At 56.9% G+C, this 57,671-nt stretch carries 51 protein-coding genes and 1 pseudogene (1 of these 52 running past the window's edge); 18 read left to right on the top strand and 34 right to left on the bottom strand.

From position 1 onward, the window contains the following. The 9 genes from ABY734_RS14165 to ABY734_RS14125 all read right to left on the bottom strand — a co-directional run. A protein-coding gene (locus ABY734_RS14165; protein ID WP_372779957.1) for a type II secretion system F family protein crosses the window boundary here: on the bottom strand, positions 1 to 1,112 show its 5' portion. 1 nt of this gene lie to the left of the window's left edge; the window shows 1,112 of its 1,113 coding nt (coding positions 1-1,112); the start codon lies at positions 1,110 to 1,112; its stop codon straddles the left edge of the window (only 2 of its three bases are visible, at positions 1 to 2). A gap of 11 nt (positions 1,113 to 1,123) precedes the next feature. Next, the gene (locus tag ABY734_RS14160) at positions 1,124 to 3,148 is read right to left on the bottom strand and encodes an ATPase, T2SS/T4P/T4SS family (protein WP_372779956.1); all 2,025 of its coding nucleotides are present in this window, start codon (positions 3,146 to 3,148) and stop codon (positions 1,124 to 1,126) included. A 3-nt stretch (positions 3,149 to 3,151) separates the two neighbouring features. Next, complete coding sequence (locus tag ABY734_RS14155) at positions 3,152 to 5,263, bottom strand: EAL domain-containing protein (protein ID WP_372779955.1); 2,112 nt, start codon at positions 5,261 to 5,263, stop codon at positions 3,152 to 3,154. Positions 5,264 to 5,273: 10 nt separating this feature from the next. Beyond that, positions 5,274 to 5,645 (bottom strand): response regulator, encoded by a 372-nt coding sequence (locus ABY734_RS14150; RefSeq protein WP_372779954.1) that lies wholly within the window; start codon positions 5,643 to 5,645, stop codon positions 5,274 to 5,276. Next, positions 5,645 to 7,585 carry an ATP-binding protein gene (locus ABY734_RS14145; RefSeq protein WP_372779952.1) on the bottom strand — a complete coding sequence of 647 codons (1,941 nt, stop codon included), beginning with the start codon at positions 7,583 to 7,585 and terminating at the stop codon, positions 5,645 to 5,647. Before ABY734_RS14145 ends, ABY734_RS14150 begins: the two co-directional genes overlap by 1 nt. Positions 7,586 to 7,828: 243 nt before the next feature. Beyond that, positions 7,829 to 9,562 (bottom strand): sodium:solute symporter family protein, encoded by a 1,734-nt coding sequence (locus ABY734_RS14140; protein ID WP_372779951.1) that lies wholly within the window; start codon positions 9,560 to 9,562, stop codon positions 7,829 to 7,831. Positions 9,563 to 9,565: 3 nt separating this feature from the next. After that, a complete protein-coding gene (locus ABY734_RS14135) occupies positions 9,566 to 9,832 on the bottom strand; it encodes a DUF4212 domain-containing protein (protein WP_372779950.1) in 267 nt (88 codons plus the stop codon). Between the two features lie 100 nt (positions 9,833 to 9,932). Further along, a complete protein-coding gene (ilvN, locus tag ABY734_RS14130; protein ID WP_372779949.1) occupies positions 9,933 to 10,424 on the bottom strand; it encodes an acetolactate synthase small subunit in 492 nt (163 codons plus the stop codon). Beyond that, complete coding sequence (locus tag ABY734_RS14125; RefSeq protein ID WP_372779948.1) at positions 10,424 to 12,172, bottom strand: acetolactate synthase 3 large subunit; 1,749 nt, start codon at positions 12,170 to 12,172, stop codon at positions 10,424 to 10,426. The genes ilvN and ABY734_RS14125 overlap by 1 nt, the downstream gene beginning before the upstream one ends. A gap of 449 nt (positions 12,173 to 12,621) precedes the next feature. Here ABY734_RS14125 and ABY734_RS14120 point away from each other — a divergent pair, with 449 nt between their 5' ends. Beyond that, positions 12,622 to 13,059, top strand: coding sequence for a DUF4124 domain-containing protein (locus ABY734_RS14120; RefSeq protein WP_372779947.1), 438 nt, complete (start codon positions 12,622 to 12,624; stop codon positions 13,057 to 13,059). A 38-nt stretch (positions 13,060 to 13,097) separates the two neighbouring features. On the opposite strand, the gene clpB is transcribed toward ABY734_RS14120, so the two are convergent. From clpB to rluD, 3 genes are all read right to left on the bottom strand, one after another. Next, the gene (clpB, locus tag ABY734_RS14115) at positions 13,098 to 15,698 is read right to left on the bottom strand and encodes an ATP-dependent chaperone ClpB (protein WP_372779946.1); all 2,601 of its coding nucleotides are present in this window, start codon (positions 15,696 to 15,698) and stop codon (positions 13,098 to 13,100) included. 106 nt (positions 15,699 to 15,804) lie between these two features. After that, positions 15,805 to 16,551 (bottom strand): peptidoglycan editing factor PgeF, encoded by a 747-nt coding sequence (gene pgeF / locus ABY734_RS14110; RefSeq protein ID WP_372779945.1) that lies wholly within the window; start codon positions 16,549 to 16,551, stop codon positions 15,805 to 15,807. Beyond that, positions 16,544 to 17,503, bottom strand: a complete 960-nt coding sequence (gene rluD / locus ABY734_RS14105) for a 23S rRNA pseudouridine(1911/1915/1917) synthase RluD (protein ID WP_372779944.1) — start codon at positions 17,501 to 17,503, stop codon at positions 16,544 to 16,546. Before rluD ends, pgeF begins: the two co-directional genes overlap by 8 nt. A gap of 106 nt (positions 17,504 to 17,609) precedes the next feature. On the opposite strand from rluD, the gene ABY734_RS14100 reads away from it, so the two are divergent. Further along, positions 17,610 to 18,542, top strand: coding sequence for an outer membrane protein assembly factor BamD (locus ABY734_RS14100; protein WP_372779943.1), 933 nt, complete (start codon positions 17,610 to 17,612; stop codon positions 18,540 to 18,542). 41 nt (positions 18,543 to 18,583) lie between these two features. On the opposite strand, the gene ABY734_RS14095 is transcribed toward ABY734_RS14100, so the two are convergent. Then, on the bottom strand, positions 18,584 to 20,200 hold the full coding sequence (locus ABY734_RS14095) for an NAD+ synthase (protein WP_372779942.1): 1,617 nt from the start codon (positions 20,198 to 20,200) through the stop codon (positions 18,584 to 18,586). A 112-nt stretch (positions 20,201 to 20,312) separates the two neighbouring features. Here ABY734_RS14095 and ABY734_RS14090 point away from each other — a divergent pair, with 112 nt between their 5' ends. After that, positions 20,313 to 21,902, top strand: coding sequence for a PAS domain-containing sensor histidine kinase (locus tag ABY734_RS14090; protein WP_372779941.1), 1,590 nt, complete (start codon positions 20,313 to 20,315; stop codon positions 21,900 to 21,902). Between the two features lie 14 nt (positions 21,903 to 21,916). Then, entirely contained in the window at positions 21,917 to 23,275 is a 1,359-nt protein-coding gene (locus ABY734_RS14085) for a sigma-54-dependent transcriptional regulator (RefSeq protein WP_372779940.1), read from the top strand. Positions 23,276 to 23,309: 34 nt separating this feature from the next. Here the strand turns inward: ABY734_RS14085 and ABY734_RS14080 are convergent, their stop codons facing one another. Then, positions 23,310 to 23,852: a 2,4'-dihydroxyacetophenone dioxygenase family protein gene (locus tag ABY734_RS14080; RefSeq protein ID WP_372779939.1), complete on the bottom strand. Its 543-nt coding sequence runs from the start codon at positions 23,850 to 23,852 to the stop codon at positions 23,310 to 23,312. Between the two features lie 190 nt (positions 23,853 to 24,042). Here ABY734_RS14080 and ABY734_RS14075 point away from each other — a divergent pair, with 190 nt between their 5' ends. After that, complete coding sequence (locus tag ABY734_RS14075) at positions 24,043 to 24,906, top strand: acyl-CoA thioesterase domain-containing protein (RefSeq protein WP_372779937.1); 864 nt, start codon at positions 24,043 to 24,045, stop codon at positions 24,904 to 24,906. Here ABY734_RS14075 and ABY734_RS14070 read toward each other — a convergent pair. Further along, positions 24,903 to 25,760: an NAD-dependent epimerase/dehydratase family protein gene (locus tag ABY734_RS14070; RefSeq protein ID WP_372779936.1), complete on the bottom strand. Its 858-nt coding sequence runs from the start codon at positions 25,758 to 25,760 to the stop codon at positions 24,903 to 24,905. The two genes, ABY734_RS14075 and ABY734_RS14070, sit on opposite strands and share 4 nt — an antisense overlap. Before the next feature lie 60 nt (positions 25,761 to 25,820). Here ABY734_RS14070 and recG point away from each other — a divergent pair, with 60 nt between their 5' ends. Then, on the top strand, positions 25,821 to 27,926 hold the full coding sequence (gene recG, locus ABY734_RS14065) for an ATP-dependent DNA helicase RecG (protein WP_372779935.1): 2,106 nt from the start codon (positions 25,821 to 25,823) through the stop codon (positions 27,924 to 27,926). A gap of 90 nt (positions 27,927 to 28,016) precedes the next feature. Here the strand turns inward: recG and ABY734_RS14060 are convergent, their stop codons facing one another. From ABY734_RS14060 to ABY734_RS14045, 4 genes are all read right to left on the bottom strand, one after another. Next, positions 28,017 to 29,258, bottom strand: a complete 1,242-nt coding sequence (locus ABY734_RS14060) for an ammonium transporter (RefSeq protein WP_372779934.1) — start codon at positions 29,256 to 29,258, stop codon at positions 28,017 to 28,019. Between the two features lie 111 nt (positions 29,259 to 29,369). After that, positions 29,370 to 29,708 carry a P-II family nitrogen regulator gene (gene glnK, locus ABY734_RS14055; RefSeq protein ID WP_183411596.1) on the bottom strand — a complete coding sequence of 113 codons (339 nt, stop codon included), beginning with the start codon at positions 29,706 to 29,708 and terminating at the stop codon, positions 29,370 to 29,372. Positions 29,709 to 29,807: 99 nt separating this feature from the next. Next, positions 29,808 to 30,491 (bottom strand): TorF family putative porin, encoded by a 684-nt coding sequence (locus ABY734_RS14050; RefSeq protein WP_372779933.1) that lies wholly within the window; start codon positions 30,489 to 30,491, stop codon positions 29,808 to 29,810. A gap of 471 nt (positions 30,492 to 30,962) precedes the next feature. Then, entirely contained in the window at positions 30,963 to 31,940 is a 978-nt protein-coding gene (locus ABY734_RS14045) for a hypothetical protein (protein WP_372779932.1), read from the bottom strand. 109 nt (positions 31,941 to 32,049) lie between these two features. Here ABY734_RS14045 and ABY734_RS14040 point away from each other — a divergent pair, with 109 nt between their 5' ends. The 3 genes from ABY734_RS14040 (at position 32,050) to rep (ending at position 36,108) form a co-directional block, all read left to right on the top strand. Further along, positions 32,050 to 32,304, top strand: coding sequence for an accessory factor UbiK family protein (locus ABY734_RS14040; protein ID WP_372779931.1), 255 nt, complete (start codon positions 32,050 to 32,052; stop codon positions 32,302 to 32,304). 64 nt (positions 32,305 to 32,368) lie between these two features. After that, on the top strand, positions 32,369 to 33,859 hold the full coding sequence (locus ABY734_RS14035; protein ID WP_372779929.1) for a YifB family Mg chelatase-like AAA ATPase: 1,491 nt from the start codon (positions 32,369 to 32,371) through the stop codon (positions 33,857 to 33,859). A 245-nt stretch (positions 33,860 to 34,104) separates the two neighbouring features. Next, positions 34,105 to 36,108 (top strand): DNA helicase Rep, encoded by a 2,004-nt coding sequence (rep, locus tag ABY734_RS14030; RefSeq protein ID WP_372779928.1) that lies wholly within the window; start codon positions 34,105 to 34,107, stop codon positions 36,106 to 36,108. 10 nt (positions 36,109 to 36,118) lie between these two features. Here rep and ABY734_RS14025 read toward each other — a convergent pair whose 3' ends face one another. From ABY734_RS14025 to ABY734_RS14015, 3 genes are read right to left on the bottom strand one after another with little or no spacing between them, the layout of a single operon-like run. Then, positions 36,119 to 37,024 carry a haloalkane dehalogenase gene (locus ABY734_RS14025; RefSeq protein WP_372779927.1) on the bottom strand — a complete coding sequence of 302 codons (906 nt, stop codon included), beginning with the start codon at positions 37,022 to 37,024 and terminating at the stop codon, positions 36,119 to 36,121. Positions 37,025 to 37,084: 60 nt separating this feature from the next. Further along, the gene (gene trmB / locus ABY734_RS14020; protein WP_372779926.1) at positions 37,085 to 37,798 is read right to left on the bottom strand and encodes a tRNA (guanosine(46)-N7)-methyltransferase TrmB; all 714 of its coding nucleotides are present in this window, start codon (positions 37,796 to 37,798) and stop codon (positions 37,085 to 37,087) included. Next, the gene (locus ABY734_RS14015) at positions 37,795 to 38,166 is read right to left on the bottom strand and encodes a DUF423 domain-containing protein (protein ID WP_372779925.1); all 372 of its coding nucleotides are present in this window, start codon (positions 38,164 to 38,166) and stop codon (positions 37,795 to 37,797) included. Before ABY734_RS14015 ends, trmB begins: the two co-directional genes overlap by 4 nt. Positions 38,167 to 38,261: 95 nt before the next feature. Here ABY734_RS14015 and rsmD point away from each other — a divergent pair, with 95 nt between their 5' ends. Both rsmD and ABY734_RS14005 read left to right on the top strand, forming a co-directional pair. Further along, positions 38,262 to 38,843, top strand: coding sequence for a 16S rRNA (guanine(966)-N(2))-methyltransferase RsmD (rsmD, locus tag ABY734_RS14010; protein WP_372779924.1), 582 nt, complete (start codon positions 38,262 to 38,264; stop codon positions 38,841 to 38,843). A 63-nt stretch (positions 38,844 to 38,906) separates the two neighbouring features. Next, positions 38,907 to 39,557, top strand: coding sequence for an acyloxyacyl hydrolase (locus ABY734_RS14005; protein WP_372779923.1), 651 nt, complete (start codon positions 38,907 to 38,909; stop codon positions 39,555 to 39,557). On the opposite strand, the gene ABY734_RS14000 is transcribed toward ABY734_RS14005, so the two are convergent. Next, on the bottom strand, positions 39,544 to 40,200 hold the full coding sequence (locus ABY734_RS14000) for a glutathione S-transferase family protein (protein ID WP_372779922.1): 657 nt from the start codon (positions 40,198 to 40,200) through the stop codon (positions 39,544 to 39,546). The two genes, ABY734_RS14005 and ABY734_RS14000, sit on opposite strands and share 14 nt — an antisense overlap. A gap of 230 nt (positions 40,201 to 40,430) precedes the next feature. Next, on the bottom strand, positions 40,431 to 40,814 hold the full coding sequence (locus tag ABY734_RS13995; protein ID WP_372779921.1) for a RidA family protein: 384 nt from the start codon (positions 40,812 to 40,814) through the stop codon (positions 40,431 to 40,433). Positions 40,815 to 41,010: 196 nt separating this feature from the next. On the opposite strand from ABY734_RS13995, the gene ABY734_RS13990 reads away from it, so the two are divergent. Further along, positions 41,011 to 41,373 carry a hypothetical protein gene (locus ABY734_RS13990; protein WP_372779920.1) on the top strand — a complete coding sequence of 121 codons (363 nt, stop codon included), beginning with the start codon at positions 41,011 to 41,013 and terminating at the stop codon, positions 41,371 to 41,373. 119 nt (positions 41,374 to 41,492) lie between these two features. On the opposite strand, the gene spoT is transcribed toward ABY734_RS13990, so the two are convergent. The 3 genes from spoT to gmk form a co-directional block, all read right to left on the bottom strand. Then, on the bottom strand, positions 41,493 to 43,658 hold the full coding sequence (gene spoT / locus ABY734_RS13985; RefSeq protein WP_372779919.1) for a bifunctional GTP diphosphokinase/guanosine-3',5'-bis pyrophosphate 3'-pyrophosphohydrolase: 2,166 nt from the start codon (positions 43,656 to 43,658) through the stop codon (positions 41,493 to 41,495). 21 nt (positions 43,659 to 43,679) lie between these two features. Further along, positions 43,680 to 43,943, bottom strand: coding sequence for a DNA-directed RNA polymerase subunit omega (rpoZ, locus tag ABY734_RS13980; protein ID WP_372779918.1), 264 nt, complete (start codon positions 43,941 to 43,943; stop codon positions 43,680 to 43,682). A 123-nt stretch (positions 43,944 to 44,066) separates the two neighbouring features. Beyond that, positions 44,067 to 44,699 carry a guanylate kinase gene (gene gmk, locus ABY734_RS13975; protein WP_372779917.1) on the bottom strand — a complete coding sequence of 211 codons (633 nt, stop codon included), beginning with the start codon at positions 44,697 to 44,699 and terminating at the stop codon, positions 44,067 to 44,069. A 194-nt stretch (positions 44,700 to 44,893) separates the two neighbouring features. Between gmk and ABY734_RS13970 the strand changes: the two genes are divergently transcribed. The 3 genes from ABY734_RS13970 to ABY734_RS13960 all read left to right on the top strand — a co-directional run bounded on the left by ABY734_RS13970 (position 44,894) and on the right by ABY734_RS13960 (position 47,548). Continuing rightward, the gene (locus tag ABY734_RS13970; RefSeq protein WP_372779916.1) at positions 44,894 to 45,892 is read left to right on the top strand and encodes a YecA family protein; all 999 of its coding nucleotides are present in this window, start codon (positions 44,894 to 44,896) and stop codon (positions 45,890 to 45,892) included. Between the two features lie 242 nt (positions 45,893 to 46,134). Further along, a complete protein-coding gene (gene abiEi / locus ABY734_RS13965) occupies positions 46,135 to 46,659 on the top strand; it encodes a type IV toxin-antitoxin system AbiEi family antitoxin (RefSeq protein ID WP_372779915.1) in 525 nt (174 codons plus the stop codon). Position 46,660: 1 nt separating this feature from the next. Then, the gene (locus ABY734_RS13960; RefSeq protein ID WP_372779914.1) at positions 46,661 to 47,548 is read left to right on the top strand and encodes a nucleotidyl transferase AbiEii/AbiGii toxin family protein; all 888 of its coding nucleotides are present in this window, start codon (positions 46,661 to 46,663) and stop codon (positions 47,546 to 47,548) included. A gap of 111 nt (positions 47,549 to 47,659) precedes the next feature. Here the strand turns inward: ABY734_RS13960 and ABY734_RS13955 are convergent, their stop codons facing one another. Then, the gene (locus tag ABY734_RS13955) at positions 47,660 to 48,529 is read right to left on the bottom strand and encodes a YicC/YloC family endoribonuclease (protein WP_372779913.1); all 870 of its coding nucleotides are present in this window, start codon (positions 48,527 to 48,529) and stop codon (positions 47,660 to 47,662) included. A 160-nt stretch (positions 48,530 to 48,689) separates the two neighbouring features. Here ABY734_RS13955 and rph point away from each other — a divergent pair, with 160 nt between their 5' ends. After that, entirely contained in the window at positions 48,690 to 49,415 is a 726-nt protein-coding gene (gene rph / locus ABY734_RS13950; RefSeq protein ID WP_372779912.1) for a ribonuclease PH, read from the top strand. A 108-nt stretch (positions 49,416 to 49,523) separates the two neighbouring features. On the opposite strand, the gene ABY734_RS13945 is transcribed toward rph, so the two are convergent. From ABY734_RS13945 to ftsY, 6 genes are all read right to left on the bottom strand, one after another. After that, the gene (locus ABY734_RS13945; protein ID WP_372779911.1) at positions 49,524 to 50,480 is read right to left on the bottom strand and encodes a GDP-L-fucose synthase family protein; all 957 of its coding nucleotides are present in this window, start codon (positions 50,478 to 50,480) and stop codon (positions 49,524 to 49,526) included. After that, positions 50,480 to 51,604, bottom strand: a complete 1,125-nt coding sequence (gmd, locus tag ABY734_RS13940) for a GDP-mannose 4,6-dehydratase (protein ID WP_372779910.1) — start codon at positions 51,602 to 51,604, stop codon at positions 50,480 to 50,482. Before gmd ends, ABY734_RS13945 begins: the two co-directional genes overlap by 1 nt. 131 nt (positions 51,605 to 51,735) lie before the next feature. Further along, positions 51,736 to 52,587 (bottom strand): RNA polymerase sigma factor RpoH, encoded by an 852-nt coding sequence (gene rpoH, locus ABY734_RS13935; RefSeq protein ID WP_372779909.1) that lies wholly within the window; start codon positions 52,585 to 52,587, stop codon positions 51,736 to 51,738. Positions 52,588 to 52,737: 150 nt separating this feature from the next. Beyond that, a complete protein-coding gene (gene ftsX / locus ABY734_RS13930; protein ID WP_372779908.1) occupies positions 52,738 to 53,754 on the bottom strand; it encodes a permease-like cell division protein FtsX in 1,017 nt (338 codons plus the stop codon). Beyond that, the gene (ftsE, locus tag ABY734_RS13925; RefSeq protein ID WP_372779907.1) at positions 53,751 to 54,422 is read right to left on the bottom strand and encodes a cell division ATP-binding protein FtsE; all 672 of its coding nucleotides are present in this window, start codon (positions 54,420 to 54,422) and stop codon (positions 53,751 to 53,753) included. Before ftsE ends, ftsX begins: the two co-directional genes overlap by 4 nt. Positions 54,423 to 54,578: 156 nt before the next feature. Further along, the gene (gene ftsY, locus ABY734_RS13920; protein WP_372779906.1) at positions 54,579 to 55,661 is read right to left on the bottom strand and encodes a signal recognition particle-docking protein FtsY; all 1,083 of its coding nucleotides are present in this window, start codon (positions 55,659 to 55,661) and stop codon (positions 54,579 to 54,581) included. A gap of 258 nt (positions 55,662 to 55,919) precedes the next feature. On the opposite strand from ftsY, the gene ABY734_RS13915 reads away from it, so the two are divergent. Together ABY734_RS13915 and ABY734_RS13910 are read left to right on the top strand one after the other, a co-directional pair. Next, the gene (locus ABY734_RS13915; protein ID WP_372779904.1) at positions 55,920 to 56,987 is read left to right on the top strand and encodes an MraY family glycosyltransferase; all 1,068 of its coding nucleotides are present in this window, start codon (positions 55,920 to 55,922) and stop codon (positions 56,985 to 56,987) included. 131 nt (positions 56,988 to 57,118) lie between these two features. Then, a pseudogene (locus ABY734_RS13910) lies at positions 57,119 to 57,528 on the top strand (transposase); the annotation flags it as partial. Positions 57,529 to 57,671 lie beyond the last annotated feature (143 nt).

The following is a 57,671-nucleotide window of genomic DNA, read 5'->3' as shown; positions in this document are numbered from 1 at the left end:
TACATGGCTACACTCGACAACTTAAAGATTGGCAGAATTAACGAGCTCACAATAATGCCCACCACCAAGCCCATCACCACCAGCATAATAGGTTCAGCCAGCTTCGAGACGCTGTTTAACAGCTTGGTGAGCTCCTTGGCGTAGTAGTCGGCAATGCGGTTCATTACTCGGGCCAGACTCCCCGCCTCTTCGCCGGTCGCCAGCATCTGCCGCGCCAAATCCGGTATATGCTCAGACTGGCAAAAAACATCGCTTAGACGACCACCCTCACGAACGCCAATTTCTGCCCGTCGAATCAGGTCGCGATAGGCCAGATTGGCCACCACCTCACTACTGGCCTGCAGTGCGTCTTTCACCGAGACCCCGTTTGCCAGCGACAGCCCCAGCACTCGCATCAGCTGCACCAGATATATCTGGCGATAAATACGCCTTACTCCAGGAATTTTGAGCTTCCACAAGTCGAGCATGGCCGCGCCTGCAGCAGAGCGGGCCCAGCCGATCAGGCCACCTCCCACCAACACCAGGCCAATGCAGACCAGCAGCCAGTGCTGGCGCAGCAGATCACTGGTCGCCATCAGGACGATGGTGGTGGACGGCAGCTGGTCTTGAATAGAGGCAAAAATATCGGCGAATTTCGGGAATACAAACACCATGACGAACACCACCACCGCCAGCGAAAATACCAGCAGAAAGGCCGGGTAGGTCATCGCCGAAGTGATGGTGCCTTTTAGCTGCTGCTGCTTTTCATCCATCGCCAGCAGCTCTTCCAGCACCTTGACCATAAAGCCGCCAGCTTCGCTGGCTTTCACCAGCTTGATGTAGGAGACCGGGAACATCTCCGGGTGTTGCTCCAGAGCTTGGGAAAAGGCACTACCCTTTTCCACCTGCGCCGCGAGATCCGCGAGAATCGCGCGCACTTTGCGATTAGCCATTTGCGCTTGTAGTGCGTTCAGGCTTTTGTGCAAGGATGTGCCAGTATCGAGCAGCAGCGCCAGCTGCTCGGTGAAGAACATTCGGTCTTCCGCTGTAATCGGCGGCTCAAACAGGGTGATATTGAGCGAAAGTCCCGGCGGTTTTTCCGGTGCGGCACCGGACTGTTCAGTCAGTGGCATCGCTCTTCCCCCTAGTCGCTGATCACGCGGGACACTTCTTCCAGCGTGGTTTCGCCCGACAGAACATGGTCCAGGCCATCATAGAACAATGTTTTCAGCTCGCGCTGACTCGCATACTGATTCAGGTCGTCGCGACTGGGGTTGGTCATAATCAGGCTCTGCAGCGTACCATCCACCGTCAACACCTCGTGGATGCCCAGCCGCCCCTTGTAACCCGAATCAAAGCAGACTTCACAACCCCGGCCGGTAGACAGCATAACGTTTTCCCTATCCTGCCACTGGTAGCGCTCGATGACTTCCGGCGGCGGTTTAAAGCGGGTCTTGCAGTTGGGGCAGATGGTTCGCACCAGGCGCTGCGCCACCACCCCCGACAAGGCCGATGACAGCAGGTAGGGTTCAACCCCCATATCGATCATGCGCGTGACCGCGCTGACGCTGTCATTGGTGTGCAGAGTGGACAGCACCAAATGGCCGGTAAGCGCTGCTTGCACGGCTATCTGGGCAGTTTCTTTCTCGCGAATTTCCCCCACCATTACGATGTCCGGGTCTTGCCGCAGAATGTGTTTGAGCATCCGTGCAAAGCCGAGCCCGATGGCCTCGCGCACTTCATTCTGGTTAATAACGTCCAGCTGATACTCGACCGGGTCTTCAACGGTGACGATGTTTCTCTCCAGACTGTTCAGATGGCTCAGCGCGGCGTACAGCGAGGTGGTTTTGCCGCTGCCGGTAGGGCCGGTGACCAGTATCAGACCATAACTTTTCGACAACAATTGACGGAAGCTCGCTAAATTGGCGTCGGAAAAGCCAAGCCGGTTTAAATCCAGTATGGAACGACTCTTGTCCAACACCCGCAACACCACCTTTTCGCCGTGCAGGCCCGGCAGCGAGCTGAAGCGCAGGTCCACCTTCTGGTTGTTGGTAACAACCTGTATCCGCCCGTCCTGCGGCAAACGACGCTCGGCGATATCCAGGTTCGCCATGATTTTCAGGCGCGACACGATGGCCGGGTGCAGCTCCAGGCGGGGGGTCATGATTTCGTACAAAATGCTGTCTACCCGAAAGCGAACCCGCGAGCGACTGGGACCAGGCTCGATATGGACATCGCTGGCGCCGTCTTGCACCGCGCGCTGTATGATGGCGTTGACCAGATTAATAATGGGCGAGCCTGCCGAGAGCTCATCGATGGCGGCATAATCGTCCGGCTGCTGGCTCTCTACCAGCTCCAGGTCTTCGTCGATATCGGATATCAGGTCCGATCCAATATCCATTCCGCCGGCTATTTCATTGAGCGTGCGCTTGATGTCCGAGCGGCTAGCCAGCACCGGCCGAATATGGCAGCCGGTCGCTTCTTCAATCTCGCTCAGTGCGGCAATGTCCTGGGCATCGGACAGGGCAACAGCCAGGGTGTCGCGCAATCTGAACAGAGGCAGCGCATTGATGCGCAGCGCTTTCTCCTGCGGCAGGGTGTCGACAATATCCGAGTCGAACATTCCCGCCTTCAGGCTCACATAGGGAATACCCAGCTGATCGCTGATCGCCCGCAGGATATCCTCCTCTGCGACCAGCTCGGCCTCTATCAGGATGCGCCCCATTCGCTTACCGGTGCGGTCCTGTTCTTCCATTGCGTGACGAATGGTGTCTTCGTCAGTCAGACCCCGTTCAATCAGGATATCGCCGAGTCGACGCACCGCGCCACCGACCAGAACATGGCCGGGCTTGTCTGGCTCGTCGATATAACCGATATGGCGATCGAGCCCGCTGATATGCATGATTTTCGCAACAATACCCGAGCAATTCGCCAGGCGTAACCAGCCGCCCTCGCTGGTCAGCAGCTCGCTGCAATCCAGTAGCGCATTCAGTGCGCGACTGTTTAGGAATTTGATATTGCCCATGTCAACGGCAACATTCAGGTCCCGCTGCGCTATCGCCTCTTCTACCGAGCTGCGCAGCTCCTGCAGGGTAGAATCGTTTTCCAGCGACTCGGTGAGCGCCAGATAGGTAATCACGCCGAGCTGTGTTCTGAGTACCTCTCCCATACGCTAGCGACCCCGCCCCGTTTTGGCTGCCGCTGACTGGATATCTTTCAACACGCCATCCAGCGGCACAGGCTTGGCTACGAAATATCCCTGCGCATAATCGACGCCAATATCCTTGAGCAGATCACGCACCGCGCCCGTTTCCACAAACTCTGCAATTGTGTGAAGCCCCATGACCTTACCAACGCTGGCCATTGCCTTTACCATGCTCCGGTTGACGCCGTTGCTATCGATATCCTTGACGAAACTGCCATCGATTTTCAGGTAGTCAACCGGGATCTCTTTCAGATAACTGAACGAGCTCAGGCCACAGCCAAAATCATCGAGGGAGAAGGCAGCTCCCAGTGCTTTCACCTCGGTGATAAGCTTGAGCGCCGACTCCATTTCGCCAATCTCCGCGGTTTCGGTCAGCTCAAAACAAAGCTGACGGTTGTTACAAGCGCTATTCTTATTCAGAACATCTAGCAGATAGTGGTGAAAATCCCGGCTGCCGATGGATTTGCCCGAGAGATTCACACTCCAGACAGACTCAGGGCTGACGTCGGCGATCTTGTACTGGGCCAACAAGGACAGCATTTCCTCCACCACCCACTGATCGATATTGGGTATCAGGTCATAGCGCTCGGCGGCTTCTATAAATTTGGCCGGCGACATCACGCGCCCATCGTCATCAATGACGCGCAGCAACACCTCATAATGCGGTGGGCCATCGCTCAAGGCCTCCATCGGCTGACAATAGAGGCGAAAGTCCCGATTCATCAGCGCCGTTTTTACGTTTTGCAACCAGAAGACATCACTGTCGCGTTTCTGAAGCTGTGAGTCATCCGGGGAATAGACGTGCAGGCGCTCGAAGCTATTATCCTTCGCCAGCGATGCCGCAAACTCACCTGCCGTCAACCAGTCCGAGACGCTTTCCAGCGACGAGTCGTCGCACACAGACCCGACATTGACACTAAACTCTGCACCCGCGGGCACGATATGCCGGTTTTCATTAATGTCTTCAATGCGCTGCAGCACCGACTCCGCTGCTGCCTTGGTGTCCAGCCCCCTGGCGGCAATGACAAACTCGTCGTGATTGATCCTGGCAACAACGCATTCTTCGCCGGCGTAGTCATCCAGCATTTCGGCGAAGGCCGACAGCAGACGCCCGGCCACCTCGTAGCCAAAGCTATCGGTGATAAGCTTCAGGTGGTTAAAGTGAAAAAACAGCAGGCTGCACCGTGCTTTATCTTCCTGCAGCATCGCCTCAAAGCGACTGATTAACTCCCCCTGTCCTACCAAACCCGTTGCCGTATCATAGCGTTGCTTGATTATCTTGCGCGCCATCTCCGCCTGGATTTCTACCAGCTGGCGGTCACTGTTGCTGAATTCGCGTCCTTTGCACTTCTGCTGGGCAATAACAAATAGTCCGCGCAAACGCGGGTTAGGCGATGGGATGGGCGCACAAATAAGAATGTGTTCCAGTTGCCCCTCGATACCAATGCGCTTAGCGTCCTCGGGCTTGTTGATAACGATAGCTTGCCCGCTGCTTATCACAGCGTTCTGCAGCGTTTCGATAATGCCGCTATCCGGCTCATCATCACCGACAACCCCGGAGGCTACAGCCAGTTGTTTGCCGGGCATGATCAGCGCGGCGACATCAACATTGAGGAAGGTGGCGCAGTCATCGACGAGCTGCTGCAGGGACAGCGTCATCGCGACCCGATCGTCACTTACCGCATCCACGCTCTGTTTGATTTTGTATACCAGGTTAAGCTCTTCGTAGCGCTCACCAAGCTCTTCGGCCATCTCATCCAGCTCGAGCCGAAGTGTCAGCTCGGCGGCGATCTGAGCGCCAATATTATCGAGGTAACCCGGTAAGCGCGGCGCAAGGTCACCGAGGGTACCGCGCACCCGAACACAAAAAGTCAGATCGAGCTTTTCATTTGGCGAAACAGTATGTGTCAGACTGTAGTCTGACGCTGGAAGAACCTTAGCGCCCTTGCCAGCAGAACTTGCGAGTAGCTTGCCAGTGTCATCCAGCAGGTCAACGCGAACTACGTCCGGGTAAGCAACCTGTACCAGTTTGAGGTGGGCCGGGAGGCCGCACTGTTTCAATTGCCGAACATAACTCATAGGCGACAGCTCACTCGTCCACCGGAACCTGATCGGCCAACAAGGCGATCAGCGCGCGCAAACTTGCAGGCTTTTCCAAAAAGGTAAGGCTGGGGATGACTCGGGACCATTCCCGGTGCTCAATATCGGCCTTTGATGTTGCAACAATGATCGGGAAAGTGCGCTCGGGAAGCTCTTCGGTAATGCGCATACACAATTCCTGACCATCCATTTTCGGCATGGCGATGTCGGTGATCAGTGCATCCGGCGGTGAGTTTCGGATGAATTCCAGTGCCTCCTCGCCATTGAGTGCATGCTCGACTTCATAACCCGCTCTCTCGAGTGAAATTCTTAATACTCTGAATATATGCAGTTCATCTTCGGCGATCAGAATCATCGGCATCAAACACGCCCTCGCTCAACGATATTGGATTTCTTGTTAAAAGCAATCGTAAAGCGGCTACCTTCACCAAGGGTGCTTTCCACAGTAAGGCTGCCATGATGTAACTGGACAATGTTTCGGGTCAGCGTCAGGCCCAGCCCGTGACCGCTTTTCTTGCGAATTTCTGCGTCTTCAGAGCGATAAAACTTGTCGAATATATGCCGTTGGTCCTCTTCCGATATCCCGGGGCCGCTGTCGCTAATGGAAATAAGTATTGCGTCGTCCGTTTCTTCAGCAGCAAAACGAACTTCACCGCCCTCGCGGTTGTACTTGATTGCATTGGAAAGCAGATTGTTAATACTAATGCGCAGAAGGTCTTTATCTACAACAATAGTGCTGAGGCTTTCGGGAATATCTTTCACCACTGTTAGTGTGCTGTTGTTTGCAGACCGTATCATCGAGTCATAAATATCATTGAGGAATTCACTCGTCTTAACCCGCGTCTTATCGATGGTGATATTTCCCATCTCAATTTTGGCGATATTCAGCAGATTGTTGACGAGATCAGCCATGCGATCCACTTCATCGTAGATGGTATTCAACGACTCCACCCGGACATCAGGCTCCAGGTCATCCTCCATCAACATTTCGCTGTACATTTTAACGACGTGCAGGGGTGTCTTAAGCTCATGCGCGGCCTTGATGGCAAACTCCTCAGACATCCTTTTGTTATGCAGGGTGCTGGTGACATCCTGAATAATCATCAGCTCGCCGAGCGAATTGCCCGAGTCTGCAGCTTGCACCGTCTGCATGGATACACTGGCGACTTTGGTGTGGTTACCCCGCTGTGCATATTCGTACTGAAGCTCGCCTGGCTTCACCCCACCGCTTTTGCGACCAGATTGCACGTAAGCCGCGACAGCGAGTGATGGGCTCCACTCACTGAAAGACTTACCCACAATATTGGGGGAAGCCCCGGGAAAGAAATGCAGAAACTGCTTGTTGCAGTAGGTCACACTGCCTGCCACATCCAGAACCGCCACACCCAGCGGCAAAGCGTCGAGCACTGCCTCTGTCCGCAGCTTGTCGAAATAAAGTACTTTCCTATCAATCTCAAGAGCGTCTTGCTTGACCTCGATTTCCCGAACAATATTTTTGGCATTGGCGATCAGCGCATTGAAGTCATCAATCAGAGGGGATTTGGTCTGACTGTTGTCGATGGTTTCAAACTCCTTCCCCTCGTTCATCGAGCTGAAATGCTGCCCCAGTCGATGCATTGGGAGATACGTCGAAAATATTGATGAAAACGCCGCAAAGGTTAGCAGCACAAGCGGTAACGAAATAAGAAAATAGTACTGCGCGCCGGGTTGCCAGTAGAACGTGGGCTTAAGAAAACCTATTCGCAAGACGTGTGAGCCTGAAGTTTTGATCGGCGCATAAAACTCTACGATGCCGACCGTTTTTTTCAGTGTGGTAAACGCTCGATTACCCTGGCTAACACGCTGACTGGCAGACAGGGGCAGCGACGGGATGCCGATACCGGATTGATGCCCCTCCAGAACCAGCTGCCGCTCGCCGAACTTGGACTCCACTAGAAAATAAAGAAAATGCGGGTGCTGCTTTAAATTCTGCAGCATGGGACTCTGGCCCTGCTCTGCAATCAAGTCTGTCAGCGCCTCATTGGAGACATTGGCCAGTGCTTTAGTGATCGATTCACCGTATAGCTGCGTTTCGGCATTGATGGTCTTGGCAGACTGCCAGCTGTAGACCACCAGCAACAAGGTGAGACTCAATGCTGCGATGAGCAGCAAGGGCAAAAAGGCAGGAATCTGGATGCGGCGGCGGCGATGGCGGAGGCGTCGGGTCGGCCACTGCCTGCGATCGCCTTTTCGTCGCTCATCGCTGGCACTGTTAGACACGGACAGTCCGTTGTCGTCAATAGTCGCTGACGCTTTGTTCACCTGGCACCCTCTGTTTTGCCCACTGCCGTCGAAGACGGCCTATCAGGCTGATTATTCTTGGCCATCGGCCCGGGATTCTTTTATCCCAACCCCTATACTGTAGGCAAAGTTACATAATCCTGCAGTTGTGAAATATGCGTATACAGGTGATTAGCATACTACGTTGTGGCGCCGCCCACCGCCGCCCTCGCTTCGCGCGCACCAAAATCCAAAAAAGATCAACGTTTTCAGCGGGTAACCTCTTTACCCATGGTTGCCCGGAGCAACTGCACCCCTGGGCACGCGAATATGCTCGACCAGTGCCCGCACCTCGGGTGGAGGCGGTGCGGTCAATCGCGACACCCCAAAGGCAACCACAAAGTTGACCACCGCACCCACTGCGCCAAAGGCATTGGGCTCGATGCCGAGAAACCAGTTCTCCGGCATGGCGCCCAAAAATTCAGTCCCTGGAATAAACATCACGCCCTTGTGCTGAAAGACGTATAGCAGGGTAACGCTCAAGCCCGCCAACATGCCGGCTACGGCGCCCTCTTTATTCACTCGCTTACTAAAAATACCAAGCATCAAGGCGGGGAAGATCGACGAGGCCGCCAGACCAAAGGCCAGCGCCACCGTTCCGGCAGCAAAGTCCGGCGGATTCAAGCCGAGATAACCTGCGAAAGCGATCGCAACAGCCATGGCAATTCGGCTTGCGAGCAGCTCCTGTTTTTCGGTGATCGTCGGTGCGAATACACCTTTCAGCAAGTCATGCGAAATAGCCGAGGAAATTGCCAGCAGCAGACCTGCCGCCGTGGAAAGCGCCGCTGCCAGACCACCCGCCGCCACCAGCGCAATGACCCAGTTCGGCAAACGCGCAATCTCGGGATTGGCCAGCACGATAATATCGCGGTCAATGGTGACCATTTCATTTTTGTCGACATCGGCTACATGCGTAATACGGCCATCGCCATTCTTGTCCTCAAATTCCAGCAGCCCGGTTTTCTCCCAGTTTTTAAACCATTGCGGGCGCTCGTCGTACACCAGACCCTCGCCGTCTTTCCCGGCAAAGGTATCAATCAGATTCAATCGTGCCATCCCAGAGACCGCAGGCGCTGTGGTGTAAAGAATCGCGATAAACAGCAAGGCCCAGCCCGCCGACTTTCGCGCATCACTGACTTTCGGTACGGTGAAAAAGCGAATGATCACATGCGGCAAACCTGCCGTACCGATCATCAATGAAAGCGTATAGGCAAACATATTCAGTTTGCTGAGCCGTTCCTGAGTGGTGTATTCGGCAAAGCCCAAATCCACAAGAATCAGATCTAGCTTGTCCAGCAGATAGGTATCGCTGCCCGCCAGCGTGCTGCCCAGGCCGAGCTGCGGCAAGGGGTTGCCGGTGAGATTGAGCGAGATAAAAATGGCCGGAATGGTAAAGGCAAAAATCAGCACGCAGTATTGAGCAATCTGGGTATAGGTAATGCCCTTCATGCCACCGAGCACCGCGTAAATAAAGACGATACCCATCCCCACATACAGGCCGATATCGTAGTCCACTTCCAGAAAGCGGGAGAAGGCGACACCCACGCCTTTCATCTGCCCAATGACATAAGTGACCGAACAGACAATCAGACAGATCACCGCCACAATGCGGGCTGTGCGTGAGTAGTAGCGCTCGCCAATAAACTCGGGAACCGTGAACTTGCCGAACTTGCGCAGGTAGGGCGCCAAAAACATCGCCAACAGCACAAAGCCACCGGTCCACCCCATCAGAAAGACCGAACCGCCATAGCCCATATAGGCAATCAGCCCAGCCATAGAGATAAAGGAGGCCGCGCTCATCCAGTCGGCGGCGGTGGCCATGCCATTGGCTACGGGATGAATACCGCCCCCGGCGACGTAGAACTCCTGGGTTGAACCCGCCCGCGACCAGATGGCGATACCGATATATAAAGCGAAGGTGCTGCCGACAACGAGGTAGGTCAGAGTTTGCAGGTCCATCTGTTACTCCTCGTGTACGTGGTATTTTTTATCGAGCCGCCCCATAAGGCGGGCGTAGACAAAAATCAGTATCACAAAGGTGTAAATAGAACCCTGCTGGGCAAACCAGAAACCGAGCTTGTAACCACCCAGCCGAAACTCGTTCAGCCAGTCGACAAAAAGAATACCGCAGCCAAAAGAAACAAAGAACCAGATAAGGGAAAGCGCGAACATCATGCGCAGGTGCTCGCGCCAGTAGGCTTTGGCGTGATCTTCAGATTGGAAGGCCATGATGCTGTCCCTGTTATCGTTTGGGACAGCTTAAGGGAGAGCGGGGTAAAACCCAAATGGGTTTTGTGGTCGGACGTCCGACGTCAGACGTCCGGCCCAATCACAGCGAAAGCACCTTTTCGCCGCGAGCAATACCAGACACCCCGCTGCGCACCACTTCCAGAATCGCAGCATCACCCACCGCTTCGAGGAAAGAGTCCAGCTTATCGGAGGCGCCAGTAACCTGAATGGTGTAGACCGTCGGACCTACATCCACAATCTGGCCGCGAAAGATATCGGTGCAGCGCTTTATCTCGGCGCGCTGAGCGCCGGTGGCGCGCACTTTAACCAGCATCAGCTCGCGCTCGATGTGGGCGCCTTCGCTCAAATCCACCAGCTTGACCACGTCTACCAGACGGTTCAGGTGCTTGGTGATCTGCTCGATTTTGTGATCATCACCCACCGTGGTCAGGGTCAGACGCGACATTGTCTCATCTTCGGTGGGCGCCACGTTGAGCGTCTCAATGTTATAGCCGCGCTGAGAGAACAGGCCAACCACCCGCGACAGAGCACCTGGCTCGTTTTCCAAAAGTACTGAAATTATCCGTCGCATCAGGTTCGCTCCGTCTTGCTCAACCACATATCACGCATGGAGCCGTTCGGCGCCACCAGCATCGGGTAAACGTGCTCGTGAGGGTCTACGTGAATGTCCATAAACACCAGGCGATCTTTCATCGCCATCACTTCTTTCAAGGCACCTTCCAGGTCGGCTTTTTTGTCAACGCGAAGACCCACGTGACCGTAAGCTTCCGCCAGCTTGCAGAAATCCGGCAGCGAGTCTTCGTAGGTGCTCTCGGCGTAGCGACCTTCGTACTGCATGTCTTGCCACTGCTTGACCATACCCAGATAGCCGTTGTACAGATTCAGGATTTTCACCGGAATGTTGTACTGGGTGCAGGTGGACAGCTCCTGAATGTTCATCTGGATGCTGCCTTCACCGGTTACACACACCACGTCGGAATCCGGGTAGGCCAGTTTTACGCCCATCGCTGAGGGCAAGCCAAAACCCATGGTCCCGAGACCACCGGAGTTGATCCAGCGGCGCGGGTGCTTGAAGCGGTAGTACTGAGCCGCATACATCTGGTGTTGGCCAACATCTGAGGTCACAAAGGCCTCGCCGTTGGTGACTTTGCACAGAGTATCGATAACCTCTTGCGGCTTGATCAGATCGGTAGACGTGTCATAGCGAGGCTTGGTCCAAAGCCCGTGGGCGTCGCGCCACTCGTCAATCTGCTGCCACCAGACATCCAGTGCCTTGGCATCCGGCAGACTCTTGTCGGCCTTACGCGCATCGCGCACCAGGCTCAGCATTTCCGCCAGCACCGAATCCACCGGGCCAACAATGGGCACATCGGCCGTGATGGTTTTCGAAATCGACGCCGGGTCGATATCGATATGAATCACCTTGGCACTCGGGCAGAACTTGCTTGGGGTATTGGTTACCCGGTCGTCAAAGCGCGCGCCCACCGCCAGAATCACATCGCTGTGATGCATGGCGTTGTTGGCTTCGTAAAAACCGTGCATGCCGAGCATGCCCAAAAACTGGCGATCATCACCGGGAAAACCGCCAAGCCCCATCAGGGTATTGGTCACCGGGTAGTTCAGCTCATGGGCCAGCTCGGTCAGTACGCCCGAGGCATTGCCCTGCACCACCCCACCACCGGTATAGATAACCGGGCGCTTGGCTTCCAGCAGCAACTGAACCGCTTTTTTGATCTGACCGGAGTGACCGCGCGTTGCCGGTGTGTAGGAACGCATTTTCACCGACTTCGGGTAGCGGTACTCAAACTTGTCTACCGGGTTGGTGATGTCCTTCGGCAGGTCGATCACCACCGGACCCGGGCGACCGGTTGAGGCCAGATAAAAGGCCTTTTTGATGGTTTCCGGAATGTCCTGCGCTCTTTTCACCATAAAGCTGTGCTTCACGATGGGGCGGGAAATACCGACCATGTCGGTTTCCTGAAAGGCGTCTTCGCCAATCAGGTGAGACGCAACCTGCCCCGACAGCACCACCATCGGAATGGAATCCATGTAGGCGGTGGCAATGCCGGTGATCGCATTGGTAGCACCCGGGCCGGAGGTAACCAGCACCACACCGGGCTTGCCGGTAGCGCGGGCGTAGCCATCGGCGGCATGCGTCGCAGCCTGCTCATGGCGCACCAGGATATGGGGCACCTTGCAGTTCTGGAACAGGGAATCATAAATGTGCAGTACGGCCCCACCGGGGTAGCCGAAAATAAACTCAACGCCTTCGTCTTCGAGGGCGCGGGCGATCATATCACCGCCGGATAACAATTCCACGGAACAGTCCTCTTGATTGTCTGAATCAGTTGCACGAACAACCATTCATTTTGAATAAAGCATGTGCGCCAGCCGACCAAGGGCAGCGGAAAAACACATGAACCTCCGATCACATCGACCACGATGCGTCGGGCGAAACGCCTGACAAAGCTGCAGCAGGGTGCAGAATTGCCCTCGTAAAGGTCTTCGCGGGGTGTGCGAAGATGGCATTCTCGCAACACAGGTCATGTGCTTGCGGAGAGAATGGATCTGCGAAGCAGTGATTGCGCGCTTGAGCGCAACCCCGAATCACACCCGGGGTAGCTGGGTGGATTGACGGCCATTTATGAGCAATCGCGTATTTTTCAGGTTACGCCGGGCCGTGTCAATCCCAAACTGTGACTTCGCCGACTTATACCTTCCGTCAGTTCTCTGCCATAATCAGATAATCTGCTTGACGGGGTTATAACATGCTCAAGAAATTCACCCTTTTTACACTCTGCCTGCTGCTGGTTGGCACGGCGCTGGCAAAATCCGGCTACTACCGCTGGCTGGACGACGAAGGTCAGCCCCACTTTACCCAGAAACCACCCGCCGACCGACCTTCAACCTTTATTGAAACCCGCAAAGGCCTTGGTAACAGCGAGGCAAAACCGGCCAACGAACTCAGCAATCCACCCAAGCGGGCCAACAGTGCGCCTGCGGACCAGCAAACGCCCAAGCAATACGAGGTATTACCCAACAAAGATCCCCAGCGCTGCATGCAGGCACGTGAAGCCGTGCAGAATTTTGCACGCGGCCAGCGCCTGCGGGTGAAAGATGAAAGCGGCGAGTACCGGCTGCTGAACAACGAAGAAAAAGCCGAGCAGGAAGCCAAAGCCCGGGAGTTGGTCGAGATCTACTGCTAGCCCCCTGTCGGGCGCTGGCAGCGCCCGACAGGTCACGGTTAATGAATCATCTCCGCCTTGGCGACGGTTGAAAACACCAACTTGTCGCCCTCTGCCTCACCGTAGATGGTGTCACCCACACTGAATTTGCCCTGCAGAATATCCTGCGCCAGCGGGTTTTCTATCAGCTGCTGGATTGCACGCTTCAGCGGGCGGGCGCCAAACACCGGATCAAAGCCCACCACGGTGAGCTTATCCATCGCCGCATCGCTCAACTCCAGTTTCAGCTCGCGCTCGGCCAAACGCTTGTCGAGGTAAGCGAGCTGAATATCGGCAATGGCGCGCACCTGACTCTGCTCCAGCGAACGGAACACCACCATCTCGTCGAGACGGTTGATAAATTCCGGCCGGAAATGGTTGGACACCACCTCCATCACCGCTTCCTTGATCGCCTCATAGCCGCCCTCGTTGCGCGACAGCTCCTGAATGCGATCAGAGCCCAGATTGGAGGTCATCACAATCACGGTATTGCGGAAGTCCACGGTGCGACCCTGACCATCGGTCAGCCGACCGTCATCCAGCACCTGCAACAGAATGTTGAACACATCCGGATGCGCCTTTTCCACCTCGTCGAGCAGGAGCAGTGAGTAGGGCCGACGACGCACTGCCTCGGTCAGGTAACCCCCCTCCTCGTAACCGACATAGCCTGGAGGTGCACCGATCAGCCGGGCCACGGAGTGCTTCTCCATAAACTCCGACATGTCGATCCGCACCATGGCCTCTTCGCTGTCGTAGAGAAACGTCGCCAGCGCCTTGCACAACTCGGTTTTACCCACCCCGGTGGGCCCCATAAACAGGAAGGAGCCATTGGGGCGATTGGGGTCACTCAGGCCTGCCCGGGAACGGCGCACCGCGTGAGACACGGCCACGATCGCCTCGTCCTGCCCCACTACCCGACGGTGCAGTTCGTCTTCCATGCGCAGTAGTTTTTCGCGCTCGCCTTCGAGCATTTTGTTAACCGGAATACCGGTCCAGCGCGATACCACTTCCGCAACTTCTTCGTCGGTGACTTTGTTGCGCAGCAGTTTGCGCTCTTCATTGTCGGCACTGCCGGCGCTGGCCAGGCGTTTTTCCAGCTCGGGAATCACCCCGTACTGCAACTCGGACATGCGCGTCAGATCGCTGGCGCGGCGGGCGGCATCGAGTTCCAGTTTGGCTTTTTCCAGCTCGCTCTTGATCTGGTTTGCACCTTGCAGGGAAGATTTTTCTGCCAGCCAGATTTCCTCCAGATCGGCGTACTCTTTCTCCACCTTGTCGATATCGGTGTTGAGCTTCTCAAGCTGCTTGCGGGCCGATTCATCCTCGTCTTTCTTCACCGCCTCGCGCTGAATTTTCAGCTGAATCAGACGGCGCTCCAGTCGGTCCATCTCTTCCGGCTTGGAATCAATTTCCATGCGAATGCGACTGGCCGACTCATCGATCAGGTCGATGGCCTTGTCCGGTAACTGGCGATCGGTGATATAGCGCTGGGAAAGTCGAGTCGCGGCAATGATCGCCGAGTCGGTAATATCGACACCGTGGTGCACCTCATAGCGCTCTTTCAATCCGCGCAGTATGGCAATGGTGTCTTCTTCACTGGGCTCGCCCACCAGCACTTTCTGGAAACGGCGCTCCAGCGCAGCGTCTTTTTCGATGTATTTGCGGTATTCATCGAGGGTGGTGGCACCGACGCAGTGCAACTCGCCGCGGGCCAGCGCCGGCTTGAGCATATTGCCCGCATCCATGGCGCCCTCGGCCTTGCCGGCACCAACCATGGTGTGCAGCTCATCGATAAACAGAATGACCTGCCCCTCTTCCTTGGACAGCTCGTTGAGCACGGCTTTCAGGCGCTCTTCGAACTCACCGCGAAACTTGGCCCCGGCAAGCAAAGAGCCGAGGTCGAGGGACAGCAGGCGTTTATTTTTAATACCTTCCGGCACCTCGCCATTGACGATGCGCTGGGCCAACCCTTCCACAATGGCGGTCTTACCGACACCCGGCTCACCGATCAATACCGGGTTGTTTTTGGTACGGCGTTGCAAGACCTGCACCGCGCGGCGAATTTCCTCGTCGCGGCCAATTACCGGGTCCAGTTTGCCATCGCGGGCGCGCTCGGTCAGATCAATCGTATATTTTTCAAGGGCCTGACGGGCACCTTCGGCTTCAGGGTCGTTCACATTGGCTCCTGAGCGCACGCTTTGAATCGCCGCTTCGAGTTTGTCTTTGCTGAGCCCGGCCGACTTCAGGACATCGCCCAACTTGCCACCGGCTTCCAACAGCGCCAGCACAAACAATTCACTGGAGATATAACTGTCACCGCGTTGCTGGGCGAGCTTGTCCGATACGTTAAAGGCGCGAGCCAGCTCGTTGGAGACGTGAACTTCACCGGTTGTGCCCTGCACCTGCGGCAGTGCATTCAACACTTCCCCCAGCTGCTGCTCCAGTGCGGGCAGATTGACGCCGGCCTGTTGCAGCAGGGGTTTGACCGATCCGTTTTGCTGGCGCAGCAGTGCCATCAGCACGTGCACCGGCTCAATAAACTGATGATCCTTGCCGATAGCCAGCGACTGGGCTTCGGCGACGGCGCTTTGCAGGGCGCTGGTAAAGCGATCTATACGCATGTAAATACCCTCATCCAATCTACCCTCACCCTAGCCTCCCCAGAGAAGGAGGGTTTGGGTGAGAGGACGTCTCACACTGTAATAAATGAGGGCGGGGCGCCGGAATTCAAGGTAAGCGGTAAATCAGGCTGGCAAAACGGCCACACGGGTTCTGCCGTCGGTAGGAGTAAAAACGCGGGTCATCATAGCTGCAAAGCCCGCTGTCGGAAATGGCTGAAAGCCCCAGTGCGCGCAGCTGCAGCGCCGCTAGCCCGGCCAGATCACAGAGGAATTTTCCGGGCTCAGACGCAGAGACAAAACAGGCTTTAATGGCCTGCTCCGCAGGCCCCTGAAAGCGCGCGAGAAAAGCCTCGCGAACCTCTGCGCCCACCTCAAACCGGGGTTGCCGGATACAGGGCCCCAGCCAGGCCTGAACAGTGCCGGGCGCAGCGTGAAAAGCCGTAACGGTATTGATCAATACCCCGTCCAGCAGCCCGCGCCAGCCCGCATGGGCGGCTGCCACCTGCTCGCCCGCGCTGTCGCACAACAGCACCGGCAGACAGTCTGCGGTCAATACGGCGCAGGCCAGACCCGCCTGATCCGATATCGACGCATCCGCCTCCGGCAGCGAATGGCCATCGGCGCTAACGCAGTTCGGGCTATGGATCTGGGTCAACCATTGAATACGTTCGAGCCCCTCGCAGCCGCGTTTTAGCTTGCGACGGTTCTCGGCGACTGAGCTGTTATCGTCCTTCACATGTTCCGCAAGGTTAAAACCCGCCCAAGGGCCTTTGCTGGCGCCGCCCGCCCGCGTGGTGCAGAGGGCGCGCACCGAGGCGGGCGCATCCCAGTCGGGAACCAGCCAGTCAGCCATTGCCGTCCTCACTGGCCAGCACCGCGCGCAGGCGCTGAAAATCATCGGGCAAATCCGACTCCCAGCTCACCAGCTCATCGGTAGCCGGGTGCATCAGCTCCAGTTTGCGGGCGTGCAGGGCCTGCCGGCGAAAGGTGCGCAGGGTTTCGCTCAATAATTCACTGGCGCCTTTCGGCTGACGCAGACGTCCGGCATAGAGCGCGTCGCCGATCAGCGGGTGCTTGATATGGGCCATATGCACCCGAATCTGGTGGGTGCGACCGGTCTCCAGCAGGCAACGCACGTGGGAAAAATGCCTGAAGCGCTCAATAATCCGGTAGTGGGTAACCGCTTCCTTGCCACCGGCTCGCACCACCGCCATTTTTTTGCGCTGCTGGGGGTGGCGCCCCATCGGTTCATCCACCTTGCCTCCGCCCGTCATAGCGCCATACACCAGCGCCTCATACTCCCGGTGCACATCGCGGGCCTGCAATTGCTTGACCAGGGAGGTATGCGCTTCCAGAGTCTTAGCCACCACCATCAGTCCCGAAGTGTCCTTGTCCAAGCGGTGCACAATGCCCGCCCTGGGCAGCTGGGCGAGGGCCGGGCAATGCTCGATCAGGGCATTGACCAGGGTGCCATCGGCGTGACCTGCCGCCGGATGCACCACCAAGCCCACGGGCTTGTTAAGCACCAGCAGTTGCTCATCTTCGTAATGCAGACCGAAATCAATCTGCTGGGGCTGCCAGTCGCCTTCGTCCTGCAATTCAGCACCAACGCGAATCTCCTCGCCGCCCATGATTTTGTCTCGGGGTCGGTATTGTTTGCCGTTTACGGTCAACTCGCCGGATTTGATCCAGTTTTGCAGCCGGGAACGGGAATAATCGGGGAACAGCTGGGCCACCGCCTGGTCTAAGCGCGAGCCCGCCAGCTCGTCGGGGATGACGGCACTGAGGGCAATCGTGTCGGGCATGAAATTTCCTTTGAGGCCATCGCAGGCGTCCGCTTTATGGCGCAAGGTGGCTGTGGTTAAATACGACGCCTGAATTATCCACCGCTGAAACCGGGAATGCCACATTATGAGAGTTGTTAAATACGGATTGATGATCCTGCTGGTCGGCGTCTTGGCCGCCTGTGCGTCCGATCCGAACAAAGAGGCAGAATCCTCGGAAAAGCAGATCTACAATCAAGCTCAGGAACATATGGAAAACGGCAACTTCAGTCTTGCCGTGAAAAACCTGCAGTTGCTGGAGTCGCGCTTCCCCTTCGGCCCCTATGCCGAGCAGGCCCAGCTGGAAATTATTTACGCCCACTACCGCAGCCTTGAGCCCGAAGCCGCCATCGCCGCCGCCGACCGCTTTATTCGCCTGCACCCCCAACACCCCAGCGTCGACTACGCCTATTACATGCGCGGTCTGGCGAACTACACCGAAGGTCAGGGCCTGCTGGAGCGCTTCTTCCCCACTGACATGACCCAGCGCGATCCGGGCGCCGCCATTCAGGCTTTTGAAGACTTCCGCCAGTTGCTGCAGCGTTTTCCCGACAGCCAGTACGCACCCGACGCCCGCGCCCGCATGATTCACCTGCGCAACCGGCTGGCGCGCTATGAGATCAACGTCGCCAACTACTACTTCAAGCGCAAGGCTTATCTGGCCGCCGCCAACCGCGGCCGCTATGTAGTCGAAAACATGCCCCAGACCTCGGCAGTGCCCGATGCGCTGGCGGTGATGGTGCAGGCCTACCTGCTGCTGGGCATGGATGATCTGGCCGAGCGCTCGCTGACCGTCCTGCGCAGCAATTTCCCCAAGCACCCGGCGCTGGACGAAAACGGCAACTTTAACAGTCAGGTGGGACTGGAGCAGGAACGCTCCTGGCTGAACAAGGCAACACTGGGACTGGTCGATCGCTACGAGCCACCCAAGTTTGATAACCGACCGGTGTTTGTGCCCGGGGAAGGCGAGCAAGAAGTCAGCCGCGACGACCGCAAACCACCGAAGATGCGCCCGCGTTAATACCAGCCCTCACTCCAACCCTCCCCCAAAGGGGAGGGTGCTTACACCCCTGCCTTCCAGCGATTGGTAATCGGGTAGCGCCGGTCGCGCCCAAACGCGCGCTGGGTAATGCGTGTGCCGATGGCCGCCTGACGACGCTTGTACTCGTTAATATCCACCAGCCGCACGACCTGTTCTACATCCTCGCGCTCGAAACCCATTGCGATAATCGCCTCGGCGCTCTGATCGTGCTCAATGTAGTGCTCGAGAATCTGATCCAAGACCTCGTAGGGCGGCAATGAATCCTCGTCTTTCTGATCAGGCGCCAACTCTGCCGACGGAGGACGATCAATAACCCGCTGCGGAATCACCGGCGAAAGGGAATTGCGATAGTTCGACAAAGCAAAGACCCGTTGCTTGGAGACATCTTTAAGCACCGCGAAGCCTCCGCACATGTCACCGTAGAGGGTCGCGTAACCCACCGCCATCTCGCTCTTGTTACCGGTGGTCAGCACCAGTGAGCCCTTCTTATTGGAAATCGCCATCAGCAGACCACCGCGAATTCGCGACTGGATATTCTCTTCTGTCTTATCCACCGGCAAACCCGCGAATTCGTCGCACAATGCCGCGGAATACGCCTCATACATCGGCTCGATGGAGATGACCTTGTAGCCTACGCCCAGAGTCTTGGCCTCCGCTTCGGCGTCCTCCAGGCTCATGCTGGAGGTGTATTTAAAGGGCATCATCACTGCCTCTACCCGCTCAGGGCCAAGTGCATCGACGGCAATCGCCAGCGTCAGGGCGGAGTCAATGCCACCGGACAAGCCCAACACCACACCTTTGAAGCCGTTTTTATTGATGTAGTCGCGCACGCCAACCACCAAGGCGTCATAGAGGGTGGCCAGCTCATCGCCCAGCGGCTGCACATCACCGGCAAGCGGTTCTCCGTCGCGCAGCGTAATCAGCAACAGAGTTTCAGAGACATGATGGGCCCGCGACTTAACAGAGCCGTCAGACGAGAGTGCAAATGAGCCGCCGTCAAAGACCAGCTCATCCTGCCCGCCCACCTGATTCACATACAGCACCGGCACTTTGTTTTCGCGGCAGCGCTCGGCCACCACCGTTTCGCGCTCGCGCTGTTTGCCCACATGGTAGGGCGAGGCATTGAGGTTGAGTATCACCTGTGCGCCTGCGGCTACGGCCTTGGCAGCAGGCTCCGGCGACCAGATGTCTTCACAGATCGTCACCCCGACCTTCAGACCTTCCAGCTCAAAAACGGTGGCCTCGGTGCCCGCCGCGAAATAACGCATCTCGTCGAACACCCGATAATTGGGGAGACGGTGCTTGCGGTACAGCGCTTCGACTTTACCGCCTCGCAACAGGGCCGCACCGTTATAGAGTTTGCCGTCGGCGTGCAGCGGCAAACCCACCAGCAGGGCGATATCTGTGCTCTGCGCCGCAAGCGCCTCTAGCGCCTTATCGACCCGGATTTCCAGGCTGGGACGCAACAACAGGTCTTCCGGCGGGTAGCCCGTCAGCGCCAGTTCCGGAAACATCACCAAATGGGCGCCGTTGGCGGCCGCCTCACGCGCCGCCTGCTGAATCCGCTCCGCATTGCCGGCAATATCGCCGACGACCGGATTGATCTGCGCCATGGCTATGGTTACATCAGCGCCCATGTCTGCTCCACTCTGACTGTAAAATGAGAGGCAGCATTCTATCAGAAGCCGTGCGTCGCATCCCGCCCACAGAGCGGGTACACTGCGCTCAACATCGGCCCGACAGACTGCCATGCTACCTGCTTCAGAAAATCGCCAGAATTGGGCGCTGCTGATCATCTACTCAGGGTATCGCGCCCTGTTGGCGATGATCCTGACCACCCTGTATCTGCTGACTGCCGACGATCCGGTAATTGGCAAACATCAGCCGCTCATATTTCTCGGTGTCACCGGCTTTTACGCTATCTACGCTATCGCACTGCTGCTGTACCAGTTGTTCAGCAGCCGCATCGGCGGCCCAACCCAGGTGTTCACCAGCCTGCTGATCGATATTCTCACCCTCTCGCTGATTCACTACAGCTCAGCCAGCGAGGCCAACGGCATTGCGCTGCTGGTGCTGCCTGCCATCGCCGCCGGTAATATGTTGCTTACGCCACGCCTGGGCGTTCTTTTGGCGGCAATGGCGTCGATTGCGGTTATTGCCAACAGTATTTATCGCGTCAGTTACGAGGGCCAGGCCAGCTCCGAGTTTTTCGACGCGGGCCTGATGGGCATGGCCTTTTTCACCACCAGCATCGTGGTGCAGTACCTGACCCGCCGCATCATCGCCACCCAGCAATTGGTGCAGGACCGGGAGGCCGATGTGCAGCAGCTACTGCATATCAGCGAGCGCATCGTACAGAACATGCGCACCGGCATACTGGTGCTCGACGCGGAGGGCGTGATCCGACTTATCAATCAGTCCGCCGCCGAACTGCTGGAAGTACGCTTTATCGGCCAGAACATGCCGCGTCTGGCACCGCGCTCACTACTTGAGCTATTGCGCCGGGAGCGCCGCCAAAACACCCAGTTTCGCCATGAGGAATCCGGGCGTCTGCTGCAGATAAGTCGCACTGAACTGAAAGCCGGCGACGGCGAAAATACGCTGCTGTTTATTGAAGATGTGAGCCAGCTTGCACAACAGGCGCAGCAGCTCAAGCTGGCCTCCCTAGGCCAGTTTACCGCCAGTATTGCCCACGAAATCCGCAACCCGCTGGGCGCAATCAGCCACGCCGCCCAGCTGCTGGCGGAATCGGAAACGCTCGACAGTACCGAGCGGCGGTTGATCAGTATCGTCACCCAACAATCCGCTCGCGTGAACAGCATTATCGAGAATATCCTGCAGCTGTCGCGCCGGGAAAACCCGAGGCCCGAGTCTTTCGATCTGTACGACTGGGCGCAGATATTTTGCGACGATTACAACAGCGCAACACCAGACCCGGCCGAGTTTATTATCGATACACTCGGGGGGCGCTTTACCGTCAATGTCGATGACCACCAGCTGCACCAGATCCTGACAATCATTGTCGACAACGGCCTGCGCCACAGCGCTGATGCCACTGGCGAGCGCAAGCTACTCCTGCAACTGATTGACGAGCCGAACCTACCGGGCCCGGTGTTGAATGTCATTGATGACGGGCCGGGAATCAGTCCTGAACATCGCGACCGTATATTCGAACCTTTTTTCACCACGGAAAGCGGCGGCACCGGGCTCGGCCTCTACATCTGCAAGGAACTGTGCGACGCCAACCAGATCCATTTGACCTGGCTGCGCACCGATGACGACAAGAGCTGCTTTCGACTATCCTTCAGCCACCCGCAAAAGCGCCACGTAATTGACTAGGGCCCGCTCATTCCATGAATCAACACAGCCCCATCCTTATCATCGACGACGAACCCGATATTCGCGAATTGCTGGAACTCACACTGATGCGAATGGGTTACAACACCCACAGTGCCGAATCGCTTGCCAGCGCCTATCGCCTGCTCGACAAGCATGAGCATGCCTTTGCCCTGTGCCTGACCGATATGAAACTGCCCGACGGCAGCGGTCTGGATGTCATTCGCCACCTGCAGGAGCGGCCGGAGGATATTCCGGTGGCAGTGATCACCGCCTTTGGCAGCGTCGATCTGGCCACCGAATCACTCAAGGCCGGCGCTTTTGATTTTATTTCCAAACCAATCGACCTCGACCGACTGCGCAATCTGGTGCGCAACGCGCTGAGCCTGGAGAGCAATCCCCGCACCGACAGTATCGGTGACGACACCCGCCAGTTGATCGGTGAAACCGACAACATGGTGGCTCTGCGCCGCCAGATCGCCAAACTCAGTCGCAGCCAGGCACCGGTCTATATCAGCGGCGAGTCCGGCAGCGGCAAGGAAGTGGTGGCGCGACTGATCCACTCCAGCGGCCCGCGCGCTGACGCGCCTTTTGTCCCGGTCAACTGCGGGGCGATCCCCTCAGAGCTGATGGAGAGCGAGTTTTTTGGCCACGTGAAAGGCAGCTTTACCGGCGCACACAACGACAAAACCGGCCTGTTTGAAGCGGCCAATGGCGGCACCTTGTTTCTCGATGAAATTGCCGACCTGCCACTGAACATGCAGGTCAAGCTGCTGCGTGCGATACAGAACAAAAGCGTGCGACCCATCGGCGCGAACCGGGAAATACCCGTGGACGTGCGACTGCTAAGTGCTACCCACAAAGACCTGGCGACCGAGGTAGAGAAAGGCCATTTTCGGACCGACCTGTTCTATCGCATCAATGTTATCGAAGTGAAAGTGCCCAGCCTGCGCGAGCGGGTAGCCGATATTCCGCTGCTGGCCAAGGCCATTCTCGACCGCCTGTCTGAAGAGTGGGGTATCAAAACGCCCACTCTGGATGGCGCCGCCCAGCGCGCCCTCAGCAACTATCAGTTTCCCGGCAATGTGCGCGAGCTGGAAAATATTCTGGAGCGGGCCGTGACGCTCTGCGATGAAGAGACCATTACGCCGGAGGATCTGCAGTTACCGAGCGTCGCCCCCACCGCCGCGACCAATCCGTCCAACGGTATTGAAGCGGCCTTCGGCGATCTGGAAGGCTATTTGCAGGATATTGAACGGGCCGCCATCGAAGCGGCGCTCGGGCGCACCAACGGCAACAAGACCGAGGCAGCGGAATTGCTGGGGTTGTCATTCCGGCAGTTCCGTTATCGAGCTAAGAAAATTCTGGAAGAATAGTGCCTCACCCTGCAAGCAGGGTGAGGCCAGCGCCTTACTTCAGGTATGGCTGTTCGCCATTCACTATCAGCTTACTGCAATCCTCACCCATCGCATCGCAGTATTTCACGTAGCCATCCAGCACCGAGTGTGCGTCCAGCACGGAAATGATATTCCCGTCGGCGTCCATATTGATATTGGCGCCATAGATCGCAAACCACACTTCGGTGGGCTCCTGCTGGGTCTCAGGCACCATCAGGGTGTGCACCGAACCGGCGGGTTCAAACAGGTAAGAGCCAGGCTTATTAACCTGATCCGGGTATTCCTTGTAGTACCACTCACCCTTGATCGTTACCGCAAACACCGAACCGGTGTGGTAGTGCTTGTCGATCGCAAAGCCGGGCATAAAGCGGTTTTTCACAACCCACAGGCCCTGGTTCAGATCCACCTGCAGCAGCTGAGTCTGGCTGCCGTCCGGCGACATCAGCCAGGGCAGGTCGCTTTCTTCCAATAACAGGGTATCGCTCGCACCAACTGTCGGAATAATCGGGCGGTTTTCGAAATCCTTGATCAAGGCCTCAATTTTTTCCTGATCCATAATCCACTCCCAAAATATTTAAAACAGCCAGCCTACCGCCCTACTGGCAGTACCACCATGAAAAATCCTTCACCCGCCATTTGCCGGGATTATCTCCGGCATAAGACCGCGAATCGCCGGCGGCATCCGTTATACTGCAGGAGCCTTCCTCGCAAAGAAAGGCACAAAGAAAACCGCAAGGAACGCCCGCATGAATTCCAAGGCCCTGAACCAGCTCGTCGATATCCTGAAACTTGAAAAACTGGATGAAAATCTCTATCGGGGTCAGAGTGAAGTCACCGACTGGGGCCGGGTCTACGGCGGCCAGGTTATCGGTCAGGCGCTGTCTGCCGCCAAGCAGCAGGTGGCCGCCGATCGCGAAATTCACTCCTTGCACTCTTATTTTCTGCGCCCGGGCGACTCGTCCCTGCCGATTATTTTCGAAGTGGAAAACACTTTGGATGCCGGCACCATTTCCAACCGGCGAGTGAAGGCCATGCAGAAGGGGCAGCCCATCTGTTTTATGACCTGCTCTTTTCAGATTCCACTGGCGGGCTTTGAGCATGAAGCCGACATGCCGGACATGCCTGGGCCCGAGACCGTGGAAAGCGGCCTTGCGATTATTGAAGACAATATCCGGCGCAGCCCCGAAGACTGGCTGCCGAAGTTTTCGGCCCTGCGGGCCATCGATTTTCGCCTGGTGGAAAAACAGAATCTGCTGCGCCCCACCAAACTGCCGCCCAAGTGGCACCTGTGGATGCGTGCCAACGGTACCCTGCCCGCAGACGCCAATGCCCACCAGTACACGCTGGCCTACGCGTCGGATTTTCTCTTTCTCGCGGCCGCAACCCAGCCCCACGAAGTTTCGTTCTTTACTGAGAATATGCGCATGGCGACCATCGATCACAGCATCTGGTTCCATCGCCCCTTCGATTTCAACGACTGGTTGCTCTATGCCATCGACAGCCCCAGTGCATCGAACGGCCGGGGGTTTGTGCGCGGCCAGATTTTTGACCAGCAGGGACGGCTGGTCGCGAGCACCGCGCAGGAAGGGATTATGCGGCTCAAGCGCTAACGCTGAGTTTTAGCTGACGCCAACACCGCCGCATAGCCCGAGTGGTAATCCGGGTAGCGAAACTCAAACCCGCTTTCCCGCAGCCGCCGGTTATCACCGCGCTTGCTGCCCGCCATGTGGCGATAGTCAGGGTCGCACTCATAGGGCACACCCAATTGCGCCGCCAACCACTTATGGACATCGGCAATCGGTGCAGGATCATCATCAACGGCCAGATAACACTCACTCAACGCCGCGCCGGATTCGTGCCGCTCAATCAAATGCCGCAACACACCCACACAATCGTCGCGGTGGATGCGGTTGCTGAAATGCACCCGCGATCGCGGCGCACACTGCCCCGCCCGCACCCGCTCGGCCAGCCGCAGCGACGCACCACCGTAGATACCGCCAAAGCGGATAGCCGTCGTCGGCAAAGTACTTTTTTTCAACAACTGCTCCGCCGCCAGCACTGAGCGGCCACTGAATGACTCGGGCGCAACAGGGCTGCTTTCATCCACCACTGACCCGTCATTTTGGTGGTAGACACTGGTACTGGAGGTAAATAACAGGCGCTGCAAGCGATCCCTGTTCAGGTTCTGCAGTACATCGGTCAGACCATGCTCAAAAACGGCCTTGTAGGCCTCGGCGCTGCGCTCCCCCGGGGTCAAGGTCACCACCACGTAGTCCGCTTGAATCTCACGTAAGGGCTTCAGCGAATCGCCATCGCGGAAATCCAGCGCCAGCGGCTCAAAGCCATCGGGCAGGCGGGCAACATTGCGACGCGCACCGACTACGCGCCAACCCCGCTTGAGAAAATGCTCGCCCAGGGCCGAACCCAATTGCCCGCATCCGATCAACAACAGCGTTTTTTCCATGTTCTGTCTGGCCCCACTCCCAAAGCCCGTTACAATACGTGAGCGCAGACCACGAGTGTAGTGCTTACCACACAGGAACACAGCAGAAGGAGCCCCTGCGTGACGGACCTGCAGGCCATCAGCATCGACCAGCTCAAGGGAGTTGGCCCCCGGCTGCGTGAAAAACTCCATAAATACGGTGTTTTCAGCGCCCAGGATCTGCTGTTTCACCTGCCATTGCGTTATCAGGACCGCACCCGCGTTACACCCATCGGCGCGCTGCAGCTCGGCGTTGATGCGGTTATTGAGGGCGAAGTAAAAGTCGCCGATATCGCCTTCGGCAAGCGCCGCAGTCTGATCTGCAAAGTGCAGGACGGCACCGGCCTGATTACCCTGCGCTTCTTTCATTTTTCGGCCGCCCAAAAAAAACAACTCACCGCCGGTACCCGCATTCGCTGCTACGGCGAACCGCGGCGCGGCGGCGCCGGGCTCGAACTCTACCATCCGGAATATCAGCTGCTGGACGAGCAGCACACGGCGACGCTGGATCAACGCCTGACGCCGGTCTACCCCTCCACTGAGGGTATTGGTCAAAACGTGTGGCGCAAACTCTGCCAGCAAGCGCTGGGCCTGTTGGATAAGCACCCTGTTACCGAGCTGATTAGCCAGCATGAGCTGGCGCGCTTTCCCTTGAGCGATGCCCTCCGCTATCTGCACCAGCCACCAGCCAAAGCCCGCCTGTCACTGATAAGTGAGGGGCTGCATCCAGCCCAACGGCGACTGGCCTTTGAAGAACTGCTGGCCCACAACCTCGCCATGCTCAAAACCCGCCAGCAAGCCCAGGCCCGCGGCGCGGTAGCGTTGCCCGCCAGCCAACAATTGCAGCCGGCCTTTCAAAAACAGCTCGGTTTTCAGTTAACCCGCGCCCAGCAGCGGGTCTGCAATGAAATTGCCGCCGATCTGATGCTCGGCCGGCCCATGCTGCGGCTGGTGCAAGGCGATGTCGGCAGCGGCAAAACTGTAGTGGCGGCCATGTCCGCACTGCAGGCCATAGAGCAAGGCTTTCAGGTCGCGTTGATGGCCCCCACCGAAATACTGGCCGAGCAGCACTACCTCAATTTTAAGCAGTGGCTGGAACCGCTTGGCCTGAGTGTTGGCTGGCTGGTCGGCAAACTCAAAGGCAAGGCGCGACAGCAGTCACTGACCGCCGTCGCCAGGGGCGAGGCTCAGCTGGTAATCGGCACCCACGCCCTGTTTCAGGACGAAGTTGCCTACCAGCGACTGGGGCTTGCCATCATCGATGAACAACACCGCTTCGGTGTGCACCAGCGATTGGCGCTTACCCAGAAAGCCCGACCGGAAGACGGTCACCCCCACCAGCTGGTGATGACCGCCACCCCCATTCCCCGCACCCTGGCAATGACCGCCTACGCCGATCTCGACACTTCAATTATCGATGAACTGCCGCCGGGGCGAACACCGGTTAACACCGTGGTCATCGATAATGCCAGACGCGCCCAGATCATTGAACGCATCGCCCACGTCTGCGCCAGTGGTCAGCAGGTGTATTGGGTTTGCACCCTGATTGAAGAATCCGAAGCCCTGCAGGCACAGGCCGCAGAGGCGGCCTTCGAAGAATTGAAAACCGCCCTGCCGCAATTACAGGTGGCACTGGTGCACGGTCGCCAGAAACCCCAGGAAAAAGCCGACATCATGACCGCCTTCAAGGCCGGGCAAACCCAGCTGCTGGTGGCCACCACCGTGATTGAAGTGGGCGTCGACGTGCCCAATGCCAGCCTGATGGTCATCGAAAATGCCGAGCGCCTTGGCCTCTCGCAACTGCATCAGCTGCGCGGCCGGGTCGGGCGCGGCGCCATTGAGAGTCACTGCGCCCTGCTCTATCAGGCGCCGCTGTCGCGCAATGGCCGGGAACGCCTGCGCGCATTGCGCGAGTCCACCGACGGCTTTGTTATTGCGGAAAAAGACTTGATGCTGCGCGGCCCCGGCGAAGTACTGGGTACTCGTCAAACCGGATTAATGCAATTCCGGATAGCCGACCTGCAACGCGACAGTGACTTGCTCGACGACGTCAAGCAGGTAGCCGACGACGTTGTAGCTAACAAGACCTTGCGCGACGCATTGATTCAGCGATGGCTGGGAGACAAGACGGCGTATGCCGGGGTGTAAATTTCTGTGTCTGACGCCGTGTTTCTGGCGCAAACGACAAACGAAAAAAGGCGCCCGAAGGCGCCTTGGCATTCACCAGCAGGGGGAGACTTATTGCTGGGTGAATTCGGGGTAGGCTTCCATGCCGCACTCGGACAGATCCACGCCTTCGTACTCTTCTTCTTCCGAGACACGGATGCCGATAACAGCTTTCAGGATCGCCCAGGTAATCAGGCTGGCCACAAAGACCCAACCGAAGATGGTCAGCGCACCAATGATCTGGCCAGAGAAGCTTGAACCGTCGTTGGTGATCGGCACCAGCAACAGACCCAGCAGACCCACCACACCGTGGACAGAGATCGCACCGACAGGATCGTCGATTTTCAGCTTGTCCAGCGCGACGATGGAGAACACCACCAGCAAACCACCCAGACCGCCAAACAGAGTCGCTTGCAGTGCAGTCGGCGTTGACGGCTCAGCAGTGATCGCCACCAGACCAGCCAGGGCGCCGTTCAGTGCCATGGTCAGGTCAGCCTTGCCGAACATAATGCGAGCAACAATCAGCGCAGCAATCAGACCACCGGCCGCCGCCGCGTTGGTGTTCATGAACACGACCGCAACCGAGTTGGCGCTTTCAACGCTGGCCGTTGCCAGAACCGAACCACCGTTAAAACCAAACCAGCCCAGCCACAGGATAAAGGTACCCAGAGTAGCCAGCGGCAGGTTGGCACCGGGGATCGCATTGATCTGACCGTTTTTGCCGTATTTGCCTTTACGAGCGCCCAGCAGCAATACACCAGCCAGTGCCGCAGCAGCACCTGCCATGTGAACGATGCCGGAACCCGCGAAGTCAGAGAAGCCCAGGTCGCCCAGCGTGTACATACCGAATACCGGCATGCCGCCCCAGGTCCAGGCACCTTCCATCGGATAGATGAAGCCGGTCATGACAACGGCGAAAGCCAGGAAGGCCCACAGCTTCATGCGCTCGGCAACCGCACCCGAGACAATCGACATCGCAGTAGCAACAAACACTACCTGGAAGTAGAAGTCTGAGGAGGGAGCATAGGTCGCAGGCTCTTCAGCACCGGCTACGCCGTCACCGACGATACCGTCGAGGAACAATGTCAGCTCACCGCCGCCGTACATAATGCTGTAGCCACAGATCATGTACATGGTGCAGGCCACGGCAAACAGGGCCACGTTTTTGGTAAGAATTTCGGTGGTGTTCTTGGAGCGCACCAGACCGGCTTCGAGCATGGCGAAACCAGCCGCCATCCACATTACCAGCGCACCGCACACCAGAAAATAAAAGGTGTCGAGTGCATACTGCAGTTCAAATATTTGATTTTCCATGATTAAATAAACCTCGCAGGCTTGTTGAGGGTTTCAGCTTTCCGCCAAAAACTGAATCCATTTCCGGCAACACCCTTTCGGGTTATAAACCGGCAATGAGCTTGCCCCTTTTTAAATTGCCTCTTCGCCGGTTTCACCCGTACGAATACGGATAACCTGTTCCAGCGCTGAGACAAAAATCTTGCCGTCACCGATTTTGCCGGTATTGGCTGACTTGCTGATGGCTTCCAGGGTCTGCTCAACAGATCCGTCCGCGACAGCGACTTCAAGCTTTACCTTGGGCAGAAAATCAACAACATACTCTGCGCCGCGGTACAACTCGGTATGACCTTTCTGACGGCCAAAGCCTTTCACTTCGGTGACAGTGATGCCTTGCACACCGATGTCTGAAAGCGCCTCGCGCACATCATCAAGTTTGAAGGGTTTGATAATGGCTGTGATCAGTTTCATGAGACAAATCTCCTCTACTCGGTGCATGGCAACCCACGCACACCCGGTTCGAAACTGGTGGGTTAAATCCGGCCGGCGGTATGCCGGCCGGGGTCTGTCTTACATCAGGGGAATGCTGTATGAAACAACTACCTGAACGTCATCTTCCATGGTCAGCTCGTCGTCTTTATCAACAACTTTAGTCAGGGTGAATGACAGGTTGTCGTTAAAGGCATAGGACAGATCAAGGTGCATGTAGTCATTGTCAAAAGTCTGGCCTTGAGCTTCTTCGAAGTCAGCCATACCCAGTACAGCAGAGAACTTGTCCATGCCGTAGCTCAGAGACATATAGGTATTGTCGTCGAGCGCAGTAGATTTACCGCTGATCTGGTCGTAGTAGTAGAACTCTACGCCAGCAAAGCTAAGACCCAGGTAAGCTTCAGTCAGGCCTTTGCCCCAGTCATCAGCTGCACCATTGGCACCCGGGTAGTAGTAATCCAGAACACCGATGTCTACGCCCAGGTCACCAAAGCTTCCACTCCAGCCGGCAAAAGTGTCGATTTCGCCACCGTTTTTGAATCCAGCAGCACTGGACGCCCAGATTCCACCGTAGAGGCCTGAGTCGTGGCTGTATACCAGGTCACCAGAAACGGCGCCGGAACCACTACCCTGGTCCACACCGCGGAACAGGTAAATGTTGGATACGGCTGCGCTGGCTTCCAGCTCCGCCATTGCAGGAGTGGACCCCAGAGCAATCGCTGCTGCAGCAGCGCTTGTTGCCAGTACAGTTTTTACTTTCTTCATGTGTCTTTCTCCACGTTTTGGTTTTTTAGTGTGCTAGCACAACGGCAGCTTCTGTTGTGACCCGATAAAGCACAGCTCGTGCCAACTCAGAATTTTTTATTGATTTTCAATAACATATCGAAAATCCTGCCGTTTCAGGGGAAATATGCCCACGAACAGCATGGCCAATTTAGGTGCATTTTTCCCCTGACGCACCAAGTTAGAACAAAAGGCAAGATAAATCCAGAGATTGAGTTAACAAACCGCATTAACACTATGAAATATAAGGAGGTTTTAGGCTTTTTTGAGGGAGAGAGGGCTACGACAGCTCAATGGCTGCTATCGGTGCTGGCCGGAAATGTCGCACCCGGCCAGTTGTCGGCACCATGGTGGTGCAAGCAAGTAAGAAAGTCTGTGGTCCGTTTTTAGGCGGCGGCTCCTGTTCTTGTTATATGCGCCTGCTCGTGCGTTACAAACTGTCAGAGCGCGTGGCTATTGCCGGGCCTTCTTTTCAAGTGCCCGCAGCCGCCGCTCCAGCTCGTCGATACGTTGTTCAAGCTGCTCAATACGCGACGCTCGATCTACTGTATCGCCAACCGGCTGCGCGCGCAAACCCTTGCCCTGCCCCGCCTGCTGGATTATCGGGTTTTTGGATGGCCCGGCTTCCCCCGCCGCGCCCGGCAAACCTTGCGCACCGGCGTCGCCACCGGCCAGCCACTTCTTATTGCCGGCAACGCCGCCCCTCATATAGCGGCCTTCAACAGCACCGCCACCGGGACCACCCTCACCGCCCGGACCGCCCTCACCGCCAGCGGCGGATAAGTCCATGGCTCGCAATACCGCCGCGGTTTCCAATGAACCCAGAGGACGGTAAACCAGCGTCAAATCACCGGCTGCGCCGCCCGGACCGCCGGGTCCGCCCGCGCCGCCTTTGCCACCGGCGCCGCCGCGGCACTTGCTGATATCGCCGCCGTGCTGCCCTTTACCACCCGGGCCGCCGGCCCCGCCAGCGCCGCCATCGGTCAGCACCGTGAGTGAACCAATCCGGGCAATGCCCAGGTTCAGAGACAGATCCACACCCTCACCGCCGGCGCCGCCGGCCGTTCCCGCACCGCCCGCTGCGCCGTCCTTGCAGGTTTCAGCGGGCTCTTCGTAGGAGGATCCTGCACGTCCGGACGAGCCGGCCCGGCCGCGACCATCGATCACGACATTCTCACCAACACTGACATGGCGGGCATTCAGGCGCCAATCCGTCACCTCATCGGCAAACTCAATTCGCGCGCCGTCGCCCAGCACCAACCGCTGCAGAGAGATGTCCGCCTCGGCCGCTGTAATGCGCCAGGTTTCACCCGGGGCCAGTGTTTTTTCCTGCGCCACAGCCGGCGCCATCACCATACTTGCGGCAAGGCCGATAATGACACTCCGGCCAACCTTCCCACACTTATTCGCTATTGTTTCGAACACAGACACGCCCAATTTCCGCTCTCTACATTGGCGCTCAATGTACGCTAAACTGCGCAGCGAGAACAGGCAGCAACTCATCCAGAAACTTATCCAAGAACTACAGCGCAGGAAGCCCATGTCCCGACTGGAAATGATCGAACAACTGGTGCAACAGGCCAGCCGCCTCGCCGGCGAGGCGCCGCAGGATGTCGAAGCCAAACTGCGGGTGCTGGTGCAGGGTGCGCTGTCGCGGATGGATCTGGTAACCCGCGACGAATTTGACGCCCAGGCCGCTGTTTTAATGCGAACCCGTGAAAAACTGCAGCAGCTGGAACAGCAATTTGCCGAGCTGCAGGCGTTGGTCGACGGCGGCGAGCCTGAACAAAACTAAGCGCTTACCCTTTTTACGACGGAACACACACAGCTCATAAAGTACGCACTCCAAGGATGGACGCATGCACTTTGCACTCGTATACAGTCGCGCCCGTATCGGCATCGACGCCCCGCTGATCACCATAGAAGTTCACCTGTCGAACGGACTACCCGCTTTCAGTATTGTGGGCCTGCCCGAAGCCTCTGTGCGCGAGAGTCGCGAGCGGGTGCGCTCTGCCCTGCTCAACGCGGGGTTCGAGTTTCCCAACCGCCGCATGACGGTCAACCTCGCCCCCGCCGACATACCCAAAGAGGGCAGCCGCTTTGATCTGGCGATTGCGGTCGGCATTCTCGCCGCCAGCGGCCAGCTGCGCTGCAAGGATCTCAGCCCCTGGGAGTTTGTCGGCGAGCTCGGCCTGACGAGCGAACTGAGGCGCATCGATGCCAGCCTGCCCGCCGCCATTCAGTGCGAAAAGGCCGGTCGGCAATTGGTGCTGCCCACAGACAACGCCGCTGAGATTTTTGATTTTGCCCCCGACACCCTGATTCCCGTGCAATCACTGGGCGACACCGTGGCGACGCTGCAGGGGCAGCAGCGCATCGCAACAGACTTGCGCCGCCCGCAGGCTGAAAACGAAACTGCAGCGCCCGACTTTGGTGATATTGTCGGGCAGCACAGCGCCCGGCGGGCGCTGGAGATCGCCGCCAGTGGCAGCCATAACCTGCTGTTCAGCGGACCGCCCGGAACCGGCAAAACCTTGATGGCCTCGCGCCTGCCCTCAATCCTGCCAACGCTCAGCCGCGATGAGCTGCTGGAAACCAGTTCCATTTACTCGGTTTCGGGGGACCACTTCAGCTATCGCCAACAGCGCCCCTTTCGCAACCCCCACCACACGGCCTCCGCCGTGTCCCTGGTCGGTGGCGGCAATCAGGCGCGGCCCGGCGAAGTCTCACTGGCCCACGGCGGTGTGCTGTTTCTCGACGAATTGCCGGAGTATCCGCGCAAGGTGCTGGATGTGTTGCGCGAACCGCTGGAGGCCGGCGAGATCACCATCGCCCGAGCCAACCTGAAAGTGCGCTACCCCGCCCGCTTCCAGCTGATTGCAGCGATGAACCCCTGCCCCTGCGGCTATCACAAAGACCCCCTGCACGAATGCCGCTGCACACCGGATCAAGTGCAGCGCTATCGCAGCCGGATATCCGGCCCCCTGCTGGACCGCATCGATCTGTTTGTCCACGTCCCGCGCCTGCCGCCCGGCAGCCTGCAACAGGCAGCAACCGGCGAGTCCTCTGCCGCCATTCGCGACCGGGTGCTGGCCGCACGAGAACGGCAGCTCGCCCGCGCGGGTTGCTGTAACGCACAACTAACGGTCTCGGCACTGCGCACAACCTGCGCACTGAATTCGGCCTGCAGCGAACTGCTACTCAAGGCCGAGGCAAAGCTCGGTCTGTCGCCCCGCGCGCAGCACAGGGTGATCAAGGTGGCGCGCACCATCGCGGACCTGGATCACAGCGACAGCATCGCGCTGAAACACCTCAGCGAAGCCCTGACTTACCGTCAAATGCCCACCTGAAAGCGGCTCGGATTTCAAGCGGCGACAGCGGTGAGAGGCAGCTGCTACAATTGCGAACTTTATTTATACGCGTGTGCCCCTCACCCCGCCCCTCTCCCAAAGGGAGAGGGTGCGCACCGAACTGCTCCGATGAGTGTCTTCTGCTCGTGGGAGAACACTGAATTTGATCAGTAAGTCCCCTCTCCCTCTGGGAGAGGGTTAGGGTGAGGGCAAGCCAACTCGCAAAGGGCCTTCGAAGTTATCCCATGAGCCAACTCAATCCCCGTCAACGCGAAGCCGTACTCTACATCGACGGCCCCCTGCTCGTACTGGCCGGTGCCGGCAGCGGCAAGACCAGCGTGATTACCCGCAAGATTGCCTATCTGGTCGAAAAATGCGGAATTGACGCCAAGTACATCACCGCCGTGACCTTTACCAACAAGGCGGCACGGGAAATGCGGGAGCGCATCACCAGCCTGCTGCCGGGCGGGGCCGGCAAGGGATTGAACATCTCCACCTTCCACACCCTCGGGCTGAACATTCTGCGCAGCGAGTACAAAACCCTCGGCTACAAATCCGGCTTTTCGATTTTTGACCAGCAGGATTGTCAGGCTCTGCTCAAAGATCTGTTGATTCAACAGCACGGCAGCGACGGTGATCAGGTTGATCATATCCAGCGCACCATTTCCGACTGGAAAAACGACTTGATCGAACCAGAGCAGGCCATCGCCGCCGCGCAGGGCCCGGCCGACATCCTCTGCTCGCAAGCCTATCTGCGCTACCAGCAGGCACTGAAAGCCTACAACGCTCTGGATTTCGATGACCTGATTCTGCTGCCGGTAAAGCTGCTGCGCGACTTCCCCGAGGTGCTGGAAAAGTGGCAGCAGAAAGTGCGCTACATGCTGGTGGACGAATACCAGGACACCAATGGCGCCCAGTACGAACTGGTCAAACGGCTCGTAGGCATGCGCGCGGCACTGACGGTGGTGGGTGACGACGATCAGTCGATTTACGCCTGGCGCGGTGCGCGGCCGGAAAACCTCGGCCAGCTGCAGGAAGATTACCCTCACCTGAAAATCGTCAAGCTCGAGCAGAACTACCGCTCCACCGCCCGCATTCTCAAAGCGGCCAATACGGTAATCGCCAACAACCCCCACCTGTTCGACAAGGCCCTGTGGAGTGAGCTGGGCTACGGCGATCCGATCCGTGTCATCAAATGCCCTAACGAAGATGCCGAGTGCGAACGCGTGGTCACCGAAATTCTTGACCACAAGCTGCGCAGCGCTACCCGCTTTGGTGACTACGCCGTGCTCTATCGTGGCAACCATCAGGCCCGCCTGCTGGAACTGAAACTGCAGGCCCATCAGGTGCCCTACAAGCTCAGCGGCGGCACCTCGTTTTTTGCGCGCAATGAAATCAAAGACGTGATGGCTTACCTGCGGCTGCTGATCAACCCGGACGACGACAATGCGTTTCTGCGCATTGTGAATGTGCCGCGCCGCAAGATCGGCACCAGTACGCTGGAAGCGCTGGGGCGCTATTCCACCGAACGCGGCGTGCCCATGTACAGCGCCTGCGAAGAGATCGGGCTGGAATCACATTTGCCCGCCGCCGGCGTGCAGCGCCTGCGCGAATTTACCCAGTGGCTGGATATGCTGCGCCGCCGCTGCTACGAAGAAGACCCGATTGAGACCATCCGCCAGTTGCTGCGCGACATCGATTACCTCGACTGGTTGATGCAGAATAGCTCATCGCCCGCCGTGGCGGAAAAACGCATGAGCAATGTGTTTGTGCTTGTGGACTCGCTGAAAAAGAGTCTGGATAAAGACGAAGACACCGACATCGAAGGCGCCATTACCAAGCTGGTTTTGCGCGATATGCTGGAGCGGCAGGAAGACGAGCAGGAAAGTGCCGACCAGGTGCAGCTGATGACCCTGCATGCCTCAAAGGGGCTCGAGTACCCCTACGTTTACATTATCGGCATGGAAGAGGGCATCCTGCCACACCAGAACAGTCTGGATGCCGACACCATCGATGAAGAGCGACGCCTCTGTTACGTGGGCATTACCCGCGCCAAGCGCAATCTCACCCTGACCTACTGCGCCAAGCGTAAATCCTTTGGCGAGATGCAAAGCTGCGACCCCAGCCGCTTCCTCAGCGAGCTGCCTCAGGAAGATCTTGAATGGGAAGGTCGCGGCGAAGCCTCACCTGAAGCCAACCTCAAACGCGGCAACGAAACCCTGGCGAGCCTGAAAAACCTGTTCGGTTGAGGTCTCGCCGTTAACGCAGCGCAATAAAGTCGTTAACCACTTGCGCCAGCGCCTCACCCTGATCTTCCTGCAGAAAGTGACCGCCATTTTTAATGGTGGTATGGGGTTGCCCTTGGGTTCCCGGTACCAGTTTCTGAAACACTTTCTCACCGCCGCCGGTCACCGGGTCGGAATCACTGAAAGCCGTCAGAAAGGGCTTGTCCCATTGCTTGAGCACGTCCCAGGCCGCTATGTTGTCGGCGCTGGCCGGGTCATCACGTGAGGTTGGCACCAGCACCGGAAACTGACGCGCGCCGGCCTTGAACGACTCATCGGGAAAGGGCGCGTCGTAGGCCGCAATTACCTCCGGTGCCAGCTCGCAGGTCACCGCCCCGGCGATGATTTTGCCAACGGGAAACTCGGGCACTTCCTGCGAGAATTTTTGCCAAGCCAGGAATGCTTCGCCCGGCTCGTGCTCGCCAGTAGGCAGCATGGTATTGGCGGCCACTGCCCGTGCAAAACAATCCGGCCGGCTGGCCAACAGGCGTAACCCAATCAAACCACCCCAGTCCTGGCACACCAGCGTCACATTCTTCAAATTGAGCTGGTCGAACGCGGATTCAACCCACGCCACGTGACGGGCATAACTGTAATCGCTGCGCTCAGTGGGCTTGTCGGAGCGGCCAAAGCCGATCAGATCCAGTGCGATAACGCGATGCCCGGCTCGCACCAGCGGGGGGATCATTTTGCGGTAGAGGTAAGACCAGCTGGGCTCACCGTGCATCAGCAGCACCGGGTCAGCACCTTCCGGGCCCTCGTCGAGGTAGTGCATTCGCAGTTCGCCGCCTTCACCATCGGGAACATGCAGGTAGTGGGGTGCGAAGTCATAGCCCGGCAGGTTTTCAAAGCGTTCGTCAGGCGTTCTCAAAACTTTCATACCTATCTCCTCGTTCTATTTTTATGATGCGCCCATGTTTTATGAGCCAATGAGCAAAGGCTACACCGCTTCGTACAGCAAGTCCCAGACGCCGTGCCCCAAGCGCTGGCCGCGCTGCTCAAACTTGGTCAGCGGGCGCCACTCCGGTCGGGGCGCAAAGCCACCTGAGCCGCTATCACCGCATAGATTGCGATAGCCCGGTGCGGCCTCCATAACCTCCAGCATATGCTCGGCATAGTTTTCCCAATCCGTGGCCAGATGCAGGATGCCGCCGGGAGCCAGTTTCTGGCGCAATTGCGCTACAAACTCCGGCTGAACTAGGCGGCGCTTGTGGTGTTTTTTCTTGTGCCAGGGGTCGGGGAAATAGATCTGCACCCGGTTTAGCGACCCGTCGGGAATACACTGCTGCAAGACTTCCACCGCATCGTCGCAATAGACCCGCACATTGCCCAGCCCGGCTTCGCCCATGCCCATCAGCAGGCGACCGACGCCTGGGCGATGCACTTCAACACCGATAAAGTTCTTTTCGCTTTCACGCTGCGCCATCTCCAGCAGAGACTGGCCCATACCAAAACCAATCTCAAAAACCAGCGGCGCGCTGCGCCCGAATACGGCCTCGGGATCAATCATGCCGTCGGCGACCTGCAAACCCGCCTCTGGCCAATAGCGCTCATAGGCCAATTCCTGACCCTTGGTCATGCGCCCGGTGCGGAGCACAAAACTGCGAATACGCCGCAGCGGTCGGCTTTCTTTCTTCACATCACCTTCTATCATGACAGCCCCTTGATCGCGGCATAGGCCAGACAGGCCCAGCCCGCCAGCAGACACAACCCGCCAATGGGCGTTACCGCGCCCAGTACTTTCACGCCACTGAGCGCCAGCGCGTAAAGGCTGCCGCTGAAAATTACCGTGCCCACCAGAAACAACACCGCACTGAGCTTCAAACCCTGTGCGCCGCCCACCATCAGCACCGCCACCGCCAGCAGGGCCAGTGTGTGATAAAAGTGATACTGCACAGCCGTTTCATATACGGCCAGCATATCGGCACTCAGCCGCTGCTTTAAGGCGTGGGCGCCAAAGGCTCCCAGTGCCACGGCGAGAAAACCACTGATCGCCGACGCGGCGAGGAAGAACTGGCCCATAGGTTATTTACCCTTCACAATACGATGGCTGTGTTTGGCTGTACGAGACAGCAAGCCCGGCAGTTTATCAACTCAGGAAAAAGGATTCAGCGCTGATGCGCAGGCAGTCGCGAAGCAAACCCCCAACCGAAGGCAGTATCCGCATCATCGGCGGCGACTGGCGCGGCCGCAAACTTCATTTTCCGATAACCGATGGGCTGCGCCCAACCGGCGATCGGGTGCGCGAAACGCTGTTTAACTGGCTGGCACCCTACATCGCCGGCGCCCGTTGCCTGGATGCCTTTGCCGGCAGTGGGGCCCTGGGACTCGAAGCCCTGTCCCGCGGCGCGGCGCACTGCCAGTTCCTCGACCCCCAGCGGGAAGTGACCACCGCCCTGCAGAGTAACCTCAGCCTGTTGAAAGCCCAGGCAGGCACTGTGACTCAAGCCTCGGCGTTGGAGTGGCTGTCGCGCAGCGTTGAGCCTTTTGACATTGTGTTTATCGACCCGCCTTTTGACAGCGACCTGTACGAACCCACGCTGAAACTCCTGCTGGAGCGATCGCTGCTCGCCGACGGCAGCTGGCTCTATCTTGAAAGCGCCCGCGACCGCCAGTTACCGATGCCCGAGGGTTTACGCCTGCATCGCGACAAGGTCGCCGGACAAACCCGCTATCAGCTTTGGCAGCATTCCCACTGAGATCCACTTGCGCCCTTTGCTGCGTATCGCAACAATACGTTAAAAACCTATAAGACTGTTGCCATGCTCCGTCCTGCTTTTACGCGGCTGAAGCTGCGTGATCTTTATCTTGTTGTACTGGCGTTTTGTGCACCGACGCTGGCAGTCGCAGACTGCGAGCTGGATCACCGCACGCGGGCCCAGCCCTGTAGACAAACACCCATTGTTCTTGCCCAGCGCCCGACGCGGCTGCAGTATCTCAAGCAGCGCAAGAGAGTACCAAGGCCAGTAGCCGCCCCTCTGCTGAACGACTCCTATCTGTCGGTAAACGCCGGCTTTGTCGGGATCTTCAATCGCTTCAGTGAAACCCTGCGCTACGGCATGGAGTACCGCTGGAAACCGCTGACACAGTACGCCATTCGCCCGGCTGCTGGCGTGCTCAGCGCCGAAAATGACGCCAGCTATGTTTTCCTCGGGCTGCGACGGGATTTTTCTCTTGGCGAACACTGGCTGCTCACCGGCAGTTTTGATGCCGGCTATTTTGAAGAGCGCGACGAATTAAATCTGGGGCTGGAACTGGAGTTTCGCAGTGGCCTTGAGGTGGCCTACCAGTTCGACAACCGCTATCGCATTGGCGTCGCTCTGTACCACCTCTCGAACGGCGGATTCGGCAAGCGCAATCCGGGCACCGAATCCGTCGTGCTGAGCCTGACGGCGCCGATTATTTCGCATTAACTTTTTTCAGGAAGGCGTCAAACTGTGCCTGCATATCCGCGTCGAGCTGCTGGCAGATCGGGTTTTGCGCCATGCGCTCGTCCCAGGCCTTGAGTTCGGAGTTGCCTTCAAGCAGGTCCCACTTCAACACCGAGCCCGCCGCCAGTTTGGCAACGCCCAGCGAATAGCGCAGCACAATGTCGGCCAGGGTCTGCTGCTCGCCGCACACAAAGGGCGAGAAACTGGCCAGCGCATTGACCGCCCGCAAACCCTTTTCCAGCACCTCACGCACTTCGGCCTGAACACTGTCAGCCACTGGCGCACCGGCCAGCAATGCAGGCAACAATCGGCGGGCCGCCAGCTCGATATAGAGCTCCGAAACTTTAACCAACTCACGCACCTTGGCCTGCTGCCAGATATCAGCCGGCAGCAGCGGTTTTTCCGGGTAGGCGGCTTCGAGGTAATCAAGAATGACCGTGGTTTCGCAAAGGAAGCCCTGCTCGGTCTCAATACAGGGCACCTTGCCCATCGGGCTTTTGGCCAGATACTCCGGTGTTTGATCGGGGAAGACGGTGATTTCCTCAAAGGCTACGCCTTTTTCCAACAGGGCGTGCTTGACCATATTGAAATAGTCGCTGACCGCAAAACCATAGAGTTTTAGCATGATTATCTCCGGGAGAATAAATAGGTGAGCTTACGTTACGCGGAATAAGAAGACGATGCGAGCGGGTGCAGATTGCACTCGCATTCATGCACAAGGCCTTGTCCAAATACCCCCTCACCCCAACCCTCTCCCTCTGGGACAAACCCGCAGGGTTTAGGCGCCGGAGCTTGCGACGGCGGGGTGCAGCCCCGAACGCAGTGAGTCAATGGGCTGGGGTGAGGGGGACGCACTTACACGCCGAGAATCACTTCAATCTCCACCTTCGCCCCCTTTGGCAAGGCCGCCACCTGCACACAGGCACGGGCCGGGTAGGGTTCGGCAAAATGTCGCGCCATCACTTCATTCACTGCCACAAAATCATTCAGGTCGGTCAGCGAGATATTAACCTTCAGGGCGTCATCGAGCGTACCGCCCGCCTCGGCCGCCACTGCACTCAGATTTTTGAAGACCTGCTCGGCCTGCTCGGCTGCGGTCTCACCCACCATGGTCATGGTGTTCGGGTCGAGCGGAATCTGCCCCGACAGAAAGACGATATCGCCGAATTTTACCGCCTGTGAATAGGGGCCGATGGCCTTCGGGGCCTGGTCTGTGGAAACAATGCTTTTCTTGGACATGCGAACTCCAACAACAAAACTAAGGCAGAAAACCCGCATGGTAGCGCAATGCAGCGGTCTTGGCCCGCCTTGACCTGAAGCGGCTACTTCTCCACACTCGGCGCCCTTCAAAAATAACAATTATTGCAGGCTGGTCAACGCCGACGCGCCCTGCAATGCAGAGAAAACAACAACCAACACGCAATGGAGTGTCGTGATGAAAATGTTGCTATCAACTATCGCCCTGACCCTGAGTTCCTTAAGCCATGCCTGCGGCAGCAGCGAGCTGGTCCACATTCATGCGCAGCAGAACGATGGTGCCTATACCGTCGATCCGGGCAAAAAGCTTCTGTTATTTTACAAGGCCCCCCTGGCCGCCGACGGCTTTCGCGCCACGCTGAACGGTGAGGATATTTCTGATCAGTTCAACCCCGTAGACAACCGCTTTGGGGAAGCGCTGGCACTGTCCTTGAACGACGGCGAAAACATGTTGGAACTTCAGGGGCAGGTAGACAGCGAAGAATGCGCTCCAGAAGATGCATTGACCCAGCGTATCGTGCTGCTGACGGCTGCGCGATAACGGAGCCTTGTCGATAGGTATGACAAAGACACCGTCATTGCGAACGCAGCGAAGCAAACTCCTCGAGCGTGGCAGTGAATTCAAACGATCGCCGCGTCTCGGTCCTCGTGATTACCTGATCAGTGACGTACCCGGGTTACCCGCAGGGTAGCCGGAATGTGCCTGATGCGGCGCATGATATTGGCCAGGTGCAGCCGCGAGCGCACCCCGATCAGCAAATGCACGGTGGTGATTTTAGAGGTGTCTTCCTCCACACTGATTTTTTCAATGCTGGCGTCGGCGCCATTCACTCGGGTTGCCAGCACCGCGATAATACCGCGCTGCTTGCTGAGCTCGACCTTCAGCTCAACCGTAAAATCATTTTCAGTGTCGTCCGCCCAGGACAGGGGCACCACTTTTTCGGGCTTGCTGCGCATCTCGATACTGTTGTGGCAGGTATCGGTGTGAACCACCACCCCCTTTTCTGAGCTGAGCAGGCCGATAATCGGGTCCCCCGGTATCGGGTAGCAACACTTGGCAAAATTGACCAGAAAGCCCTCAGTACCGTTGATCACCATGGAGTGTTGTACCAGCTGCTCGGCCTGTTCCGGTTCTGCCTTGGGGCCATTCAGCAATTGCCGGGCGGTAAGATAGGCCACCCGGTTGCCGAGTCCGATCTCTTCCAGAATGTTTTCAAATTTTTCGCTGTCGGTCTGCTCCACCAGTTCGGCGCGCTGGGCTTCCGGAATTTCTTTCAACTGGCTGCCGAGACCGGCCAGGGCTTTTTCCAGCATACGCTGCCCCAGCTCCACCGCTTCGGCGCGGCGCTGATGCTTTAGAAAATGCCGGATGGTGGAGCGGGCTTTCGCGGTGACCACAAAGTTGAGCCAGTTAGGATTGGGCTGGGCCCCTTGCGCAGTAATGACCTCGACACTCTGACCACTCTGCAGCACTTCCGATAAGGGTGCCAGACGGCGATTGATACGACAGGCGACGCAGTTGTTGCCCACGTCACTATGCACTGAGTAGGCAAAATCCACCGCCGTGGCCCCGGCCGGCAATTCCAGAATCTCGCCCTTGGGGGTAAACACATAGATCTCGTCAGGGAAGAGATCAATTTTGACGTTTTCAATAAACTCCAGCGAGTTACCCGCCCGCTGCTGCATTTCCAGCAGCCCCTGAACCCACTGCCGGGCCCGGGCGTGACTGCTGCCCGACGATGGCCCGCTGTCGGTTTTGTAGAGCCAGTGAGCGGCAATGCCGTTGTTGGCCATCTCTTCCATTTCTTCTGTGCGAATCTGGATTTCGATAGGCACGCCGTTCAGGCCAAACAGGCCCGTGTGCAACGACTGGTAGCCATTGGCCTTGGGTATCGCGATGTAATCCTTGAACTGCCCAGGTACCGGTTTGTAGAGACTGTGCACGCAGCCCAGCACCCGGTAACAGTCGTCGACCGAGTCCACCACGATGCGAAAGGCATACAGATCCATGATTTCACTGAAAGACTTACGCTTGCTGCGCATCTTCTGGTAGATGCTGTAGAGGTGCTTCTCACGCCCCATTACCCGGGCACTGATTCCCTCTTCTTCCAGATACGTTTCAATGGACTCTTCGATCTGCTCGACAATCTCGCGGCGATCACCCCGCACCCGCTTGACGGCGCGGCGGATGCGCTCGGCCCGCATCGGGTACATGGCGCTGAAGCCGAGATCTTCAAATTCCAGCCGGATATTGTGCATCCCCAGTCGCTGGGCGATGGGGGCATAAATTTCTAGGGTTTCGCGGGCGATGCGGCGACGCTTGTCCGGCTGCAGCACCCCGAGGGTGCGCATGTTGTGCAGTCGGTCTGCCAGCTTCACCAGAATAACCCGGATATCCTTTGCCATGGCCAAAGCCATTTTCTGGAAGTTTTCCGCCTGCTGCTCGGCACGGGACTGAAATTCAATACGGGTCAGTTTGGACACCCCATCCACCAGTTCCGCCACGGTGGCGCCGAACTGATTGGCGAGGGTTTTCTTGGAGATGGCGGTATCTTCAATCACATCGTGCAGCATGGCGGCCATAAGGCTCTGATGATCCATGTGCATGTCAGCGAGAATGGCGGCGACGGCGAGCGGGTGGGTAACGTAGGGCTCGCCGCTGCGGCGGCGCTGCCCTTCGTGGGCCTGTTCAGCGTAGTAATAGGCGCGCCGTACCAGATTCACCTGCTCAGGCGACAGGTAATCGGCGAGAGTGTCGGCTAGCGCGCCAATGGACCGTTCCGGTTGGTGACCGTTTTGGGCGTGGAATATCGAGTACTGAAGCATTCCTCCCCTCAACAGCAACGGTTAGGCGATAGGATGACTGTCCATCTCGCTGAGATCGAGTTCCGGCTCTTCGCGTTCAATGTCCGCGGCCATCACTTCCTGTTTGGTGATCTTGCGCTCAGCCAGTTCACGCAGGGCCAGCACGGTGGGCTTGTCGCCGTCTTCACTCACCAGCGGTTCTTTACCGCCGGTGGCGATTGCGCGGGCGCGCTTGCTGGCAATCATCACCAGCTCAAAGCGGTTATCTACGTGCTCAAGGCAATCTTCAACTGTAATACGGGCCATGCGAGTTTCCTGAGTAATGTCGTTCAGCGTGAAAAAGTCGTTCTGACAGTGCTTCCCGCCTGATACACACTAGTAAAAGGCAAGAAGGCCACTGAGCGCAAGCCCAGCGGGCGGGCGAGTGTATCAAAATTGATCAGGACGCGACAGTAGATCCGCCAACAAAGCCTGATGCTTGAGCTGCTGCGAGGGCAGGCTCAGACGCTGGCTGTGGATTATCGCCTGCAGGTCGGCCAGGGCGGTTTCAAAATCGTCGTTAATCACCAGATACTCGGCCTCGGCAAAGTGGGACATCTCGTCCACCGCCGCCTGCATCCGCCGGGCGATAATCGCCTCATCGTCCTGACCGCGCCCGCGCAGGCGCTGCTCCAGCGTTTCCCGCGAGGGTGGCAGAATAAAAATAGAGCGGGTTTCCGGCATGATTCGCCGCACCTGCGCGGCGCCCTGCCAGTCGATCTCCAGAATCACGTCAGTACCGCCCGCCAGCTGCTGGCTGACCCAAGACTGGGAGGTGCCATAATAGTTGTCGAAGACTTGGGCATGCTCCAGAAAGGCAGCCTCACCCAGCATAGCCAGAAACTGCTCGACGGAGACAAAATGGTAATCCTTGCCGTCGACCTCGCCGGGGCGCTGCGGGCGGGTGGTGTGCGACACCGATACGCGGATATTGTCGGTGCGCTCCAGCAAGGCGTGAACCAAACTGGTTTTGCCGGCGCCGGAGGGAGCGGAAATAGTGTAGAGAATGCCTTGGGATGCCATGTTCTTGTATTTTGTCCAGATGAGCTGCTAATGATAGCAGTTTACGCGGAATTCTTTGGATAGTGGTTTGCCGCAGGGATTATAGGCACACCGCAGCCTGAGAATGAACGGGCAATGCGGCCACAGGTTACAAAGCAGCACCGCACCGATGTGCATACAATAACGCAATTTCAGAAAGTACAGGCTCGCTTACTATGAAACCCGGTCGAAATGACCCCTGCCCCTGTGGCAGTGGTGCCAAATATCAACACTGCTGTATGGAAGCCGCGTCAAAACAGCATGCAGACCTTTTCGATGACATTGGGCAAACCGTAGCAATGAACCCCAATCTGACTATCGATGAGGTCAATCTGCTTATCCAGCAGCGCATGCATGTGCGCAACAGTCAGCCCCTTGACGACTTTTGCGGCCTTTCACCAAGCCAGATGGCCAACTGGCTGTATGCACCTTTCTCAGAGCTGGCCGGACTCACCATCAACACACCCGAGGACTTATCAGGCAGTCCCGTCATGCGCTATCTGGAACTGATAGTGGAAGAGGCAATGCAGCGCGATGGGAAATTGAAAACAACCCCTAAAGGCAACCTGCCGACAAAGCTGGTAAAACAAGCCAGTGAGCTGCTGCCGGAGTTTGCAATTGCCAAATTCGAAACAGTCCCAAGCATTTCTGAGTACACGGGCAGCAACGAAGATAAATTCAACGCCTTGCACTACACCCGCATCATGGCCGAAATTGCCGGAATCACGTTCCGCAAAAGCGGGCACATTCACATTAAAAAGGCTGCGCAAAAGCAGTATCAAAACCATGGCGTCAAAGCCTTCTTCTACCCCATGCTGGAGGCCGCCCTCAGGAAGTACAACTGGGGCTATATGGATGGCTGGGAGGACAACGTCGATTTACGGATGTTCTGGCTGTTTATGCTGTGGCGACTTCAAAGCCACGGCTCGATTGATCAGATGCTTGCAGAGGTCAGCAAAGCATTCCCGGATTTACTCAGCCAATTGCCAACCGACGTCTACTTCACACCGATAGAACAACTTCACATGCTGATCGAATCACGCTTTATCGACCGATTTTTGCAGTATTGGGGCTTTGTGATCTCCGACCCGAAACGCTTCGCTGATGGAGAGCGCCTGTCGCGAAAGGTAGAGATTCAGCCTCTGCTTACGCAGGCCTTTCAGTTTTCTGCATGAAGTGCTGACCAGCCTCCAATACAGACCCCAGCATTGAGGCTTTTGCGGACGGCTCAAGCAAGCATTTGATTTACGAGGAATATAGAGCACCCATGACTCTGAATACCCATTGAGGCCTGGAAAAGCACAAGCGTTCAGGTATACGCCAAGCTTCCAAATAAGTAACTATCTGTTTACCCAGTTGCTAAACTACGCGCATGAGTATACACTAAATTACTTTATCAGTGACCTAGTGTATACCTATGACAAAATCGGACAAGCTATTAAGCGCCTTGGCCGAAGCCGTAAAGGCCGGAGGTGGCATACACAGCGCCGCGGAACTGGCATTTATGCTGGGTGAACCCTGCGATCCCGCCTTTAGGAAGTTTCTGACAGACAGCACTAAAAGAGGCCGACTTAGAAGAGTGATAAAAGGCTTTTACGAAAGCGTGCTCACCCCGCCTGAGCGAGAAACCGCGATCTACAAAATCATAAAAAAGCTGCGCAGCGATGTGCTTAACTACATTAGCCTCGAAAGCCAGTTAAGTCATACGGGCGACATTTCACAAGTGCTGATGGGCAGGGTAACCGTTGTCACCAAAGGGCGAAGCGGTCGCTTTGACACACCCTATGGCGTGATTGAATTTACCCATACGAAAAAGCCAATCGAGCACATTGCTCCGAATTTGTACTATGACCCAGACATCAAAATGTTGCGGGCAAATACAGAACAGGCGATTGCCGACCTGAAACACTGCCGCCGCAACCTGCATATGCTGGAGAGCTAATATGTTGAAGCAGCAAATCCGCCAAATTGTTCAAGCCAATCCAGACTATGCTGCGATCACGCCGGTGATAGAAAAGGAGATACTGCATCACGACATTATGGATGTGTTGATCAAACAAGGTGTTATGCAGCGGCTCACCTTTATTGGCGGCACCTCACTGCGCATGTGTTATAACAGCGCACGCTTGTCGGAAGACCTTGATTTTAATGGCGGGCACGACTTCAAGCCCACGGATTTTGATGGCCTGGAATCTGAATTACAAAAGTACATTCAGAAAAAATACGAAACGGAGGTTCGGGTCAATAAGCCCTCGCTTGCGTCACAAGGCGACACTGTGTCTTGGAAAATCAGCATTGCGAAAGAAGCCAGCCGTCCCGACTTGCCCTGGCAAAAGATGCATATTGATGTATGCGCCATTCCATCCTTTGATATAGAAAAGCGCGCCTTGCTGAATCACTACAACATTGTGGTGCCAACGGAAGGAATCCTGGTTCCGGTACAATCGCTACAAGAAACGCTCGCGGACAAGCTCATCGCCATGGCTTATCGCGCAAGACGTATCAAACCCCGCGATATATGGGATATCGTCTGGATTAAACAACGCGGTGTTAGCCTGTCAAAAACGTTGGTTGCACAGAAATTAACCGCCCGGAAAAAACAAACAGAAGACTTTCAGCAGGCGCTTTCCATTCAACTCGCCAAACTGATGCAAGGCGATGAAGTGCGCAACGACTTCAACATGGAAATGACCCGCTTTATCCCCAAACTGATCAAAGAAAGAACCGTTGATAATCCGGAATACTGGTCTTATGTGCAGACAGAAGTGAAAGACATTGCCTTTGAACTGCTACGTGACGGCACGCCAAAGAACAAATTTGATATGGGCTAGCAGCGAAAGATAGCGCAACCATTTCTCTCGCCTCCCAATTTTGGCAGACTCGATACAACCCATATCACGCCATAGCGAGTTGATTTGCATTTAACCAGCAGCTGCAAAAACCTATTCGATGTTCTGAATCTGCTCCCGCATCTGCTCTATCAACACCTTCAACTCTACCGCCGCCTGAGTGCTATCCGCCACCACGGCCTTGGAGGAGAGGGTGTTGGCCTCGCGATTGAGCTCCTGCATCAGAAAATCCAGCTTGCGGCCACAGGCACCGCCTTTGCTGAGAACACGCTGCACTTCCTGCACGTGCGTGTCGAGGCGATCCAGCTCTTCGGCCACATCGATTTTCTGGGCCAGCAGAGCCACTTCCGCTTCCAGCCGCTCCTCATTGAGCTGTACGTTCAAGGCCTCAAGGCGCTGGCTCAGTTTGTCGCGCTGGGCCTGCACCAGCTGTGGCATGGCGCCGCGAAGGGTCTTAGTGATGTCACTGATCTGCCCGAGACGCTGCTCGATCATGGCTTTCAGCTCGCCGCCCTCACGCTCACGCCCCGCTTGCAGCTCTTTCAGAGCCTTCGCAAACAACGTGTGAAGATCATTTTGCACCTCATCGGCATCAGGCTGCGTGTCACCCACCACGCCCGGCCACTGCAGCACCCGCAAGGGGTCAATTGGCGCACTGGAATCCAGTTTGGCCTGAATGGCGCTGGCGGCGGCAATCACCTGATCCGCCAGCACCTCATTCACCTTAAGGCTTTCGCCGGCCTGATTCTGCATCTGCAGGCGCAGGGTCACCTCTACCTTTCCACGCGACAGAGCCTTGCGAAGGCTGTCACGCAGGGCCGGCTCAAGGTGGCGCCACAATTCGGGTAGTTTGAAGGTCAAATCGAGATAGCGCTGATTGACAGAGCGAATCTCCCAGGAGGCGGTACCCCAGGGCAATTCGGCGCGCTGATGCGCGAAGGCGGTCATGCTACGAACGGGCAAGAGAGGTCTCCGGCGACAAGTGGAGCCGACATTGTACCCTGTAGTTCAACCGATGAGAGCGGGACATTTACACAGAAGCCCCAGAAAATGGGCACTGCGAGCTGTTATACTCCCTCGCCTTGGCTTTACAACACCCTTAAAAACCAATCAGGAGCATTGCATGTCACGACCCAGCGGCCGCCAGCCAGATCAACTGCGTGAAATCCGTATTACCCGAAGCTACACCTGTCACGCCGAAGGCTCGGTGTTGATTGAAATGGGCAACACCAAAGTGATCTGCACCGCCTCGGTCGACAACTCCGTGCCGCCCTTTCTGCGCGGCAAAGGTCAGGGCTGGGTCACCGCCGAATACGGCATGCTGCCCCGCTCCACCGGCTCGCGCATGAACCGCGAAGCCGCTCGCGGTAAGCAGAGCGGTCGCACCCAGGAAATTCAGCGCCTGATTGGCCGTTCACTGCGCGCCGCCGTGGATATGAACAAGCTCGGCGAAAACACCATCCAGATCGACTGCGACGTGATTCAGGCCGACGGTGGCACCCGCACAGCCTCCATTACCGGCGCCTACATTGCCCTGGCTGATGCCATTGCCAGCATGCTCAAGGCGGGCACTGTTAAAGAAAACCCCATAGTGCAGCAGATAGCCGCCATCAGCGTTGGCGTGTTTGAAGGCACCCCGGTGCTGGATCTGGACTACCCGGAAGACTCCAAAGCCGAAACCGATATGAATGTGGTGATGGGTTCCAACGGCGGTTTTATTGAAGTGCAGGGTACAGCGGAAGCCGCGCCTTTTGCGCGAACCGAGTTGAACGCAATGCTGGATTTGGCAGAGAAAGGGATTGGGGGGTTGTTTGAAGAACAGAGCAAGGCGTTGACGGCGGAGGTTTAGCCCTCACCCTAACCCTCTCCCAGAGGGAGAGGGAACTTAAAATTTTGCTCAGTGCGCACCCTCTCCCGCTGGGAGAGGGACGGGGTGAGGGGGTTACAGGGCAAAAGCCTAACCGCGAACCGCCCCACCCTGCTTCAAAAACCATTGATACGTCTCCGCCAAACCTTCGCGTAAGCCTATCTTGGCCTCCCATCCCAGCTGTTTCAGGCGCGATACATCCAGCAGCTTACGCGGTGTGCCGTCAGGCTTGCTGGTATCAAAAATCAGCTCACCCTCGAAGCCGATGACCTCGCAGAGGGTTTCCGCCAGCTCGCGAATGCTGCAATCAACGCCCGTACCTACATTAATATGCGACAACATAGGTTCGGTGTGCTTCGCCAGCACCTCAGCCGGGAGGTTCATAACCGACACACAGGCATCGGCCATATCATCCACGTGAAGAAACTCGCGGCAAGGCTTGCCGCTGCCCCAAATCACCACCTCTTTTGCGCCACCCAGTTTGGCCTCATGAATGCGGCGCATTAGCGCCGGAATCACGTGGGAGTTCTCAGGATGAAAGTTGTCGCCGGGGCCGTAGAGGTTTGTTGGCATCACGCTACGATAATCCACCCCGTACTGGCGGTTATAGGATTCACATAGCTTTATGCCCGCAATTTTGGCGATGGCATAGGGCTCATTGGTCGGCTCGAGCACACCAGTCAGCAGCTCGCTTTCCGCCATCGGTTGCTTCGCAAACTTGGGGTAAATGCAGGATGACCCGAGAAACAATAACTTGCCCACACCACTGGCATAGGCCTGATGAATCACATTGGCCTCAATCATCAGGTTTTCATAGATAAATTCAGCGGGGTACTCGTTGTTGGCGTGAATGCCACCTACCTTCGCCGCCGCAAGGTAGACCGCGTCCGGACGCTCACGCTCGAAAAAAGCCTTAACCGCATTTGAGTCTCTCAGGTCGAGCTGATCTCGATTGGCCGAAACGACCTCAACTCCATCCGACTCCAGACGCCGCACAATCGCGCCGCCTACCATACCCCGGTGCCCCGCGACAAAAACCTTGGGCATCAGGGATTCTCCAGCGACAGGTTAATATCGAAGCCATGCTGCTTTAACAGAGCGTGACGACGAGCCTGATCAAGATCAAACGCAACCATCTCCGCCACCATCTCTTCCGCCGTTATCGTCGGCTTCCAGCCTAGCTGCTCGTGGGCGCGGCTTGGATCACCGAGCAGGGTCTCCACCTCGGCCGGCCTGAAGTAACGCGGGTCGACTTTAATAATCACTGCTCCAGGCTTGATGGCCGGAGCACAGTCTCCAGTTACGGAAGCTACTACACCCACTTCATCGACGCCACTGCCCTGCCACTCGAGCTCGATCCCCAGCTCAGAGGCGGCCATTTCCACAAAACGGCGCACGGAGTACTGTTTGCCGGTTGCAATGACAAAATCTTCGGCCTGTTCCTGTTGCAACATCAACCACTGCATTTCAACGTAGTCTTTGGCGTGACCCCAGTCGCGCAGGGCATCCATATTGCCAAGATAGAGACACTGTTCCAGTCCTTGAGCGATATTGCTCAGGCCGCGAGTGATCTTGCGGGTCACAAAAGTCTCACCACGGCGACTGGACTCGTGGTTGAACAAAATGCCGTTGCAGGCATACATACCGTAAGACTCGCGGTAGTTAACCGTAATCCAGTAGGCGTAGAGCTTGGCTACGGCGTAGGGCGAGCGCGGGTAAAACGGCGTGGTTTCTTTTTGCGGTGTTTCCTGCACCAAACCGTATAGCTCAGAGGTAGAGGCCTGATAAAAGCGGGTTTTGTCTTTTAACCCCAACAGACGAATCGCTTCAAGCAAGCGCAGAGTACCAAGGCCATCGACGTCAGCGGTGTATTCCGGCTGCTGAAAAGACACCGCAACGTGGCTCATTGCACCAAGGTTGTAGATTTCGTCGGGCTGAACCTCCTGCACAATACGGGTGAGGTTGGAGGTATCGCTTAGATCACCGTAGTGCAAAATCAGATTGGGGTCGGGGTGGTGTGGATCCTGATAGATATGATCAATGCGTTCGGTATTGAGCGACGCAGCCCGACGCTTAGTACCATGAACTTCGTAACCTTTTTTGAGAAGCAGCTCCGCAAGATAGGAGCCGTCCTGGCCAGTAATGCCAGTAATCAGCGCAACTTTAGACATGTAATGATCTTTATATGATTCGAGAAGGAGGGAGAGTATATCAAGCGGAACAGGGAATTTGTCCAGGAGAAGCAGGAGATTCAGCAGAGGAGCCGCCCCTTCCGGAAATAAAGAGGGGGCGGGGAAATCCCTTAAGCCATCATTGAAGCCTTCAGCTTCTTCATCGCATTCTGCTCAAGCTGACGAATACGCTCAGCCGACACGCCATAACGGGCTGCCAGTTCGTGCAGGGTTTCCTTGGAATCTTCATTGAGCCAGCGGGCCTGCAGAATATCGCGGCTACGCTCGTCCAGCTCTGCCATGGCAAGCGCCAGTTTTTCGTTGGAGTCGCTTTCCCAATCGGCCGCTTCCAGTAGCTGGGCGGGGTTGGAGGTATGGTCTTCCAGATACTGCACCGGAGCCGGCGAGGGTGAGTCGTCATCCACGTCGACATCAAAGCCGACGTCAACAGCGGCCAGACGGCTTTCCATCTGACGGACGTCTTTCACTTCAACGCCCAGATCTTTGGCAACCGCCGTGGCTTCTTCATTATTGAGCCAGGCCAGTTTTTTCTTGGCACCGCGCAGGTTAAAGAATAGCTTGCGCTGGGCCTTGGTGGTGGCCACTTTAACAATACGCCAGTTACGCAAAATAAATTCGTGAATTTCGGCCTTGATCCAGTGCACCGCAAAGGACACCAGTCGCACGCCCTTGGTGGGGTCAAAACGCTTGACCGCCTTCATCAAGCCGACGTTGCCTTCCTGAATCAGGTCAGCCTGGGGCAGGCCGTAACCCCTGTAGCTGCGCGCAATGTGCACCACAAAACGCAGGTGCGACATAACCAGCTCGCGCGCCGCCTCAAGATTCTCATTGTAGAAAAGGTCTTCTGCCAGCGCGCGCTCGCGCTCGGCGCTCAGTACCGGGATGCTGCCAACGGTCTGGATATACGCAGAGAGGTCGCTACCCGGCACCAATTGGTGAATTGGCTGCAGTTGGGTTGCCATGTGCGCAGTACCTCCTAAAGAGTGGTTAATACCAATCAGGGCCAAGAAGTTTAGCACTCGGCGAGTTAGAGTGCCAACAGGCGGAAAAGTTCACCATGCGCTCTGTGGATAAGCCTGAATAATTTTTAACTTTCAGAAAGCTAGCGCACCTCAGCGCGGCTCAATGCCACTCAAATGCCGCCCCACCACCAAAAAGGCGCCCATCCAGCCCAACAACCCGCTGGTCAGCCAGAGCATAAGCGTATTACCAAAGCCCAAACCAATAAGCGAGTACTCACTTCCATAAAGCCCCGCCAGGGTAGAAACCGGCCCCGCCAGAATCAGCAGGCTCACCTGCAGAATCAACCAGGCCGTCAAGCCACCGCCCAGGCCATACCAGAACCCTGTATAAAGGAAGGGCCGGCGCACGAAGGCATCGGTACCGCCGACCAGTTTTACCACCACAATCTCATCGCGCCGGGCCTCGATGGCGAGCTTAATGGTGTTCCCAATCACCAATAGCACCCCCAGCATCAGCAGAAAGGCCAGCGCCAGGGTGATGCGCTTGCCGATGTCCATCATCGCATGCAGGCGCTGCACCCACTCCAAATCCAGCTTGGCCTGCGCCACCTGCGGCTTGCCTGCAAGCTCCGCCAGCAGCTGCTGACTGACGGCCGTCGAGCGCTCGCTGGCCACGGGCGTAATCAGCACCACGGCCGGCAAGGGGTTTCGACTCAGCGAATTGAGCACATCGCCATAGCCAGACATCTCCCGAAACTCTTCCAGCGCCTCACGCGACGAGCGGTATTCCACCGCTTCAATATCCGAATGCCGGTTCAAGCTGCCTGCAAATTCACGCGCCCGGGCGTCACTCAGCGTCTGGTCCAGAAAGAGGGTGATTTTCGCCGCGCCATCCCAGCCCCGGCCCAGCTGCTCAATATTGGCCAGGGCCACCAGCATCACCACCGGCAGAGCCAGGGCAATGCCAATGACCAAGACCGTCATCGCCGACGAGGCCGGCTCCTTTACCAAACGGCGCAAAGTCTGGCCAGCCACCAACCGCTGATTGGCCCAGTAGCCCTGCCACTTCTCTTTCATACCGATGGGTTTAACGCTGGCGCCAGCGCCCGGTGTTTTCGGCTCCGAGGGCTTGGATTTCACCGGCTTGCGGGTAGGCGTGGCGCTCATGCTGGCGTCACTCCGCCAGCCAAAATCTGGCCTTGCTCCAGCGACATCACCCGGTAGGGCATGCGGGCAATCAGAGACAGGTCGTGGGTGGCAATCAATACGGTCACCCCCACCTGATTAAACTGCTCAAATAAATGCATGATTTCGGCAGACAGCTGCGGATCAAGGTTACCGGTAGGCTCATCGGCCAGCAGCAAGGCCGGTTTGTTCACCACCGCCCGGGCAATGCCCACCCGCTGTTGCTCACCACCTGAGAGCGTGACCGGGTTCTTTTTTTCCTTGTCGAGCAGGCCCACCTTATCCAGTGCCGCCCGCACCCGCCGCCCCACATCGCGCGGCTGAAAGCCGGCAATGATCAGGGGCAGCGCCACATTGTCGAACACAGAGCGATCAAACAGCAGCTGGTGGTTCTGAAACACCACCCCCACACCGCGTCGATGCTGGGGAATCTTGCGGGCCGACAGGCGGTTCAGGTTTTTGCCGTCAATAAACAACTGCCCAGAGGTGGGCCGCTCCATCATCATAATAAGCTTCAAGAGCGTGCTCTTGCCGGCACCACTGTGGCCAGTGAGAAACACCATTTCCCCACGATCCACCTGAAAACTCAGCTGGTTAAGCGCGGTATGACCGCCCGGGTAGCGTTTACTGACGTCGTCGAATTGAATCATGTGGCCGCACGTTAATTATCATTGCAGGCATTGTATAGCACCGTCACGGGGAGCGCAGCGCGGCAGGAAGTAATCTCCATTAACACCCCACCGTCATTGCGAACGTAGTGAAGCAATCTCTTCACGTGTGGCAGCGGAATCAGGAAATCGCCACCACTACTCCGCCCCAACCCGCCTGGCAAACAACGCCTCTACAAACTCATCCGCTCGAAACGGCCGCAAGTCCCCAATCCCCTCCCCAATACCAATAAAGCGAATCGGAATACCCAGCTGCTGGCTGATGGCAAAGATAATCCCGCCCTTAGCGGTACCATCCAACTTGGTCAGCGCAATACCGCTCACGCCAACCGCCTCCTGAAAGTGCCGGGCCTGAGCCAGCGCGTTCTGGCCGGTACCCGCATCCAGCACCAGCATCACCTCATGGGGCGCGGTGTCATCGATCTTCTTCATCACCCGAACAACCTTCTTCAGCTCTTCCATCAGGTTGTCCTTGTTGTGCAGACGCCCGGCGGTGTCGGCAATCAGCACATCCACCTCGCGACTTTTGGCCGCCTGCAGGGCATCAAAAATCACCGAGGCGGAGTCGGCCCCAGTATGCTGCGCCACCACCGGCACGCCATTGCGCTCGCCCCACACCTGCAGCTGCTCCACCGCCGCCGCCCGAAAAGTATCCCCCGCCGCCAGCATCACCGACTTACCCAGCACCTGCAGCTGCTTGGCCAGCTTACCGATGGTGGTAGTCTTGCCCACGCCGTTTACGCCCACCATCAAAATCACATAGGGCTTGTGGCTGCCGTCAATTACCAGCTCCTGCTGAGCCGGCACCAGCAGGTTGGTCAGCTCGCCCTGCAGTGCCTGATACAGCGCCTGGGCATCCGCCAGCTGTTTGCGATGAACCTTATCGGTAATGTTGTCGATAATGGTCTGGGTGGCCTCAATGCCAATGTCCGCCATCAGCAGCTGGGTTTCGATCTCCTCCAGCAGGTCGTCATCGATGGTCTTCTGACCCAGAATCAGGTTACCCAGCCCCTGCCCGATATTGCTGCCCGTTTGCTGCAAACCTCGCGTAAGCCGTTCAAACAACCGCATTTTCTGCTCTTCAGTGAGCTCAACGTGCTGCCACGGCGCCAGTTCCGCGTCTTCAATAAAGCCCTCAGCCGCCGCCAGATCTTCGCCAGCACCGGTAAGGCCGTCTTTCAAACGGGAAAAGAAGGAAGGTTTCTGTTCTGAATCGCTCAAGGGGCTAAGATCCTGCCGGTTGAAAAGCGGGCATTCTAGCACGGGAATTTACGCACCCACCCCCATCAGCCCTCTAAACCTAAATCCAATCACACTTAAGGCGTTTAAATATCAACCAACTTATGTAATTATGCCAAGTACGCGGTTTATAATTTAGCGCATACATATAACTCGGCGGCTAACCGTGATTTCGCGCCGAAACGAAGAACCCATTTTAGGCTCCCTCAAGCCGAAAACCTATCTAGAGCGTGTGTTGAAATGTTGGCGCTAGTCCTCACTGCAAGTATTTCTTTTGCACTCTGCACAATACTACTTCAAATCTTAATAAAAAATGCTACGTCTCTCCGCTTAATTGACGAACCCGGGGGGCGTAAGCACCACCAAGCTCCCACTCCACTGGTAGGCGGCCTAGCGATAGGCGCTAGTGCATTTTCAGCAATACTCTGGCCTGAAGTTATGACATCAAACCTTATCTGGTTTTGGCCTGCGCTATTCGTATTGTTGATAACCGGACTTTATGATGACCGGCACGAACTTAGCCCAAAAAAACGCTTAATAACCCAGATAGTGGCCAGCCTTATTATGGCCGTTCTCGCTGACGTTAGTATCACAAGCCTTGGTGATATCTACGGTATCGGACCAATCCAACTAATCGCTTTAAGCATTCCAGTCACAATATTCGCTGTTTTGAGTGCAATAAATGCTTTCAACATGATCGATGGACTGGATGGGCTCGCGGGTGGCCTAGCATTCATTCCGCTAACGATTCTTAGCGCAATAGCCGCGAAAGCAGAACTATGGCCGCAAGCTATTCTTAGCGGCGCATTTGCTGCCGCCTTATTCTCCTTCTTGCTAATTAACTACCGCTTCCCATGGACCTCAAGAGCTAAAGCCTTCCTCGGAGACACTGGCAGCACCACTTTAGGCTTCGCCATAGCATGGCTCCTAGTCAGCAGTAGCGAATCCTCTCTAATATCGCCGGTGACTGCCTTGTATCTAATAGCGATACCTCTCCTAGATACCGCAGCAGTCATGTTTCGTCGAAAGATTAACGGCCGGCCATTAATGGAACCAGGCCGAGACCACCTCCATCACATCTTGAGGCAAAGTGGGTTATCGGTTACTTCCACTGTAACCGCGATACACTCAATTGCTTTACTTCTGGCTGCTATCGGGTTAACCCTCTCCGCACTAAGAATCCCAGAATTCATCAGCTTCGGGGGGTTCTGCATGCTTCTATTGGTTTTTGTCTGGTTCACCAGTAAACGAAACGACGCCATCGCATCCGGCATGCTTAAGCCCATGCAGCAAGATAGCTTAGGTTAAAGAGCAAAATAGATATATACGAACGATGCCGAAAGGAGGCACAGAAAAATCGCCCCCTTGTAGTGGCATAGTGAATTTGGCCACCTGATTTTGAGTGTATTATCACTCGTAGAGAAAGTCAGGTGGAAACGATGACGAAGAAGAGAAACTTCAGCCCAGAATTCCGTCTCGAAGCGGCCCAGCTTGTGGTCGACCAAGGCTACACAATAAAGGCAGCTTGCGACGCGATGGGTGTTGGCAAGTCCACCATGGAGTATTGGGTTCGCCGACTCCGGGCCGAGCGCTCCGGCAATGCGCCAGATAAAGGCGAGGCACTGACCGCTGAGCAGCGAGAGATCCAGGATCTGAAGCGCAAGTTACGGCGGGCTGAGGAAGAGAAAGAGATACTAAAAAAGGCTACAGCCCTCTTGATGTCGGACTCCCTGAGCAGTTCTCGATAATCGAGCGACTTGAAGAGAGCTATGCGGTGCAGCACTTGTGTGAAGTGTTTGGGGTGCACCGCAGTAGTTACCGCGCATGGCGTAGCCGGGACATGACTCCGAGGTAAGCATCCGGTGAACCCCACTTGATTCGGGTTTGCAAATTTGGGTTGTGTATCTATAGTTCACAGAAGGCACAGGATGTGCCCGTTGCAGGGAGGCACTCTCAGGAAGAGAGGACACTACGGAAGGTGGGCATGGCCAT

The sequence above is a fragment of the Litorivivens sp. genome, from assembly GCF_041624475.1.
GTDB lineage: Bacteria > Pseudomonadota > Gammaproteobacteria > Pseudomonadales > Spongiibacteraceae > Litorivivens.
This window is presented reverse-complemented; position numbering and strand designations above follow the sequence as displayed.

Coding starts and splice junctions, on each gene's coding strand:
- ABY734_RS14100 (WP_372779943.1), top strand. CDS start 17,610: ATGAGAGTTGTTAAATACGGATTGATGATCCTGCTGGTCGGCGTCTTG.
- ABY734_RS14090 (WP_372779941.1), top strand. CDS start 20,313: ATGCTACCTGCTTCAGAAAATCGCCAGAATTGGGCGCTGCTGATCATC.
- spoT (WP_372779919.1), bottom strand. CDS start 43,658: ATGCTTCAGTACTCGATATTCCACGCCCAAAACGGTCACCAACCGGAA.
- ftsX (WP_372779908.1), bottom strand. CDS start 53,754: ATGAGCGCCACGCCTACCCGCAAGCCGGTGAAATCCAAGCCCTCGGAG.
- ABY734_RS13915 (WP_372779904.1), top strand. CDS start 55,920: ATGTTGGCGCTAGTCCTCACTGCAAGTATTTCTTTTGCACTCTGCACA.
- ABY734_RS14120 (WP_372779947.1), top strand. CDS start 12,622: ATGCTCAAGAAATTCACCCTTTTTACACTCTGCCTGCTGCTGGTTGGC.
- ABY734_RS14005 (WP_372779923.1), top strand. CDS start 38,907: ATGCTCCGTCCTGCTTTTACGCGGCTGAAGCTGCGTGATCTTTATCTT.
- gmk (WP_372779917.1), bottom strand. CDS start 44,699: ATGGCATCCCAAGGCATTCTCTACACTATTTCCGCTCCCTCCGGCGCC.
- ABY734_RS14080 (WP_372779939.1), bottom strand. CDS start 23,852: ATGGATCAGGAAAAAATTGAGGCCTTGATCAAGGATTTCGAAAACCGC.
- ABY734_RS14085 (WP_372779940.1), top strand. CDS start 21,917: ATGAATCAACACAGCCCCATCCTTATCATCGACGACGAACCCGATATT.
- ABY734_RS14135 (WP_372779950.1), bottom strand. CDS start 9,832: ATGGCCTTCCAATCTGAAGATCACGCCAAAGCCTACTGGCGCGAGCAC.
- ABY734_RS14040 (WP_372779931.1), top strand. CDS start 32,050: ATGTCCCGACTGGAAATGATCGAACAACTGGTGCAACAGGCCAGCCGC.
- rpoZ (WP_372779918.1), bottom strand. CDS start 43,943: ATGGCCCGTATTACAGTTGAAGATTGCCTTGAGCACGTAGATAACCGC.
- trmB (WP_372779926.1), bottom strand. CDS start 37,798: ATGATAGAAGGTGATGTGAAGAAAGAAAGCCGACCGCTGCGGCGTATT.
- rph (WP_372779912.1), top strand. CDS start 48,690: ATGTCACGACCCAGCGGCCGCCAGCCAGATCAACTGCGTGAAATCCGT.
- gmd (WP_372779910.1), bottom strand. CDS start 51,604: ATGTCTAAAGTTGCGCTGATTACTGGCATTACTGGCCAGGACGGCTCC.
- ABY734_RS13990 (WP_372779920.1), top strand. CDS start 41,011: ATGAAAATGTTGCTATCAACTATCGCCCTGACCCTGAGTTCCTTAAGC.
- ABY734_RS14000 (WP_372779922.1), bottom strand. CDS start 40,200: ATGCTAAAACTCTATGGTTTTGCGGTCAGCGACTATTTCAATATGGTC.
- ABY734_RS14035 (WP_372779929.1), top strand. CDS start 32,369: ATGCACTTTGCACTCGTATACAGTCGCGCCCGTATCGGCATCGACGCC.
- ABY734_RS14160 (WP_372779956.1), bottom strand. CDS start 3,148: ATGGGAGAGGTACTCAGAACACAGCTCGGCGTGATTACCTATCTGGCG.
- ABY734_RS14075 (WP_372779937.1), top strand. CDS start 24,043: ATGAATTCCAAGGCCCTGAACCAGCTCGTCGATATCCTGAAACTTGAA.
- ftsE (WP_372779907.1), bottom strand. CDS start 54,422: ATGATTCAATTCGACGACGTCAGTAAACGCTACCCGGGCGGTCATACC.
- ABY734_RS13995 (WP_372779921.1), bottom strand. CDS start 40,814: ATGTCCAAGAAAAGCATTGTTTCCACAGACCAGGCCCCGAAGGCCATC.
- clpB (WP_372779946.1), bottom strand. CDS start 15,698: ATGCGTATAGATCGCTTTACCAGCGCCCTGCAAAGCGCCGTCGCCGAA.
- rpoH (WP_372779909.1), bottom strand. CDS start 52,587: ATGGCAACCCAACTGCAGCCAATTCACCAATTGGTGCCGGGTAGCGAC.
- ABY734_RS14060 (WP_372779934.1), bottom strand. CDS start 29,258: ATGGAAAATCAAATATTTGAACTGCAGTATGCACTCGACACCTTTTAT.
- ABY734_RS14070 (WP_372779936.1), bottom strand. CDS start 25,760: ATGGAAAAAACGCTGTTGTTGATCGGATGCGGGCAATTGGGTTCGGCC.
- ABY734_RS14095 (WP_372779942.1), bottom strand. CDS start 20,200: ATGGGCGCTGATGTAACCATAGCCATGGCGCAGATCAATCCGGTCGTC.
- ABY734_RS14150 (WP_372779954.1), bottom strand. CDS start 5,645: ATGCCGATGATTCTGATCGCCGAAGATGAACTGCATATATTCAGAGTA.
- ABY734_RS14155 (WP_372779955.1), bottom strand. CDS start 5,263: ATGAGTTATGTTCGGCAATTGAAACAGTGCGGCCTCCCGGCCCACCTC.
- pgeF (WP_372779945.1), bottom strand. CDS start 16,551: ATGGCTGACTGGCTGGTTCCCGACTGGGATGCGCCCGCCTCGGTGCGC.
- ABY734_RS13945 (WP_372779911.1), bottom strand. CDS start 50,480: ATGCCCAAGGTTTTTGTCGCGGGGCACCGGGGTATGGTAGGCGGCGCG.
- ABY734_RS13970 (WP_372779916.1), top strand. CDS start 44,894: ATGAAACCCGGTCGAAATGACCCCTGCCCCTGTGGCAGTGGTGCCAAA.
- rluD (WP_372779944.1), bottom strand. CDS start 17,503: ATGCCCGACACGATTGCCCTCAGTGCCGTCATCCCCGACGAGCTGGCG.
- rep (WP_372779928.1), top strand. CDS start 34,105: ATGAGCCAACTCAATCCCCGTCAACGCGAAGCCGTACTCTACATCGAC.
- ABY734_RS14140 (WP_372779951.1), bottom strand. CDS start 9,562: ATGGACCTGCAAACTCTGACCTACCTCGTTGTCGGCAGCACCTTCGCT.
- abiEi (WP_372779915.1), top strand. CDS start 46,135: ATGACAAAATCGGACAAGCTATTAAGCGCCTTGGCCGAAGCCGTAAAG.
- ilvN (WP_372779949.1), bottom strand. CDS start 10,424: ATGCGACGGATAATTTCAGTACTTTTGGAAAACGAGCCAGGTGCTCTG.
- rsmD (WP_372779924.1), top strand. CDS start 38,262: ATGCGCAGGCAGTCGCGAAGCAAACCCCCAACCGAAGGCAGTATCCGC.
- ABY734_RS14025 (WP_372779927.1), bottom strand. CDS start 37,024: ATGAAAGTTTTGAGAACGCCTGACGAACGCTTTGAAAACCTGCCGGGC.
- glnK (WP_183411596.1), bottom strand. CDS start 29,708: ATGAAACTGATCACAGCCATTATCAAACCCTTCAAACTTGATGATGTG.
- ABY734_RS14015 (WP_372779925.1), bottom strand. CDS start 38,166: ATGGGCCAGTTCTTCCTCGCCGCGTCGGCGATCAGTGGTTTTCTCGCC.
- ABY734_RS13960 (WP_372779914.1), top strand. CDS start 46,661: ATGTTGAAGCAGCAAATCCGCCAAATTGTTCAAGCCAATCCAGACTAT.
- ABY734_RS14050 (WP_372779933.1), bottom strand. CDS start 30,491: ATGAAGAAAGTAAAAACTGTACTGGCAACAAGCGCTGCTGCAGCAGCG.